At 69.6% G+C, this 54,756-nt stretch carries 55 protein-coding genes, 1 tRNA gene, 1 pseudogene and 1 riboswitch (1 of these 58 only partly in view); of the genes and pseudogenes, 32 read left to right on the plus strand and 25 right to left on the minus strand.

The window, feature by feature from the left end:
• Positions 1-676 (minus strand): M48 family metalloprotease (locus ABTU92_RS21935; protein WP_408093752.1); only part of this gene is annotated, 676 nt, incomplete at its 3' end.
• A 224-nt stretch (positions 677-900) separates the two neighbouring features.
• Between ABTU92_RS21935 and ABTU92_RS21940 the strand changes: the two genes are divergently transcribed.
• Both ABTU92_RS21940 and ABTU92_RS21945 read left to right on the plus strand, forming a co-directional pair.
• Complete coding sequence (locus ABTU92_RS21940; RefSeq protein WP_408093753.1) at positions 901-1,182, plus strand: DUF1674 domain-containing protein; 282 nt, start codon at positions 901-903, stop codon at positions 1,180-1,182.
• A 125-nt stretch (positions 1,183-1,307) separates the two neighbouring features.
• Positions 1,308-1,790, plus strand: coding sequence for a thermonuclease family protein (locus tag ABTU92_RS21945; RefSeq protein WP_408093754.1), 483 nt, complete (start codon positions 1,308-1,310; stop codon positions 1,788-1,790).
• Between the two features lie 237 nt (positions 1,791-2,027).
• Here ABTU92_RS21945 and ABTU92_RS21950 read toward each other — a convergent pair whose 3' ends face one another.
• Both ABTU92_RS21950 and acs read right to left on the minus strand, forming a co-directional pair.
• On the minus strand, positions 2,028-2,549 hold the full coding sequence (locus ABTU92_RS21950) for a L,D-transpeptidase (RefSeq protein WP_408093755.1): 522 nt from the start codon (positions 2,547-2,549) through the stop codon (positions 2,028-2,030).
• Positions 2,550-3,043: 494 nt separating this feature from the next.
• Positions 3,044-4,999, minus strand: coding sequence for an acetate--CoA ligase (acs, locus tag ABTU92_RS21955; protein ID WP_408093756.1), 1,956 nt, complete (start codon positions 4,997-4,999; stop codon positions 3,044-3,046).
• Positions 5,000-5,606: 607 nt separating this feature from the next.
• On the opposite strand from acs, the gene ABTU92_RS21960 reads away from it, so the two are divergent.
• Positions 5,607-7,439, plus strand: a complete 1,833-nt coding sequence (locus ABTU92_RS21960; RefSeq protein ID WP_408093757.1) for a caspase family protein — start codon at positions 5,607-5,609, stop codon at positions 7,437-7,439.
• Between the two features lie 293 nt (positions 7,440-7,732).
• On the opposite strand, the gene ABTU92_RS21965 is transcribed toward ABTU92_RS21960, so the two are convergent.
• A complete protein-coding gene (locus tag ABTU92_RS21965; RefSeq protein ID WP_408093758.1) occupies positions 7,733-8,806 on the minus strand; it encodes a Gfo/Idh/MocA family protein in 1,074 nt (357 codons plus the stop codon).
• 167 nt (positions 8,807-8,973) lie between these two features.
• Positions 8,974-10,392, minus strand: coding sequence for an AmpG family muropeptide MFS transporter (locus tag ABTU92_RS21970; protein WP_408093759.1), 1,419 nt, complete (start codon positions 10,390-10,392; stop codon positions 8,974-8,976).
• A gap of 246 nt (positions 10,393-10,638) precedes the next feature.
• On the opposite strand from ABTU92_RS21970, the gene def reads away from it, so the two are divergent.
• Positions 10,639-11,157 carry a peptide deformylase gene (gene def / locus ABTU92_RS21975; protein WP_408093760.1) on the plus strand — a complete coding sequence of 173 codons (519 nt, stop codon included), beginning with the start codon at positions 10,639-10,641 and terminating at the stop codon, positions 11,155-11,157.
• A 184-nt stretch (positions 11,158-11,341) separates the two neighbouring features.
• Here the strand turns inward: def and ABTU92_RS21980 are convergent, their stop codons facing one another.
• Positions 11,342-11,956: a pyridoxamine 5'-phosphate oxidase family protein gene (locus tag ABTU92_RS21980; RefSeq protein ID WP_408093761.1), complete on the minus strand. Its 615-nt coding sequence runs from the start codon at positions 11,954-11,956 to the stop codon at positions 11,342-11,344.
• A gap of 12 nt (positions 11,957-11,968) precedes the next feature.
• Between ABTU92_RS21980 and ABTU92_RS21985 the strand changes: the two genes are divergently transcribed.
• Positions 11,969-12,118, plus strand: a complete 150-nt coding sequence (locus tag ABTU92_RS21985) for an OadG-related small transporter subunit (RefSeq protein ID WP_408093762.1) — start codon at positions 11,969-11,971, stop codon at positions 12,116-12,118.
• A 17-nt stretch (positions 12,119-12,135) separates the two neighbouring features.
• The gene (locus ABTU92_RS21990; protein WP_408093763.1) at positions 12,136-13,371 is read left to right on the plus strand and encodes a sodium ion-translocating decarboxylase subunit beta; all 1,236 of its coding nucleotides are present in this window, start codon (positions 12,136-12,138) and stop codon (positions 13,369-13,371) included.
• 251 nt (positions 13,372-13,622) lie between these two features.
• Here ABTU92_RS21990 and ABTU92_RS21995 read toward each other — a convergent pair whose 3' ends face one another.
• The 5 genes from ABTU92_RS21995 to ABTU92_RS22015 all read right to left on the minus strand — a co-directional run bounded on the left by ABTU92_RS21995 (position 13,623) and on the right by ABTU92_RS22015 (position 17,559).
• The gene (locus ABTU92_RS21995; protein WP_408093764.1) at positions 13,623-14,123 is read right to left on the minus strand and encodes a DUF3574 domain-containing protein; all 501 of its coding nucleotides are present in this window, start codon (positions 14,121-14,123) and stop codon (positions 13,623-13,625) included.
• Positions 14,124-14,242: 119 nt separating this feature from the next.
• On the minus strand, positions 14,243-15,640 hold the full coding sequence (locus ABTU92_RS22000; RefSeq protein WP_408093765.1) for an NAD(P)(+) transhydrogenase (Re/Si-specific) subunit beta: 1,398 nt from the start codon (positions 15,638-15,640) through the stop codon (positions 14,243-14,245).
• Positions 15,641-15,795: 155 nt separating this feature from the next.
• Positions 15,796-16,119 carry a proton-translocating transhydrogenase family protein gene (locus ABTU92_RS22005; protein WP_408093766.1) on the minus strand — a complete coding sequence of 108 codons (324 nt, stop codon included), beginning with the start codon at positions 16,117-16,119 and terminating at the stop codon, positions 15,796-15,798.
• A gap of 79 nt (positions 16,120-16,198) precedes the next feature.
• Positions 16,199-17,332: a Re/Si-specific NAD(P)(+) transhydrogenase subunit alpha gene (locus ABTU92_RS22010; protein WP_408093767.1), complete on the minus strand. Its 1,134-nt coding sequence runs from the start codon at positions 17,330-17,332 to the stop codon at positions 16,199-16,201.
• Between the two features lie 74 nt (positions 17,333-17,406).
• Positions 17,407-17,559, minus strand: a complete 153-nt coding sequence (locus tag ABTU92_RS22015; RefSeq protein ID WP_378479940.1) for an aa3-type cytochrome c oxidase subunit IV — start codon at positions 17,557-17,559, stop codon at positions 17,407-17,409.
• A 454-nt stretch (positions 17,560-18,013) separates the two neighbouring features.
• Here ABTU92_RS22015 and ABTU92_RS22020 point away from each other — a divergent pair, with 454 nt between their 5' ends.
• The 5 genes from ABTU92_RS22020 to ABTU92_RS22040 all read left to right on the plus strand — a co-directional run bounded on the left by ABTU92_RS22020 (position 18,014) and on the right by ABTU92_RS22040 (position 21,779).
• Complete coding sequence (locus ABTU92_RS22020) at positions 18,014-18,220, plus strand: hypothetical protein (protein ID WP_408093768.1); 207 nt, start codon at positions 18,014-18,016, stop codon at positions 18,218-18,220.
• A 440-nt stretch (positions 18,221-18,660) separates the two neighbouring features.
• Positions 18,661-19,131 carry a toprim domain-containing protein gene (locus tag ABTU92_RS22025; protein ID WP_408093769.1) on the plus strand — a complete coding sequence of 157 codons (471 nt, stop codon included), beginning with the start codon at positions 18,661-18,663 and terminating at the stop codon, positions 19,129-19,131.
• Positions 19,121-20,203: an AAA family ATPase gene (locus ABTU92_RS22030; protein WP_408093770.1), complete on the plus strand. Its 1,083-nt coding sequence runs from the start codon at positions 19,121-19,123 to the stop codon at positions 20,201-20,203. Before ABTU92_RS22025 ends, ABTU92_RS22030 begins: the two co-directional genes overlap by 11 nt.
• A gap of 777 nt (positions 20,204-20,980) precedes the next feature.
• Positions 20,981-21,712 carry an HK97 family phage prohead protease gene (locus ABTU92_RS22035; RefSeq protein WP_408093771.1) on the plus strand — a complete coding sequence of 244 codons (732 nt, stop codon included), beginning with the start codon at positions 20,981-20,983 and terminating at the stop codon, positions 21,710-21,712.
• Positions 21,663-21,779 carry a phage major capsid protein gene (locus tag ABTU92_RS22040; protein WP_408093772.1) on the plus strand — a complete coding sequence of 39 codons (117 nt, stop codon included), beginning with the start codon at positions 21,663-21,665 and terminating at the stop codon, positions 21,777-21,779. The genes ABTU92_RS22035 and ABTU92_RS22040 overlap by 50 nt, the downstream gene beginning before the upstream one ends.
• A gap of 116 nt (positions 21,780-21,895) precedes the next feature.
• Here the strand turns inward: ABTU92_RS22040 and ABTU92_RS22045 are convergent, their stop codons facing one another.
• Both ABTU92_RS22045 and ABTU92_RS22050 read right to left on the minus strand, forming a co-directional pair.
• Entirely contained in the window at positions 21,896-22,789 is an 894-nt protein-coding gene (locus tag ABTU92_RS22045) for a DUF3800 domain-containing protein (RefSeq protein ID WP_408093773.1), read from the minus strand.
• A 232-nt stretch (positions 22,790-23,021) separates the two neighbouring features.
• Positions 23,022-23,297 (minus strand): helix-turn-helix transcriptional regulator, encoded by a 276-nt coding sequence (locus ABTU92_RS22050; protein ID WP_408093774.1) that lies wholly within the window; start codon positions 23,295-23,297, stop codon positions 23,022-23,024.
• Between the two features lie 59 nt (positions 23,298-23,356).
• On the opposite strand from ABTU92_RS22050, the gene ABTU92_RS22055 reads away from it, so the two are divergent.
• The 8 genes from ABTU92_RS22055 to ABTU92_RS22090 all read left to right on the plus strand — a co-directional run bounded on the left by ABTU92_RS22055 (position 23,357) and on the right by ABTU92_RS22090 (position 26,961).
• A complete protein-coding gene (locus tag ABTU92_RS22055) occupies positions 23,357-23,542 on the plus strand; it encodes a hypothetical protein (RefSeq protein ID WP_408093775.1) in 186 nt (61 codons plus the stop codon).
• A gap of 157 nt (positions 23,543-23,699) precedes the next feature.
• The gene (locus ABTU92_RS22060; RefSeq protein WP_408093776.1) at positions 23,700-24,035 is read left to right on the plus strand and encodes a hypothetical protein; all 336 of its coding nucleotides are present in this window, start codon (positions 23,700-23,702) and stop codon (positions 24,033-24,035) included.
• Positions 24,032-24,160, plus strand: a complete 129-nt coding sequence (locus ABTU92_RS22065) for a hypothetical protein (RefSeq protein WP_408093777.1) — start codon at positions 24,032-24,034, stop codon at positions 24,158-24,160. The genes ABTU92_RS22060 and ABTU92_RS22065 overlap by 4 nt, the downstream gene beginning before the upstream one ends.
• The gene (locus ABTU92_RS22070; protein ID WP_408093778.1) at positions 24,157-24,366 is read left to right on the plus strand and encodes a hypothetical protein; all 210 of its coding nucleotides are present in this window, start codon (positions 24,157-24,159) and stop codon (positions 24,364-24,366) included. Before ABTU92_RS22065 ends, ABTU92_RS22070 begins: the two co-directional genes overlap by 4 nt.
• 106 nt (positions 24,367-24,472) lie before the next feature.
• Positions 24,473-25,246: a hypothetical protein gene (locus ABTU92_RS22075; RefSeq protein ID WP_408093779.1), complete on the plus strand. Its 774-nt coding sequence runs from the start codon at positions 24,473-24,475 to the stop codon at positions 25,244-25,246.
• The gene (locus ABTU92_RS22080) at positions 25,239-25,478 is read left to right on the plus strand and encodes a hypothetical protein (RefSeq protein WP_408093780.1); all 240 of its coding nucleotides are present in this window, start codon (positions 25,239-25,241) and stop codon (positions 25,476-25,478) included. The genes ABTU92_RS22075 and ABTU92_RS22080 overlap by 8 nt, the downstream gene beginning before the upstream one ends.
• A gap of 12 nt (positions 25,479-25,490) precedes the next feature.
• A complete protein-coding gene (locus ABTU92_RS22085; protein WP_408093781.1) occupies positions 25,491-25,751 on the plus strand; it encodes a hypothetical protein in 261 nt (86 codons plus the stop codon).
• Positions 25,738-26,961, plus strand: a complete 1,224-nt coding sequence (locus ABTU92_RS22090; protein ID WP_408093782.1) for an integrase — start codon at positions 25,738-25,740, stop codon at positions 26,959-26,961. Before ABTU92_RS22085 ends, ABTU92_RS22090 begins: the two co-directional genes overlap by 14 nt.
• Before the next feature lie 83 nt (positions 26,962-27,044).
• Here the strand turns inward: ABTU92_RS22090 and ABTU92_RS22095 are convergent.
• Positions 27,045-27,119: transfer RNA gene (locus ABTU92_RS22095), tRNA-Gly, on the minus strand.
• A 198-nt stretch (positions 27,120-27,317) separates the two neighbouring features.
• On the opposite strand from ABTU92_RS22095, the gene ABTU92_RS22100 reads away from it, so the two are divergent.
• The gene (locus ABTU92_RS22100) at positions 27,318-29,390 is read left to right on the plus strand and encodes a sensor histidine kinase (RefSeq protein ID WP_408093783.1); all 2,073 of its coding nucleotides are present in this window, start codon (positions 27,318-27,320) and stop codon (positions 29,388-29,390) included.
• Between the two features lie 5 nt (positions 29,391-29,395).
• Here ABTU92_RS22100 and ABTU92_RS22105 read toward each other — a convergent pair whose 3' ends face one another.
• The 3 genes from ABTU92_RS22105 to ABTU92_RS22115 all read right to left on the minus strand — a co-directional run bounded on the left by ABTU92_RS22105 (position 29,396) and on the right by ABTU92_RS22115 (position 31,361).
• Complete coding sequence (locus ABTU92_RS22105; RefSeq protein WP_408093784.1) at positions 29,396-29,716, minus strand: XRE family transcriptional regulator; 321 nt, start codon at positions 29,714-29,716, stop codon at positions 29,396-29,398.
• On the minus strand, positions 29,713-30,057 hold the full coding sequence (locus ABTU92_RS22110) for a type II toxin-antitoxin system RelE/ParE family toxin (protein WP_408093785.1): 345 nt from the start codon (positions 30,055-30,057) through the stop codon (positions 29,713-29,715). Before ABTU92_RS22110 ends, ABTU92_RS22105 begins: the two co-directional genes overlap by 4 nt.
• A 197-nt stretch (positions 30,058-30,254) precedes the next feature.
• Complete coding sequence (locus ABTU92_RS22115) at positions 30,255-31,361, minus strand: 2'-deoxycytidine 5'-triphosphate deaminase (RefSeq protein WP_408093786.1); 1,107 nt, start codon at positions 31,359-31,361, stop codon at positions 30,255-30,257.
• 115 nt (positions 31,362-31,476) lie between these two features.
• Positions 31,477-31,556: riboswitch (SAM riboswitch) on the plus strand.
• Between the two features lie 53 nt (positions 31,557-31,609).
• On the opposite strand from ABTU92_RS22115, the gene ABTU92_RS22120 reads away from it, so the two are divergent.
• Positions 31,610-32,833, plus strand: a complete 1,224-nt coding sequence (locus tag ABTU92_RS22120) for an O-succinylhomoserine sulfhydrylase (protein ID WP_408093787.1) — start codon at positions 31,610-31,612, stop codon at positions 32,831-32,833.
• 208 nt (positions 32,834-33,041) lie between these two features.
• Here ABTU92_RS22120 and mepA read toward each other — a convergent pair whose 3' ends face one another.
• From mepA to ABTU92_RS22140, 4 genes are all read right to left on the minus strand, one after another.
• Positions 33,042-33,971: a penicillin-insensitive murein endopeptidase gene (gene mepA, locus ABTU92_RS22125; RefSeq protein WP_408093788.1), complete on the minus strand. Its 930-nt coding sequence runs from the start codon at positions 33,969-33,971 to the stop codon at positions 33,042-33,044.
• 151 nt (positions 33,972-34,122) lie between these two features.
• Positions 34,123-35,025, minus strand: a complete 903-nt coding sequence (locus ABTU92_RS22130; RefSeq protein WP_408093789.1) for an NAD-dependent epimerase/dehydratase family protein — start codon at positions 35,023-35,025, stop codon at positions 34,123-34,125.
• Positions 35,026-35,171: 146 nt separating this feature from the next.
• Positions 35,172-36,332 carry a tRNA epoxyqueuosine(34) reductase QueG gene (queG, locus tag ABTU92_RS22135; RefSeq protein ID WP_408093790.1) on the minus strand — a complete coding sequence of 387 codons (1,161 nt, stop codon included), beginning with the start codon at positions 36,330-36,332 and terminating at the stop codon, positions 35,172-35,174.
• Positions 36,333-36,352: 20 nt separating this feature from the next.
• Positions 36,353-37,045 carry a glutathione S-transferase family protein gene (locus ABTU92_RS22140; protein WP_408093884.1) on the minus strand — a complete coding sequence of 231 codons (693 nt, stop codon included), beginning with the start codon at positions 37,043-37,045 and terminating at the stop codon, positions 36,353-36,355.
• A 386-nt stretch (positions 37,046-37,431) separates the two neighbouring features.
• Here ABTU92_RS22140 and ABTU92_RS22145 point away from each other — a divergent pair, with 386 nt between their 5' ends.
• The gene (locus ABTU92_RS22145; protein WP_408093791.1) at positions 37,432-38,238 is read left to right on the plus strand and encodes an undecaprenyl-diphosphate phosphatase; all 807 of its coding nucleotides are present in this window, start codon (positions 37,432-37,434) and stop codon (positions 38,236-38,238) included.
• A gap of 144 nt (positions 38,239-38,382) precedes the next feature.
• On the plus strand, positions 38,383-40,722 hold the full coding sequence (locus ABTU92_RS22150; RefSeq protein ID WP_408093792.1) for a xanthine dehydrogenase family protein molybdopterin-binding subunit: 2,340 nt from the start codon (positions 38,383-38,385) through the stop codon (positions 40,720-40,722).
• Positions 40,723-40,930: 208 nt separating this feature from the next.
• On the opposite strand, the gene ABTU92_RS22155 is transcribed toward ABTU92_RS22150, so the two are convergent.
• Positions 40,931-42,016, minus strand: a complete 1,086-nt coding sequence (locus ABTU92_RS22155; protein WP_408093793.1) for a mannonate dehydratase — start codon at positions 42,014-42,016, stop codon at positions 40,931-40,933.
• 182 nt (positions 42,017-42,198) lie between these two features.
• Positions 42,199-42,909, minus strand: a complete 711-nt coding sequence (locus tag ABTU92_RS22160) for a GntR family transcriptional regulator (RefSeq protein ID WP_408093794.1) — start codon at positions 42,907-42,909, stop codon at positions 42,199-42,201.
• Between the two features lie 386 nt (positions 42,910-43,295).
• On the opposite strand from ABTU92_RS22160, the gene ABTU92_RS22165 reads away from it, so the two are divergent.
• Entirely contained in the window at positions 43,296-44,300 is a 1,005-nt protein-coding gene (locus ABTU92_RS22165) for a Bug family tripartite tricarboxylate transporter substrate binding protein (RefSeq protein ID WP_408093795.1), read from the plus strand.
• 122 nt (positions 44,301-44,422) lie between these two features.
• Positions 44,423-44,794, plus strand: a complete 372-nt coding sequence (locus tag ABTU92_RS22170; protein WP_408093796.1) for an endonuclease domain-containing protein — start codon at positions 44,423-44,425, stop codon at positions 44,792-44,794.
• Between the two features lie 70 nt (positions 44,795-44,864).
• On the opposite strand, the gene ABTU92_RS22175 is transcribed toward ABTU92_RS22170, so the two are convergent.
• On the minus strand, positions 44,865-45,680 hold the full coding sequence (locus ABTU92_RS22175) for a transporter substrate-binding domain-containing protein (protein WP_408093797.1): 816 nt from the start codon (positions 45,678-45,680) through the stop codon (positions 44,865-44,867).
• Between the two features lie 254 nt (positions 45,681-45,934).
• Positions 45,935-46,726, minus strand: coding sequence for an enoyl-CoA hydratase (locus tag ABTU92_RS22180; RefSeq protein WP_408093798.1), 792 nt, complete (start codon positions 46,724-46,726; stop codon positions 45,935-45,937).
• A 298-nt stretch (positions 46,727-47,024) separates the two neighbouring features.
• Between ABTU92_RS22180 and ABTU92_RS22185 the strand changes: the two genes are divergently transcribed.
• From ABTU92_RS22185 to pstB, 7 genes and pseudogenes are all read left to right on the plus strand, one after another.
• On the plus strand, positions 47,025-48,083 hold the full coding sequence (locus tag ABTU92_RS22185; protein ID WP_408093799.1) for a lysylphosphatidylglycerol synthase domain-containing protein: 1,059 nt from the start codon (positions 47,025-47,027) through the stop codon (positions 48,081-48,083).
• A gap of 99 nt (positions 48,084-48,182) precedes the next feature.
• Positions 48,183-49,541 carry an ATP-binding protein gene (locus ABTU92_RS22190; protein WP_408093800.1) on the plus strand — a complete coding sequence of 453 codons (1,359 nt, stop codon included), beginning with the start codon at positions 48,183-48,185 and terminating at the stop codon, positions 49,539-49,541.
• A gap of 274 nt (positions 49,542-49,815) precedes the next feature.
• Entirely contained in the window at positions 49,816-50,871 is a 1,056-nt protein-coding gene (locus ABTU92_RS22195; RefSeq protein ID WP_408093801.1) for a substrate-binding domain-containing protein, read from the plus strand.
• Between the two features lie 233 nt (positions 50,872-51,104).
• The gene (gene pstC, locus ABTU92_RS22200; RefSeq protein ID WP_408093802.1) at positions 51,105-52,472 is read left to right on the plus strand and encodes a phosphate ABC transporter permease subunit PstC; all 1,368 of its coding nucleotides are present in this window, start codon (positions 51,105-51,107) and stop codon (positions 52,470-52,472) included.
• Positions 52,465-52,950 (plus strand): annotated as a pseudogene (locus tag ABTU92_RS22205) (DUF3333 domain-containing protein); the annotation flags it as partial. The gene pstC and the pseudogene ABTU92_RS22205, both read left to right, overlap by 8 nt.
• 168 nt (positions 52,951-53,118) lie before the next feature.
• Positions 53,119-54,306 (plus strand): phosphate ABC transporter permease PstA, encoded by a 1,188-nt coding sequence (gene pstA / locus ABTU92_RS22210; protein WP_408093885.1) that lies wholly within the window; start codon positions 53,119-53,121, stop codon positions 54,304-54,306.
• 24 nt (positions 54,307-54,330) lie between these two features.
• A protein-coding gene (gene pstB / locus ABTU92_RS22215) for a phosphate ABC transporter ATP-binding protein PstB (protein WP_408093803.1) crosses the window boundary here: on the plus strand, positions 54,331-54,756 show its 5' portion. The gene runs 396 nt beyond the window's last position; the window shows 426 of its 822 coding nt (coding positions 1-426); the start codon lies at positions 54,331-54,333; its stop codon lies beyond the right edge, outside the window.

Below are 54,756 nucleotides of genomic sequence, written 5' to 3' on the forward strand. Positions count from 1 at the left end.
TGGCGAGCGCCGAGGCGAGCCAGGCCGGGCGGCCGCAGATCTGGGCGCCCATGCGGTCCGCCGCGTACTCGCGCGTCCGGCTGATCGCCATCTGCACCAGCATGGCGGCGATCGGCGCCAGAATCACCATGGCCAGCGTGCCGACGATGCCGAGCCCGCCGCCGTTGTTCTCGCGGTTGCCGCCGCCGAAGAACATGCCGAACTGCGCCAGCATCGAGATCGCGCCCGCGATCGTCGCCGTGATCGTCATGATCAGCGTGTCGTGGTTCTTCACATGCGCCAGCTCGTGCGCCATCACGCCGGCGACCTCCTCGCGCGACAGCATGTTGAGCAGGCCCGTGGTCGCCGCGACGGCGGCGTTCTGCGGGTTGCGGCCGGTCGCGAAGGCGTTGGGCTGCGGGTCGTCGATGATGTAGACGCGCGGCATCGGCAGGCCGGCGCGGCCGGCCAGCTCCTGCACCATCGCGTAGTATTCAGGGGCCGTGCGGGCGTCGACCTCGTGGGCGCCCGTCATCGACAGCACCATGCGGTCGGCGTTCCAGTAGCTGAACAGGTTCATGCCCGCCGCCACCAGGAACGCGATGGTCGCGCCGGTCTGGCCGCCGATCAGGTAACCGACGCCCATGAACAGGGCGGTGAGCCCCGCCAGCAGGATCGCGGTCTTGAGATAGTTCATCGTCGTCCTCGTCGCGGGCCGCCCGTCCGGGCGGCCGTAAAGGCCGCCGCGCGGCCATGTCGGCCGCCGAACGGCCGTGTCGCCCGTCGATATGGGAGGGGGCCGGACACCCGACAAGCATACCGTGCAGGCGAGGCGCCGCGGCCGAGCGTCGCGCTCGTCGGCGTCCGGCACCGCACCGCTGCGGGGTTGACGGCGGCGGCCGGCCGGCGTTTCTGGAACGCATGAGCGACAAGCAATCCGCGTCCCCCGACACGATCCCGAGCGATGCCGGCCCGGCCGAGACCGGCGCGGCCGAGACCGTCGCCATCGAGGCCGTCGCCACCGAGGCCGTGCCGAAGCTCCTGACCCCGGCCGCCCAGCGGGCGCTCGCCGAGGCGGCGGCGCGGCGTGCCGAGATCGACCAGCGCACCGCCGGCCGGCCGAAGGAATATCGCGGCCGCGGCGGCCTCGAGCCCGACCGCTACGGCGACTGGGAGGTCAAGGGCATCGCCAGCGACTTCTGACCGGCCGAGGCGCGGCGGACGCGCCGCGCCGGATTGCCGGGCTCGTCGCGAATCGCTACCCTGAGACTGTGATCCGAGGATACGGAAGATATTCCCCGCGGCCGCGCTCGCGCACCGACTCGCTCGTGGTGAGCGTGCTGGTGGCGCTCGCCGTGGTCGGGCTCGCCGCGCTGAAATCGTGGTGGGACGGGACGTCGGCCGACCGTGGTCGGGCGCCGCCACCGCATGCCGACCTGCGTGGCGCACCGCCAAAAATCCCGGTCGACGTCACCTATGTGGTCGACGGCGACACCTTCGACGGCCGGCTGCATGCCGGGGCGGACCGCATCGTCGCCGGCCGGGTGCGGCTGCGCGGCGTCGACACGCCGGAGCTGCACGGCCAGTGCGAGGCCGAAATCGCCAAGGCCCGGGAGGCCAAGGCGGTGCTGCGCCGGCTGCTCGCCGAGGGCGAGGTCGTCCTCTCGGCGCCCGGCGCGGACAAGTACGGCCGCGTGCTGGCCGACGTCGCCACCCGCAAGACCGCGAACGTCGCCGCCGCCCTGATCGCCGCCGGCGTCGCCCGTCCCTACGGCGGCGGCCACCGCTCCGGCTGGTGCGGCCGGGGGTGAGGGATCGGTCCTCGGAAACCGCGTGCCCCGGACAAGGCGCGTCGAGCCGAAGGCTCGATGCGCCGCCGATCCGGGGCCCAGGGGCGGCATGGCACGGCTTTGCGCAATCGCCCCTGGGTCCCGGTTCGCGGCGCGTTGCGCCGCGCCCGGGACACGAGGCATGACCAAGGGGCACGAAAAAGCCCGCCCCGGATCGCCCGGCGCGGGCTTCGAAACGTCAGGCGCGCGGCCGAAATCTCAGCGCGTCACCACCACGGTGGTGCCGACGCTGACGCGGCTGTAGAGATCGGTGACGTCCTCGTTGAACATGCGGATGCAGCCGTAGGAGACGTAGCCGCCGATCGAGCGCGGCACGTTGGTGCCGTGGATGGCGTACTCGCCGCCCGACAGCGTCAGCGCCGCGGCGCCCATCGGGTTCTGCGGCGTGCCGCCCTTGATCACGTTCGGCAGGCCGGGCTTGTCGCGCTTGACCTCGGCCGGCGGCGCCCAATCGGGCCTCACATACTTGCCGGTGATGCTGGAGACGCCGCTCCATTGCTTGCCGGCCTTGCCGACGCCGACCGGATAGCGCAGCGCCGTGCCGTCGCCGAGCACCAGGTAGAGCCGGCGCTCCCGGGTCTTCACCACGATGGTGCCGGCCTGGTAGCCGGGGTCTCTGAAGACGACCTGCTCGCGCGCCGAGGCTCCCTGCGGCGCCGCGACCGCGGCGATGCCGACCGCGACCGCGACGGCGGTCAATCCTGCTCCGATCCGTGCCATGTGTCCCCCTGCCCTGCTCATGCTCGACGCCGGTGCGACCGCGCCCCGTTCGTCGACGGCGCCCTCATCGTGGCCCGTCGTCCACGGATGAAACGACGCCAGCATTGATATTCGGTGAGTTCCGGGCAACCCCTTCGAAGCGTTCGTGATCGAAGTAAACGGCAAGTGCAGCAGAAACGTCACACTTGCTGTGGCGGATTTACCCGGAGCGGCTACGCCGATGCTTGCGGCCGGGGACCAAAGCGGGTGCAGAGGCTCGCGATTCGCGCGCGCCATCGTCACGCCCGATCCTTGAACCGGCCCAGAACGACAACGCCCCCGCCGGCGGGCCGGCGAGGGCGTCAGATCGTTCGAACAGGCACCGGCAGGCGTTCTCTGGTCATTCCGGGGCGCTGCGAAAGCAGCGAACCCGGAATCCAGCCAAGTCTTGCTGCGCCGCTGGATTCCGGGTTCGCGGGCTGTGCCCGCGCCCCGGAATGACGGCGCCCGAGACGTCAGGCGGCGCCGCGCTGGGAGGCCTGGCGGTTGTTGACGAGGTCGTCGACCACGGTCGGGTCGGCGAGCGTCGAGGTGTCGCCGAGATTGCCGAACTCGTTCTCGGCGATCTTGCGCAAGATGCGGCGCATGATCTTGCCGGAGCGGGTCTTCGGCAGGCCGGGCGCGAACTGGATCACGTCGGGCGAGGCGATCGGGCCGATCTCCTTGCGCACCCAGGCGACCAGCTCTGCGCGCAACTCTTCACTCGGCTGCTGGCCGCTCATCAGGGTGACATAGGCGTAGATGCCCTGGCCCTTGATGTCGTGCGGATAGCCGACCACGGCGGCCTCGGAGACCTTCGGGTGGGCGACCAGCGCCGACTCGACCTCGGCGGTGCCGAGCCGATGGCCGGCGACGTTGATCACGTCGTCCACCCGGCCCGTGATCCAGTAGTAGCCGTCCTCGTCGCGGCGGCAGCCGTCGCCCGTGAAATAGCGGCCCACGTAAGTGCTGAAGTAGGTCTGCACGAAGCGCTCGTGGTCGCCGTAGACGGTGCGCATCTGGCCCGGCCACGAGTCGGCGATGCACAGGCTGCCCTCGCACGGCCCCTCGAGCGGGTTGCCGGCCGGGTCGACGATCTGCGGCACGACGCCGAAGAACGGCCGGGTCGCCGAGCCGGGCTTCAGCTTGGTGGCGCCGGGCAGCGGCGTGATCAGGATGCCGCCGGTCTCGGTCTGCCACCAGGTGTCGACGATCGGGCAGCGGTCGTCGCCGACGACGCGGTGATACCACTCCCACGCCTCCGGATTGATCGGCTCGCCGACCGAACCGAGCAGCCGCAGGCTCTCGCGCGAGGTCTTCTTCACCGGCGCGTCGCCGGCCTGCATCAGGGCGCGGATCGCCGTCGGCGCCGTGTAGAAGATGTTGACCTTGTGCTTGTCGATCACCTCCCAGAAGCGGGAGTTCGACGGATAGTTGGGCACGCCCTCGAACATCAGCGTGGTGGCGCCGTTGGCGAGCGGGCCGTAGACGATGTAGCTGTGGCCCGTCACCCAGCCGACGTCGGCCGTGCACCAGTAGATGTCGCCGTCGTGATAGTCGAAGACGTACTGGTGCGTGATCGAGGTGTAGACCAGATAGCCGCCGGTGGTGTGCAGGACGCCCTTCGGCCGGCCGGTCGAGCCCGACGTGTAGAGGATGAACAGCGGATCCTCGGCGCCCATCTCCTCGCACGGGCAGTCGGCCGAGACGGTCTTGGCGATCTCGTCGTAATAGACGTCGCGGCCGGCCTGCATGGGCACGGCGGCGTTGGTGCGACGGACCACCAGGATGGTGTCGACGCCGCCGGCCCGCGTCGCGGCCGCGTCGGCATTGGCCTTCAGCGGCACCTTGCGGCCGCCGCGCAGGCCCTCGTCCGCCGTGATCACGACCGACGACTTGGCGTCCTCGATGCGGCCGGCGAGTGAGTCGGGCGAGAAGCCGCCGAACACGACCGAGTGGACGGCGCCGATGCGGGCGCAGGCGAGCATCGCGACGGCCGCCTCCGGGATCATCGGCAGATAGATGGTGACGCGGTCGCCCTTCTTGACGCCGCGCGCCTTCAGCACGTTGGCGAAGCGCGAAACCTCGGCGTGCAGTTCCTTGTAGGTGATCTTGCGATCGTCCTTCGGATCGTCACCCTCCCAGATGATCGCGACCTGGTCGCCGCGCGTCGCCAGATGCCGGTCGATGCAGTTGTGGGCGACGTTGGTGGTGCCGTCCTCGAACCACTTGATCGAGACGTTGTGCGGATCGTAGGAGGTGTTCTTGACCTTGGTGAAGGGCTTGAACCAGTCGATGCGGCGCGCCTGCTCGCCCCAGAAGCCGTCCGGGTCCGTCACCGAGCGGTGATACATCGCCTGATACGTGTCGTCGTTGAGGAAGGCCCGGTTCGCCCACTCGCCCGGAACGTCGTACACCTTGACCGTCGTCATCTGCTGCTCCCTCCGCGGCGGCAATTGATGTCGGGATCGCCCCGGCCGCGCCGTCCGTTTCCTCGTTGATCAATCAATAGGACGTGTGGGGGCGCCGCCACAAGACGGCCCGTCCTCACACTTTGGTCGACACGCCGGCCGCCGCGCTCCCGCGACGCCACGAATCACGGCCTGCAATGGTCGTGCGCGGCTCCCGCGGACGCTTCTGGTCCGGGGCGGGACAAGACGACGCAGCCGGGATCTGCGTCCCGTGAACAGGCGTCGGCGCGAAGCGTCTCCCAAACGATCCGCCCTGGCAACCGCTCGTTTGGTCCGGCGCGCCGGTCAGACGCCGACCGAACTGGCGCAGTCTGACAATTCAGTGCTGCAGCGCAGCACGATCCAGACCCGTCGCCGGACTGATCACGTCGCTCTCACGCCCTCGTGAGACAGTTGCCGCTGTGTGAGCGCCCTCACATCGAACGCACTGCCGCACCCGCCATCGTGCCGGTCACACGAACCGTGGGCATCCGGACGGACCCAACCGCCGGAGCAGCACCGGGACGCCGGCCGGCCCTGCCCGCCGGCGTGCCCAGTCGGGGAGAGAGCGATGCAACGAGGTGCGGTCATGTCCTGTCGGTCGGTTCTGTTCGCGGGCGCCGTCGCGCTCCTGTCCTGCACGGCGCTCGGCAGCGCGCTCGCCGAGAGCCGGGTCGCGCTGGTGATCGGCAACGGCTCCTACACGGCGGTGCCGGCGCTGGACAATCCGGCGAACGACTCCAAGGCGATGGCCGAGCTCCTGCGCGCCGCCGACTTCGAGGTGATCACGGCGCGCGACCTCGGCCAGGCCGAGATGCGTCGGGCGATCGGCGACTTCGCCCGCACGGTCCGCGGCAAGGGCGCGGACACCGTGGCGCTGGTCTACTACGCGGGCCACGGCCTGCAGGTCGACGGCGACAACTACCTGGTCCCGGTCGACGCCCAGATCCGGCAGGAGTCCGACGTGCCGTTCGAGACGGTGCGGCTCGCCGACCTGATGAACGCGCTCGCCGCCGCGCCGGTGAAGACCCGCATCGTGATGCTGGACGCCTGCCGCAACAACCCGTTCGCGGCGGCCGGCCGCAGCGGCGGCCGCGGCCTCGCGATCGTCGACGCGCCGAACGGCACCATCGTGTCCTACGCGACCGCGCCGGGCTCCGAGGCCGAGGACGGCGAGGGCAAGAACAGCCCTTACACGGCGGCCTTCCTGAAGGTCGCCAAGGAGCCGGGCCTGCCGATCGAGCAGGCGTTCAAGCGGGTGCGCTACGCCGTGCACCAGGAGACCGACGGCCGCCAGACGCCGTGGGAGAGCTCGTCACTGACCGGCGACTTCGCCTTCTTCAAGGGCACGGCCGAGACCACCGGCGTCGCCAGCGCCGCCTCCGGGCCGGCCGGCGGCCCGGCGAGCCCGACGGGCGCGGCCGGCGCGGCGGGCGGGACGCAGGTGGCGTCGCTCGGCGGCGGACCGGTGACCCGCTCGGCCGACGGCTGGCGCGAGACGCTGCAGCAGAAGTCGGCCCGCGAGGCCTACGAGATCGTGATCCGCGAGGACGAGCTCGAGGCCTACCAGGCCTATCTCGACCTGTACCCGGCCGAAACCATGGCGCCGCGGGTGCGAAGCCTGCTCGACCGCCGCCAGGAGCTGACCGCCTGGCACGAGGCCGCGACCCTCAACACGGCGGCCGGCTACCGGGCCTTCCTGGCCGAGTTCCCGGGCAGCGACTACGCCAAGACGGCGCAGCGGCTGATCGAGCGCACCGGCCGCACGGCCGGCGCCGAGGCGCGCGAGCGGAGCTGCGGCACCCAGACGATCCGGCGCCGCACCGACCTCTCGGGTCCGACCCGCCACGCGCTCGCCGACCCCGGCCCGGTCGTCCTCCCGGCGATCGCCCCGGTGGTCTCGGCGCCGGCGATCCTCGACCGTCCGTTCGGCGACCGCCCCTTCATGGGACGCCCGCATCTCGGCCACCGCCCGATCCCGCCGCTCGGCGGCCGGCCGCACGACGGCAAGCCCCATGACGGCAAGCCCGGCGACGGCAAGCCGCCCGTGATCGGCACGCCGGGCGGCGACAAGCCGACCACCGGCAAGCCCGGCGGCGACAAGCCGATCGTCGGCCGCCCCGTGATCGACAAGCCCGTGATCGACAAGCCGGGCCCGATCGTCGGCAAGCCGATCGTCCGCCCGATCGTGACGAAGCCGGTGATCGCCAAGCCTGTCGTCACCAAGCCGATCGTGACGAGGCCGATCGTCGCCCGGCCGGTGATCTCCAAGCCGATCATGACCCGGCCCGTGATGACGAAGCCGATGATGGTCCAACGGCCCATGATGGGACGCCCGATGGGCGGCGGCTTCGGCGGCGGCATGAAGATGGGCGGCGGCGGCATGCGCTTCGGCGGCGGCGGCTTCGGCCGAATGCGCTGACCCGCACCACGTGACGGATAGCAGAACGGCCGGGCGCGCGCCCGGCCGTTTCGCCGTGAAAGATGCGGACCGAGCGTCGCGGCATTCTCGGTTCACCTCTCCCCGGCGGGGAGAGGTCGGAGTTCGCGCCACGGCGCGAACTCCGGGTGAGGGGGTGCCGCGCTAACCAACTGGCGCCGTAAACCCTCACCCCGGTCGCCCGCTTTGCCCGACCCTCTCCCTCAGGGAGAGGGTGCCGTGGCCGGCTGCCAAGACCGCGATCAGCCTCGTCGTTGCCGAATCGACCGAGATCCCTACCGTCGACGGTCCCACTCGGCGATGCGGGCGAGCGCCTCGTTGTTGAGCGGCATGTCGACCGGCTCGTTGCGCTCGGCCGAGAGGTCGGCCGCCGTGTAGGTCTCCATCACCATGCGGGCATGGGCGGGCTGGACCATCACGGGACGGTCGAGCAGGCAGCATTCGAGGAAGTGGATGGTCTCCGGCCCGAGCTGGCCCGCATACATGTGGTCGACCTGCTCGCCCGGCATGGTCGACATCGGATAGCGGGTGCCGCCCTCGACCGTGTTGAGCCAGTTGTCCCGATAGGTGCCGTCGAGGATCAGCGCGCCCTCGGTGCCGGTGATCTCGATCCAGGTCGACGAGTAGTTCGGATAGCCGGGCGGCAGGTTCCAGCCGCCGCCGACCACGACGACGGCGCCGTTGTCCATCGTGACGGTGTTCCACATGCAGTCGTAGGAGCCGTTGAGCGGCTTCATCACGCCATAGGCGCCCTGCGAGTAGACGCGCACCGGCTTGGCCGGCTCCAGCATCCAGAACACGAAGTCGAGGTCGTGGGTCGATTCCATGGCGGCCGGCGACAGCTTGGTGCGACCGGCGATCTTCTTGCCGAGGCTGCGCGACAGATGGCGGCTGACCATCACGGAGACGATGTCGCCCAGCTTTCCCTCGCGGATCTGCTTCTTGGCGTAGGCGATCTTGGAGTTGAAGCGCTGCGAGTAGCCGATCGTGAACTTGACGCCGTTGCGCTTGGCGAGCGTGATCAGCTCGTCGGCCTCCCAGAACTCCAGCGCGATCGGCTTCTCCAGCAGCACGTGCTTGCCGGCCTTCAGGCAGTCGCGGGCGATCGGGAAGTGCGTCGGCTCCGGCGCCGTGCAGACATAGACGATCGAGATCCGCTCGTTGCCAATGATGTCCTGATAGTCGAGCGTCGCGGTCGCCGCCTTGGTGATCTGCTTCATCTCGGCGAGCCGGTCGGGCCGGATCTCGCAGATGTGGAGCCGGTCCACCAGTGCGGAGCGCGACAGCGTCTCGGCCCGCATGCCGCCGATCCAGCCGGTGCCGATGACGGCGACGTCGACCTGCTTCATGAACGCATCTCCCCCGGTTTGCTGGTCCGACTTGCCGTCGTGACCGTTCGAGCCGTCGTCCGCACGCCAGTGGCACACGTCGACGGCCGCCCCGGGCGTGGCCGGGGCTCTCTAGATAGAACACGAGTGTTCCGGCTTGCGAAGCGGGGCGGAACCGCCCCGGACGCCTAGGTGTTCTGCGCCGAACGCTGGGCCGCGGAGGCTCTGGCCGCGGACGCCGCGGCGAGCGCCGTGAAGTGGCCGCTGCGCTGCAGCCAGACGAGCAGCACGAAGCTCGGAATCGCCGCGATGGCGCTCGACAGGAAGAACGTCACCCAGCCGGTCGCCTCGGCGACGAAGCCGGCGCCGGACGACAGATAGGTACGGCCGATGGCGGCGAGCGCGGTCAGCAACGCATATTGCGTCGCGGTATGGAGCGGGCTGTTGCACAGCGCCGACAGGTAGGCGACGAAGACGACCGTGCCGATCGCGCCCGTGAAGTTCTCGACGATGATCGACACCGTCAAGGCCCAGAGGTTCACCCCGACCACGGCCTGCCAGGCGAAGACGAGGTTGGAGATGCTCTGCAGGAGCGCCCCGATCCACAGCGCCGTGACGAGCGGATAGGCGCGCGCCAGAAAGCCGCCGGCGAAGCCACCGATCAGCGTGGCGGCCAGCCCGACGCCCTTGACGATCGCCGCGTAGTCGTTGCGCGAGAAGCCGAGGTCGATGACGAAGGGCGCCGTCATGGCGCCGGCAAAGGCGTCGCAGAACTTGAAGAAGACCACGAAGGCGAGGACGAGAATCGCGTTGTCGCGGGTGAGGAACTCGGAGAAGGCGCCGACCGCCGCGACCATCACGCGCCGGGCCGGGTTCTCGATGCGGTGGGCCGGATCGCGCGCGGCGCGCGCGGAGGCGGCCGGCTCGGTGGCGGCGAGCGTGGTGAGAATGCCGAGCACCACCAGGGCGCCCATGACCAGATAGCCGAGCGTCCAGGCCTCGTGCTTGCCGAAGCCCGCCGCCTCGAATCCCGAGACCATGAACAGGGCGCCGGCCGTCGAGGCCAGCATGCCGATCCGGTAGGCCGCCACGTAGGAGGCCATGCCGGCGGCCTGCTCGTTCTCGGGCAGGCTCTCGACCCGGAAGGCGTCGATGACGATGTCCTGGGTGGCCGAGGCGGCGGCGACGAGGAGCGCCCCGAAGGCGACCAGCCAGGGCGTCTTCGCCGGGTCGCACAGGCCGAGAAACACGATGGCGGCGATCAGCAGGATCTGGGTCAGCACCAGCCAGCCGCGTCGCCGGCCGAGCAGGCGCGACAGCACCGGCACGTCGAGCGCGTCGACGATCGGGGCCCAGGCGAATTTCAGCGTGTAGGGGGTGCCGACAAGGGCGAACAGGCCGATCGTGCCGAGATCGACCCCGGTCTCGCGCATCCACACCAGGAGGGTGGAGCCCGACAGGGCGAGCGGCAGCCCCGACGAGAAGCCGAGGAACATCACGATCAGCACCCGCGGCCGCAGATAGACCGCGAAGGTCTCGGCAAGCGAGGGCCGGGCGGGCGCGGTGGCCGCTTCGGTGGCGGTAGGCGTGGTCGGGCTGGTGCTCATGGTCCCGGTATGGGTGACGGGCGGATTCGGCACAAGGTGCGGGTGCGATCGGGCGATTTTGCGGGCGGCCTGTCATTCCGGGGCGCCGCCTGTCTCGAGCCTCTCCCCGCACGCGGGGAGAGACGACCCGTGCCCAGGAACGACATAAGGCAGCCCGGAGCGAGCGAGCAACTTGGCGAAGCCCTCCCGCACCGGTCGTAGCAGCCCGGAATTGACGCGTTTCGCGTCTCGCCTTACATCGCCGCCATGGCGATCCGCGACATCATCCTCCTCCCCGACAAGCAGCTTCGGCTGGTCTCCGAGCCCGTGACGACCATCGACGACGAGATCCGCACGCTCGTCGCCGACATGTTCGACACCATGTACGACGCCCCCGGCATCGGGCTCGCGGCCATCCAGGTCGCCGTGCCGAAGCGGGTCGTCACCATGGATCTGGCCCACAAGACCGAGGAGAAGCGGCCGCGGGTGTTCATCAACCCGGAGATCGTGTGGAAATCCGAGGAGATGAACGCCTACGAGGAGGGCTGCCTGTCGATCCCGGACGTGCACGAGGATGTCGAGCGCCCCGAGCGGGTGCGCATCCGCTGGATGGACCTCGACGCCAAGGCGCACGAGGAGACGGTAGACGGCCTGTTCGCCACCTGCATCCAGCACGAGATCGACCACCTGAACGGCGTCCTGTTCATCGACCACATCTCGCGGCTGAAGCGGCACTTCATCACCAAGAAGTTCACCAAGCTGGCCGCCCGCCGCGCCGCCGAGTGACGGCGGGCTTGGCGCCTCTTCGGACGCCGCCGCCGGCAGCGCGAGTCGTTTCGGTCGTACGGATATCGCCTCGATTTCCGCTCGTCCCCGCGCAGGCGCGGACCCAGGGGCCGCACGGCATGGCCCTGGATTCCCGCTTTCGCGGGAATGAGCGGAGCGTGGGGCGACGTCAGCGGCGGCCGCCCTACCTGTCGCGCCGCAGCACCAGGGTCTCCTTGTGGCCGAAGCCCTTGGAGTTGTCGATCAGCACCGCCTCGTCGGGATCGAACCGGTAGACGGCGACGCGGGCGACGGCCGACCTGAGCCTTTCGGGCAGCGCGTCGAGGCGTTGCAGGAACGGGTAGCGGGTGGCGAGCAGGCCGCGCAGCCGCGCCGCCTCCTGCGGATCGTCGACCCGCACGGCCCGACCGTGCATCTGCACCCCCCGCACCGCAGCGAAATCGGCCGTGTCGGGCGCGACCGTCACGGCCGCCGCGGCGGTTGCCGCGAGATCGCGCGAGTGCCGCGCCCCCTCCTCCGAGACCCACACCAGCGCCGGCCCGTCGCAGGCGTAGAACAGGCTCGCGGCGTGCGGGCCGGCCGGCCCCGCGGTGGCGAGAGACATCACGTGATGCATTTCGAGAAAGGCAGCCAAGCGCGTCGAAAGCGATGCGGACATGGGGTTTTCACTGTTTCTGCCGCGGGTTCGGCTGCGTATCATCACCCGACTCGCGGCATATTGGTTTCGGGCCGTTCGGACAAGGGAACGTTGCGACGGCCCCGTCCGTGGCGCCGCGATGTGACGGGTCACCACGATCATGGGACATGCAGCATGGACAAACTGACCTTCGGACTGACCATGATGGTCGTGGGCATAGGAGGAACGTTCCTCACCTTGTCGATCCTGATCTGGTCCATCCAGCTTCTGAAGAAGATCTTCCCGCTCTCGTCCGAGACCGGAAGCAAAGCGAAGAACGGCTAGACGGGGGCACGCAGACCATGCTCGAAGGCATTCTCAACGGCCTGTTGGGCCTGACCGACGGCGTCCAGGCGCTCGTCACGCTCGGCGGCCTCAAGCAGATCGTCATGCTGGCGATCGGCGGCACGCTGATCTTCCTCGGCGTCAAGAAGGACGTCGAGCCGCTGCTGCTGGTGCCGATCGGTTTCGGCTGCCTGCTCGTCAACATCCCGGGCAGCGAGCTGATGCACCAGGGTATCGACATCGGCGCCAAGCAGGTGCTCGACGCCATGGGGCCGGCGGCGCCCGAGGCGCTCAAGGCGATGGCCAAGGACGACACCGGCTTCATCCGCAGCATCTACAACATGGGCATCGCCAACGAGCTGTTCCCGTTGTTGATCTTCATCGGCATCGGCGCCATGACGGATTTCGGCCCGCTGCTGGAGAACCCCAAGATCCTGCTGTTCGGCGCCGCCGGCCAGTGCGGCATCTTCCTCACGCTGCTGCTCGCGCTGGCGCTCGGCTTCCCGCATCTCGAGGCGGTGTCGATCGCCGTGATCGGCGCCTGTGACGGCCCGACCGCCATCTACGTCGCCTCGCAATACGCGCCGCAGCTGCTCGGCCCGATCTCGGTCGCCGCCTACTCCTACATGGCGCTGGTGCCGATCATCCAGCCGCCGATCATGAAGGCGCTCACCACCGAGAAGGAGCGCACGACGCCGATGCCGGCCGTCAAGCGCAGCGTGTCGGCGAACACCAAGCTGCTGTTCCCGATCGTCGTGACGGTGGTCACCGGCCTGATCGCGCCCAAGGGGCTGCCCCTGATGGCGTCGATCATGCTCGGCAACTTCATGCGCGAATGCGGCGCCGTCACCCGGCTCACCAAGGCGTCGGAGAACGAGATCGCCAACATCGCGACCCTGTTCCTCGGCATCGCCATCGGCGCCACCATGGCGGCGGAGGACTTCCTGAAGCCGACGACGCTCGCCATCTTCGCGCTCGGCTTCGTGGCGATCTGCCTCGACACCGTGGTCGGCGTCGGGTTCGGCAAGCTCTGGTACGTGCTGTCGGGCGGGCGCATGAACCCGCTGATCGGCGCCGCCGGCATCTCGGCCTTCCCGATGGCGGCCCGCGTCGTGCAGGCGCAGGGCCAACGCTACAACAAGAAGAACTTCCTCCTGATGCACGCGATGGGCGCCAACTGCGGTGGCCAGATCGGCTCGGTCGCCGCCGCCGCCGTGATGCTCTCGGTGCTCAAGGGCCTGGGGCTGATCTGATCACGGCGAGGGCGCCGGTCCGCCGGCGCCACGTCGTTCGACGAGATCGAGTGAAGCAAGGCGCGGGCTCCGGCCCGCGCCTTTTTTTTGCGCCATTCCGCGGCGCACCGAAGGCGCGAACCCGGAATCCAGCGGCGAACTCGACATTCTGGGCTGGATTCCGGGTTCGGCGCTGTGCGCCGCCCCGGAATGACCGAGATGTCCAAAGTCTCCGCAGGGGAGAGGTGAACAAACGCGCCGGGATGAGCCGATCAGAACCGCGCACAGACCGGGCGGGTGAGCACCAGCACGGACTTTTGGCGGAAGCGGCGCTTGTAGGCGTCGACGATCGCCGCGATTTTTTCGGCACGGCTCGGGCGCTTGGGGTCGGTGTCGGCGGACGGCTCCTGCGCCGGCGCAAGAATCAGAAGAACCTTCGTCGCCTCGCGGGTGATCCGGCCCGTCGCGTCGCGCCACTGTCCGCGCGCGTCGTAGACCGTCAGCCCGTCGGGAAAGCGCGGCGTCACCTCGCGGGCGAGGAAGTCGGCGAAGTGCGCCTGCGTCACGACACGGCGCCCGCCGGCGTCGCGGCCGAGGAACAGCTCGGTGACGACCGACGCGGCCTCGCCCGCCGGGCAGGTGACGGTCGGCGTGACGGCAAGCGGCGCGGCGGCAGGCGCCTCGAAGGCGGCGAGCGGCGGCGCTCCGAGCACGACAGCAGACACGGCGCCACCCAGCAACGCCGCGACGAACGGCATGGCGCGCACCGACATCGCGCGGACCCACATCGTGCGAGACGAAGCAGCGCACGACATGAAAAAGGCACGGCCCTTTCGGGGCCGTGCCTGAACCGTCGTCGCGACCGCGCGGGGCGCGATGGCGCGGGGAGAAATCACCCGAGCGCCTTCACGATCTCCTCGGTCATCTTCTTGGCGTCGCCGAGCAGCATCATGGTGTTGTCGCGATAGAACAGCGTGTTGTCGATGCCGGCATAGCCCGAGGCGAGCGACCGCTTGGAGAACATCACGGTGCCGGCCTTCCACACCTGCAGCACCGGCATGCCGTAGATCGGCGAGGACGGATCCTCCTCGGCGGCCGGGTTGGTCACGTCGTTGGCGCCGATCACGAAGGCGACGTCGGCCTGCGAGAACTCCGAGTTGATGTCCTCGAGCTCGAACACCTCGTCGTAGGGCACGTTGGCCTCGGCGAGCAGCACGTTCATGTGGCCGGGCATGCGGCCGGCGACCGGGTGGATCGCGTACTTCACCTCGACGCCCTCGGCCTTCAGCTTGTCGGCGAGCTCGCGCAGCGCGTGCTGGGCCTGCGCCACCGCCATGCCGTAGCCCGGGACGATGATCACCTTGCCGGAGTTCTTCATGATGAAGCCGGCGTCGTCGGCCGAGCCGAGCTTCACGGGCCGCGCCTCGGCACCGCCCGCCGGACCCGCGACCTCGCCGCCGAAGCCGCCCAGGATCACCGAGATGAACGAGCGGTTCATGCCCTTGCACATGATGTAGGACAGGATCGCGCCCGACGAGCCGACCAGCGCGCCGGTGATGATCAGGGCCGAATTGCCGAGCGTGAAGCCGATGCCGGCGGCCGCCCACCCCGAGTAGGAGTTCAGCATCGAGATGACGACCGGCATGTCGGCGCCGCCGATCGGGATGATGATCAGGACGCCGAACAGGAAGGCGGCGAGCGTCAGGGCCCAGAAGGCCGTGTAGCTCTCGGTCCGGGCGAACACCACGATCAACGCGACGATCGCCAGGAACAGCGCGATGTTGATGACGTGGCGGCCGGGCAGCATGATCGGCGCGCCGCTCATCCGCCCCGAAAGCTTGGCGAAGGCGATCACCGAGCCCGTGAACGTGATGGCGCCGATGGCGACGCCGAGCGACATCTCGACCAGGCTGGCGCCGTGGATGTTGCCCACCGTGCCGATCTCGAAGGCGGCCGGGGCGTAGAGGGCGCCGGCGGCGACCAGCACCGCGGCCATGCCGACCAGCGAGTGGAAGGCGGCGACCAGCTCGGGCATCATGGTCATCGGCACGCGCCGGGCGATGACGGCGCCGATACCGCCGCCGATGGCGATGCCGAGCGCCACCAGGGCCCAGGCCCCGGGGCCGGCCGGGACGTGCGAGGCGAGCGTCGTCGCCACCGCGATCACCATGCCGGTCATGCCGAAGAAGTTGCCGCGCCGGCTCGACTCGGGGCTGGAGAGCCCGCGCAGAGCCAGGATGAACAGCACTCCTGCAACCAGATACAGAAGCGCGGCGATATTGGCGTTCATGTCACATCGTCCTCATTCAGCGCTGCGCAGCGCGACGTGCCGTCGATCCGGGCCGGAGCGAGCGGCCGACGAGGAGGGGCGGGACAAACCGCTGCGGCGATCCGGCCCCCCTCGCCCGGATCAGCCTGCTGTCACGACGGCGGCCGCCGTCCCGCTCACTTCTTTTTCTTGGTGTACATCGCCAGCATGCGCTGGGTGACCAGGAAGCCGCCGAAGATGTTCACCGAGGCGAACACCAGGGCGACGAAGCCGAGCGCGCGGGCGAGCAGCGGACCGTTGTCGTCGCCGACCAGGGCGACGCCGACGGCGAGCAGCGCACCGACCACGATCACGGACGAGATCGCGTTGGTCACCGACATCAGCGGCGTATGCAGGGCCGGCGTCACCGCCCACACGACGTAATAGCCGACGAACACCGCCAGCACGAAGATCGACAGCCGGAAGATGAACGGGTCGATCGCGCTTGCCACATGCTCCATCGCATATCTCCTCGGAATGCGGGCGACCTCGTCCGGCGCGGAGAGGCCGCGTTGTCTCGATGCGGGCCGCGGTCGGCGGTCAGGCCGCCGTCTTCGGCACGAAGTTCGGGTGGACGATCGCGCCGTCCTTGGTCAGCGCCGTCGCCTTGACGATCTCGTCGTCCCAGTTGAGCGCGATCGCCTTGGTCTTCTTGTCGATCAGCACCTCGAGGAAGGCGAGGAGGTTCTTGGAGTAGAGCGCCGACGACGACGCGGCCAGCCGGCCGGCGACGTTGAGATGGCCGACGATCTTGACGCCGTTGATCTCGACGACCTCGCCGGGCTTGGCGCCCTCGACATTGCCGCCGCGCTCGACCGCCAGATCGACGATCACCGAGCCGGGCTTCATCGATGCGACCATCTCGGCCGTGATCAGCCGCGGCGCCGGGCGGCCCGGGATCAGCGCAGTCGTGATCACGATGTCCTGCTTCTTGACGTGCTCGGCGACGAGGGCCGCCTGCTTCGCCTGGTACTCCTTGGACATCTCCTTGGCGTAGCCGCCGGCGGTCTCGGCCTGCTTGAACTCCTCGTCCTCGACGGCGATGAACTTCGCCCCGAGGCTCGCCACCTGCTCCTTCACGGCGGGGCGCACGTCCGTCGCCGTCACGATGGCGCCGAGGCGGCGCGCGGTGGCGATCGCCTGCAGGCCGGCGACGCCGACGCCCATGATGAAGCACTTGGCGGCCGGCACCGTGCCGGCCGGCGTCATCATCATCGGGAAGGCGCGGCCGTACTCGGCCGAGGCGTCGATGACGGCGCGGTAGCCGGCGAGGTTCGCCTGGCTGGAGAGCACGTCCATCACCTGGGCGCGAGTGATGCGCGGCATCAGCTCCATGGCGAAGGCGATCACGCCGGCGCGGGCGAGCGCCTCGAGCGCCGCCTGGTGGCCGTACGGGTCCATGATGGCGACGACGATGGCGCCCTTCTTGTAGCCGGTGAGCTCCATCTCGTTGGGGCGCTTCACCTTGAGGACGATGTCGGCGTCGCGCGCGGCGTCGCGCGTCACGGTCGCGCCGGCCGCCTGGTAGTCGGCGTCGAGGATGCCGGACTTCACGCCCGCACCGGGCTCGACCGCGACCTCGGCGCCGAGCGCCATCATCTTCTTCACGGTTTCCGGCGTTCCGGCGACCCGCGGTTCGGCAGCGTCCGCCTCGGCACAAATCGCGATCTTCATGGTGTCTCCTGCGCAGGGCATGACCGGACGGGCGCCGGCGAGCGAACCGCGGGCGCCGCCGTCCGGAACGGTCGTCAGACCAGGAAAATGGCCATCAGGACGAGGACGAGGGCGGTCGAGCCGACGCCCCACTTCACGAGTTGCACGAACCCGCGATAGGTCGCTTCGTGCTGGGCCAGGTCGTTACCCGACGCAGTCTCGTAGTCCACGGCGGCGTGATCGGCCATCCGTCCCTCCAGTCACGAGTTTCCCGAGCGGGCGGCTTAGCGCAATTGTGGCATGAGGGCAATGGAGTGGCGGTTTTCCGGCGCCGCCCGGCCGGCCTCGCAGGAACCCGCGATCGGAGCCAAATACCGCGGCGCTGCAGGCATTTACGACCGGTGGGCCGAGCGCCGCGCGGGGCTTGCGGCGCGACCCGCCCGAATCCGTAGAAACCCGATGCGCCGCATGGCCGCCCGGCGCTGCGCGGGGCACTTGTTCGTCCGCCGGCGGGGACATCGCGGCCCGATCAGGCGCCGCTCCGGGCGCTCGTCGCAATGGCGAGCGGCCGACCAGACCGATGGCAAATTCGGGATTGGAGCGGGCGATGGGAATCGAACCCACGACATACAGCTTGGGAAGCCGGCATAGCCCGTTGATTTAGCTGCACCACGTTCCCCGTCGGAACCGACGGGAGCGCGTATGCGCAAGACGAAAAGTGAAAGCCCGGCGCCGCTGGCGGGCGGCAACCGGGCTGAAATCAACGAGCGGTTTGGCGGCCGGCTCGTTGCAGAAGATACCGATCATCGCTGGTCCCGACAAGCCGCCTTCGTCGCGGCACGGTTCGGGCTGACGCGGCCGGTCGCCGACACCGTCGCCGAACTGGCTTGGGGGGATCGCTCATGTTGATGGCGACCCTCCAGGCTGCCGCGCAGGCGCTCGGCGGTGACGTCAGCCGCGGCAACATTCTCTGCCCCGGCCCGGGTCACAGTCCTCGCGACCGCTCGCTCTCGGTCCGGCTCGACCATCGGGCTCCGGACGGCTTCCTGGTCACGAGCTTTGCCGGCGACGACTTCGGCGTCTGCCGCGACCACGTCCGGGACCGCCTCGGCATCGGGCGTCGGTTCGACAGCCGGCCGGCGCTGGTCGGGCGCACCCCGCCGCCGCCGGCAACCGACGCTGAGAGGACCGCTCGCGCCCTCGCCCTGTGGGCCGAGGCTCGGCACCCGGCCGGCTCGCCCGTCGAAACCTACCTCGGTCGCCGCGGGCTCGAGCTGCCCGCCGACGCGGCCGGCGAGGCGATCCGCTGGCACCCTGGCTGCCCGTTCGCCGGCTCGCGGACGGCTTGCATGGTGGCGCTGGTGCGGAACATCCGGACCGACGCGCCGCAGGCAATCCACCGCACCGCGATCGCGGCCGACGGCAGCAAGGGCGAGGTCGAGGGCAAGTCCCGCCTTGCCTTCGGGCCGACAGCCGGCGGCGCCATCAAGCTCGACCCTGACGACGCGGTGACGCTCGCGCTCGCCGTGGGCGAGGGGATCGAATCGACATTGAGCCTGCGGCTTCTGCCCGAGGTCGGCGCCACGCCGGCATGGGCGCTGCTCGACGCCGGCCACCTTGAAGCCTGCCCTGTGCTCGCCGGCATCGAGTCGCTTTTCGTCGCGGTCGACCATGACGCCTCGGGCCGCGGCGAGCGGGCCGCGGAAGCGGTCGCCGACCGATGGCAGGATGCCGGGTCCGAGGTGCGGCTGATAATGCCGCTCCGCGAGGGCTACGACCTCAACGATATCGTCCAAGGGGGGCGGCGCTATGCTGGTTGACCCCGAGACGTACACCGTGGAGACGCGAGCCCCGAAGGCACACCGGCCGGACCGCAGGAACGGCAAGCGGGCGCCGAAGGGCTTCGTCCGCACCGGCACCAACGGCATCATGGCGACCCAATTCGAGCCCCTGCGGTGGACAGTCCCGGGATTCGTGCCCGAGGGGCTTTCCATTCTCGCGGGTCGGCAGAAGCTCGGTAAGACGTGGTTGGCGATCGATTTCGCGGTCGCGGTCGCGATCGGCGGCACGGCGATTGGCGGCGTGCCGTGCGAGGCCGGCGACGTGCTGTATATCGACCTGGAGAACGGGCCGCGGCGCATCCAGCGGCGCGTCCGCACCCTATTCCCAGACGAGCGGACGCGGCCCGACCTGTCGCGGCTGGAATGGGCAACCGAGTCGCCGGAGCTTGGGCCGGACTTCCTGGAGGCACTGGACGAGTGGCGCACGTCGGTCGCCTCGCCCGCGCTCGTGGTGGTGGACGTTTTCCAGCGCATCAAGCCGGCCGGCAATGCGGCGCGAAACTCGTACGAAAACGATTACGTTGCGTTGTCGTCCCTGCAACAGTGGGCGACAGGACACGGAGTCTCGGTGCTGGTGCTGCACCACACCAGGAAGGGCGGCGCCGACGATCCACTCGAATCGCTGTCGGGATCGAACGGCCTCTCGGCCTGCGCCGACACGACGCTGGTGCTCGACCGCACGGCGGCCGGCGTCACCCTGTACGTGCGCGGCCGGGACGTGGAGGAGCGGGAGGCCGCGCTGCGGTTCGACGCCGGGCGCTGGTACCTGCTCGGCGAGGCGGCCGAGGTGCAGCGCACCGACGAGCGCACCCAAGTCCTGAACGCCCTGAGAGATGCCGGCGAGGGGCTGTCACCGACCGAAGTTGCCGACCTCACGGGGATGTCGAACCAGAATGCCCGGCAAATGCTGGTGCGGATGGCAAGGGCCGGCGAGGTGGTGAAGCTCGGGAGGGGCCGGTACGCGCACCCCTGTCACAACCAGACCCCCTGTCACAACGGTCACAATGTCACAATGGAGCGTGGTGACGACGAGGGGGGCGAGGATGCGTAGCTCCCGCCGTTGTGACTATGTGACCGATGTGACAGCCGGTTCGGATGTGACGCGGACAGATAGCGGCCAGACCCCGAACGGGGAAGGGGCGTCCAGGCGAACAGGGCAGGTTTTCAGTTCTATTTCGCGGCTGCGCACACCGAACACCGTCAGCGGTCCGTTGGGTATGACGCCCCGAGATCGGAGGCTCCCGCCCGGGTCCGCATCTCCAGACGGGCAAGGTCGGGACCGCGCGGATCAATCGTTCTCCATAGCCGGCACGGAAAAAGGTTCCACGCCCCCCCCTGCCCGGGTCAGCATCTCGACAGCCCTTGGGGGCAAGGACCGCTCGGGGTCCTCCGTTCGCAGCGCCGCGAAATTCGAAGCCCCCCCTTTCGGCCGCGCCGAATACACCCCCCCCGGGATCCGCATCTTGCCAGCTATCAGGGGGCGCTAACCGCGTGGGACACACGCATAGAATTAATTGGCCCGTATGATTTCGAGGTGCGCACTTTCGGCGAAATCAACGGCTGTTTTCTCTCGTATTCAGAGCCACTTAGAGAATGCGCACCCGGCTTTGAATTTCACTCTGAGGTGCGCACGATGAAACACAGGAGGCCGACACATTGACGACACAACCCGATGCGCTTACCTTATGGGCGGTTTCGAAGACGGTGCCGCCGACGCGATGTCGGGGCATCTCCAAGAGCCACCTTGCCGGCGCCGACGCGATGTCGGGCCACGAGGGAAGCAACACGGGCCTCGCGGCTCGTCGCTCCGTCGTTTGCAGGTGGCCGCATGACCGAAGCTGAACGCCTCTCATTCCCGATCGCACTGAAATTCGCCCCCGGCGCCGAGCAGGGCGAGCTCGTCGGCTACGCCTCCACCTTCGGCGGGATGCCGGACGGGCACGGCGACCTGGTCGCGCCTGGCGCCTACACCAAGTCGCTGGCGGAGCACCGCGCCGCCGACACGATGCCGGCGATGCTGTGGAGCCACGACCAGTCGCAGCCGCTCGGCCGGTGGCTGTCGGCGGTCGAGGACGACGTCGGCTTGAAGATGACAGGCCGGCTCACGCTCGACGTGCCGCGCGCCCGGGAAGCCTACGCCCTCGCCAAGGACGGTGCGCTCGGCCTCTCGATCGGCTACCGGGCGCGCGAGGCCGAGCGCACCCGGCAGGGCAACCGCCTCCTCAAATCGGTGGCTCTGTTCGAGGTGTCGCTCGTCGCGATGCCGTCCAACACGTCGGCCCGAATCATCAGCGTCAAATCGGCGTTCGACGTCGCCACTATCAACGATCCGCGATCGTTCGAGGAATTCCTGCGAGAGGCAGGGTTCCCGCGGGCTTTCGCAAAGGCCGCGACCGCTCGCGGCTTCAAGGCCGCGGCCGGTCAGCGTGATGCCGACGGTGCGGATCCCGGGCTCGCCCGCGACTTGCGGGCCGCCGCCGGTTGTGATCGACAGGCTCGGGTTGCGCTTCGTGCGCGATCCCTACTCGTCGAAGCCGCACGTTCTGTTCGACGCATTTAAGCGGGTCGGCGGCAGCCTGGCGAACAGCGACGCCATCAAGCTGATGAAATGCGCATTGCCAATCTGATGAGGTACGCGGCGTAGTGATCAGGTGACGTGATCAGTAGCGTTCCGACCGCGGACGAACCGGCGGAACATAGGCGGCCGGGGCTCGCGGGCTCCGGCCGTTATTGCTGCGAGGAATCAGCTGGCGTCACCCTCGTCGCCGTCGGATCGTGTTTCGGTCGCTTTGTAAGTGATTGCCCGTTTGTAAGCTGCAGCGATGGCAGTCTCAGAAACAGAGATCGAAGCTTCTTCCGTGATCGTCTTAGTGATCCGCTCAATCGTTTTCTGAGGGATCGGCTTCGTTCTTTCCATTACGGAACTGTGAGAAGCAACAGTGTGTATGCGCTCCCAAAAATATTTTTTGTACGATTCCAGATCGAGGAATTCATGGGGCTCAAGACGGTGGCACCATAACCTTCCGACTATAGCCGCAATCCAGTCAGCGGCCTGAATATTCTGGTTTAAGTAGCTTTCAACTTCGAACGGCGGACTTACCAGTCTAACGGCACGATGACTGCCGTACATCGTCTTGACTGCTGTTTCGAGCAGTTCTTTCCTGGCAGAGTTCTCGTCAACAACGATAACGAAATTTTCACACCTATCTTCGCATAGCCTATCAAGTCTTCGAATCGCCTCCGCAAAAACAGTTTTGTATAAGCCAGTTGGATTTACAACTTCGGTGTTCTTTATTTTTTCGCGGCCGTAATAAAAGATTCTACCGTCGCACTGCTTGATCCTGTTTATGATGCGAAATGTTGTGGCTCGTATTTCAGGATACTTGATTATTGACTTTGTCGTGAACAGATTAGTTCCATGTTTTTCCCACTCATACGCTTGCTTGCCTGATTTCTTGATCTCAAATCCTAGCAAGTCAGATTTGCGTTCGAGGAAAAACGACGCGAAGGCTCGAACAGCCGCGTCAGGAAGAATGATGCCCCCCAGCCCAAACACGGGGCTGTGGTTGAAACGGCTGTGATGTCGGCCAAAATACGGTCCGACGTGACCGAACTCGTCCAGGTAAACGAAGAGCATGGGGTCTCGTTCTAAACGAGTCCCCAGAAACGCGGAAGCCCACGCTAAAATAATCGCGTGGGCCCCGGAATGGCGCGGCTACTTCGTAGCCGCCTCCGATGACGAATGTAGCGCTTTGGAAGAGATCCGGCAAGGCGACATTTCGTGCCCGAACGCGATGGTTAACGGTTGGCCGAACTGTGATGCTAGACGAGCTAAGCACCTTCCGGAACAGTGCAATCGGCCTCACAAGTTATCTCTTGAGCCTCACACCAGGGCCGCCGCCGTTCTCTGCGATGAACTCGATCCCGGCCGCTTCAAGGGCGGTGCGGATCGCCGAAAGGGTCGAAACCTTCGGATCGGCCGACCCACGCTCAATGTTGTTGAGGGCCGTTGTTGAAATGCCTGCTGCTTCAGCGAGCTGGGCTTGAGTGAGGCCGAGCATCGCGCGAGCGCCGCGAATTTGGGACGGGGAAATCATGGAGGGAATATAGCTCGCACTTGTTTTTTTATCAAGCGCGCTTGACATCGCCTCTACTGCGGATAATATCAATCCGACTTGAAATTATCTCAAGAGGAGCCGCAGAGATGACCGCTACCGCACAGACCACCAACCGCACTGCCGAGCTGTTCGCCATCTTCGACGCGATGAGCTTCGATAACATCCTGGACGCCTACGAGATCGCCGTCGCCAACGGGGACGCGGACCTCGTCGCTGCGCTCGACCGCTACAACGGCCAGCCGCCGGCCGAGGCGCCCGCCATCGCCGCCTGACCGCTGATGCAGTCCGGGCGCCTCGCGGGGCGCCCTGGCGGCCTCAGGCCGGCAACCATCGGAGGGAATCATGACGAAGACAGAGCGCGCTGTGAGCGCGAACGACCCTGCACGTCCAGGCGTGCCGTCCTCAGCGCCGCGAAAGAAGCGACGCCCGATGTCCGCCGAAGCGCGGAAGGCGCTGACCTTCGAGGGCGTGACCGTTCCGTTCGACTGGACGAACGAGGCATGGGCCGCGGCGTGGCTGCCGCGCATCCGCATGGCGGTCGAGGGCGCCGCCCGCGACGACAAGGGGCTCACCGAGCTTTTCGACGACCTCACGAAACGCAGCTTGGCGCCCGACATCCTGGACGGCTGGATCATGACGCGGGACCACCTCCGGGACATCGCCGAGCTGCTCGACATGATGCTGACGCGGTCGTTCGTGGTGCTGGAGCGCCTCGGCTACGACCCGCACAAGAACGTCCCGCCCGATCGGGAGGTCGCGGCATGATCGAGCCCCTCGTCGGCGTCGCGGTGTTCGCCGCGCTCGTCTCGGCGCTCGCCGGCTTCGCGGCCGGCCGGGCGTCCGCCGTCCAGCCGCAGCGCTGCGGCGTGCGCGTCCGGAGGCTGTCATGAAGTCGATCAAAGGCCCGCGCCGCAGGCGACGAATCGCCGAGCCCGCGATCGATGGCGCCGAGGCCGAGCGATATCGCATCCGCCGCGGCGAGGGGATGATCCCCTATCGCCACGACATGGAAACAGTGGTCATTTGGCTCAAGCCTGAGCTTTTCAATCGCTACGTCAATGACTTGAGCCTAATCCCTGGTCGTGCCGACCAGTAGCAGCACCAGCCCGCCCGGTCCGCCGGGTGGGCTTTCTTTTGGACACTTACTGTCCGATATTGACCCGCGCTCGTTTCGGGCACATATTGTCCGAAACGAGGATGCCATGGCCGACCAGACCCTGAAGATCTCCGCGAGTATGATGCAGGCGGCCACTGGCGCGTCGCGTGGCGAGGTCATCTTGTGGAGCCGCCTCGGCCACCTCCGCCTCCCGGCGATCGACGAGGGTAAGGGCAAGAGCAGGTTCTATTCGCTCGGCAACCTGATCGAGATGGCGGTGCACAAGCGTCTCGACGGCGCCGGTGTTCCGCATGTGGTCGCGGCCGACTTCATCGAACGCCGGTTTCGGCTCGCGGCGACGCAGCGCGGCTACTTCGAGGCTGATGCCGACCGCTCGATCGTCGACTTCGCCAACGACCCGCGGCCATGGCTGACGGACAGTGAGTTCGACCCCTGTGCACCGCCCTATTTCGAGGGCGCCGAGAATTTGGAGGGGCGCGCGTTCTGGTCCTACGGGGGCGGTCTGCGGTCACTCCACGACGACTATCTCCGTCACCGCGAATGGGCGCCGGTCTACGCCGAGCAGCGTGCGCGGCTGAATGTCCCTCCCGGATACGGGCCGCAGCCCGACTCTGAGAAGCATCTTGCCGCGCTCGTTTTCGACGCGGTCAGCGACGGGGAAACCGTGATCGAGATCCGCGGCGCGATTCGGCGCGCCCTCTGCTTCGCGTTTGGCGCGACCTTTTGGCCCGGGCAGTTCCCTGCCGCACGCGTGATTTCTGATCCCCCGGTCGTCCCTGTGCTCGGCCCGTCAGATGCCGGCAATGACGACGAAACCGAAGGCGGATGGACTGGCAACACGGAGAACGGAAATGAGTGAGACCGAGACTGCCCCTGCCGACCCGGCCGATACCGACCCGATCACGATCGAGGATCTGATCTCGGCCAAGGTCTTCGCCAACCGACGTGACGTTTCGGAATGCGTCGTCCAGATCACGACCACGGCCGGTCACCGCTTCGTCGCAATGGGCGTCGACGACCTGCGCGGCATCGCCGAGCGGTTCGCCGCCGACGCGGCGCTGATCAGCAACAGCGCCGTCGGACGCGCGTAGGAGCTCGTCCCGATGGCGCGCCGCTCGCCCTCTTCCCGCGATCTCGGCCTCTTTCCGTCAGAGGCCGAGATTGCCCGCCGGCTCAGCCAAGAGCCCGGCGAGTGGCGTGCGAAGGCGCACGTCCTGGAGCGCGACGGGCTGCCACGGATCGATCCCGTGATGGGCGGGCGATACTGGCCGGCCGTCACGGCGTTCTGGAACCGCCGCTACGGCCTGACTACGCTTGAGGTGTCTCAACCCGATGGACGAGAGAACCTCAATGCGCTGCGATGACGACACCCCGGGCCTGAAGGTCCGGCACAATCGCGACGGGACGGAGCGGCTTTACTGGACGGCGCGCCGTGACCTTGTCGTCAAGGGCTACCAGCCGAAGACGGTGCGGCTCCACTACGACCGCGCCGACCCGCACGATCGGCCGCTGATCGCCGCGGCATGCGGGCGGCTGCAGGCGGAAATGCTCGCCTGGTCGGCCGGGCAGCGCGACGAGCGTCGCGCCTTCGATGGCACCTTGGCGAGCCTGATCCGCCTCTATCAGCACGATCCGGCGAGCCCGTACCGGGATCTGAAATGGAACACGCGCCGAACCTACGATCAGGTGCTCGGCGTGATCGAGCGGGCCTTCGGTAAGCGGGCGCTCGCCGCGCTCGGCATCGCCGATTTCCGCCGCTGGTACGACGAGGCGAAGAAGCCGGCCCGGCCGGGCGGCCCGGAGCGGGTGCGTAAGGCGCACGGCATCGTCGCCATGCTGCGGCGGCTGCTCGCCTACGGCGTCACGGCCGAGCACGCCCACTGCGCCCGGCTCGCCGCGATCCTTGACGAAGCCCGGTTCAAGCAGCCGGGCCGGCGCCGCATGAAGCTCGAGCTCGCCCACGTCGAGGCGATCATCCCGAAGGCGATCGAGGCCGGCCGGCTGTCGCTGGCGCTCGGCACCGCCCTGCAGTTCGAGACGGCGCTGCGCCAGCGCGACGTGATCGGCGAGTGGCAGCCGCTCGGCGAGCGCGAGGTGCCGACCGGGATTGTGCTCGGCGGCCGGCGATGGGGACGCGGGCTGACCTGGTCGGACATCGGCTCGGACCTGACCGTCACCAAGGAGACCACCAAGACCGGCGCCATGGTCGCCCACGATCTGCGGCTCTGCCCGCTGGTGCTCGCCCTGCTCGACCAGGTGCCGGCCGAGCGGCGGGTCGGGCCGTTGATCATCGACGAGACGGCCGGGCGTCCCTACGCCGAGCACGCCTACGCCCGCGAGTGGCGCGTCATCGCCCGGGCGGCCGGCATTCCTGACGCGGTCTGGAACATGGACGCCCGGTCGGGCGGCATCTCCGAGGCCGACGACGCCGGCGCCGACCTCGACCTGATCCGGTCGGCGGCAGGGCACACCCAGGCGTCGACCACGGCCCGGTACGTGCGCGGCACGATCGGCAAGAGCCGGAAGGTTGCCGAGCTTCGACTCGCCCATCGGACGTCGAAGAACGGATCGTAATCACCGATGGGGAACGCGATGGGGAACGCGGGAACGCGAGATCAGCGGTAGGCCGACCAAGCGATTGCCATTGTTCGCTAAATTGGAGCGGGCGATGGGAATCGAACCCACGACATACAGCTTGGGAAGCTGTCGTTCTACCACTGAACTACGCCCGCACGGGGTGCAGATTACCCGGGGCGACCGGGGCGCCGCAAGAGGCTCCGCCGCCATGGCGGACCCGCGGCCCGCGGCGGCCCAACGACGGCAACGCCGCATCCGAGGGTGGTGCGATTGCCTCGCATGTAAAAGCTCCATACATTGGAACCGTCGCGGGGCCGACGCAGGGGCGCGGCCGAACCGGGCGGGGAGCGCGTTTGGGTCGAGACACGACAGGACCGCCGGTTCCGGACGGCCGGCCCGTTGCGCGTGCGCCCACCATCCGAACCCGGCTGCTCGTCCTGGTCGCGGCCACGCTGCTGCCCGTGCTGGCTTTCGCCGGTGTCGTCATCGTCGAGCAGGCACGGGCCGAGCGCGCCGCGCTGGAGCGCCGCGCCGCCGAGATCGCCGCGGCGACCAACCGGCTGATCGACACCCATGTGCTGGCGGTCGAGCAGGCGCTGCGGGTGCTGGCGATCCTGGTGCCGGCGACCGCCGACGACCGCGCCACCTTCCACCGCATCGCCTCTGCCACGGCCGAGCGGATCGGCAAGCCGATCGCGCTCGTCGACCGCAACGGCCAGCAGATCGTCAGCACGCGGCGGCAGCTCGATGCGGCGCTGCCACGCCGCGCCGACATGGCGCCCCTCGCCCCGGTCTTCGAGGCGGACGGCCTGGTCGTCACCGACCTCGTGACCGGCGCCCTCACGGGCCGGCCCGTGGCCCTGATCGCCGTGCCGGTGCGGCGCGAGGGGGCCACGACGCTGGCGCTTGCCGCCGGCATCGATCCGACCGACCTCGGGGACGTGCTGCGCGAGGCGGGCCTGCCCGACCCGTGGATCGCCGCCGTGGTCGACCGCAAGGGCATCTTCGTCGCCCGCTCGCACCAGCCCGAGACCTTCGTCGGCAACCCGGCCCGCCCCGAGCTGGTCGCCGCGGCGACCGGCGGAACGATGGAGGGGCGCTTCGACAACGTGACCTGGGAGGGCGTCGCCCAGACCAACGCGTTCCGCCGCTCCTCCGTGACCGGCTGGACCGCCGTGATCGGCATCCCGCGCGAGGTGCTGGAGGCGCCGCAGCGGCGTGCCCTCGCGCTGCTCGCCACCGGCGGCGCCTTCGCCGGGCTGGCGCTCCTGCTGGCCGCCGTGTTCGCGCACCGCATCGCCGCGCCGGTGCGGGCCCTGCAGGGCGCCGCACTGGCGCTCGCCCATGGCGAGCCGCCGCCGGCCGACGAGCCGCGCATCCGCGAGCTGGTCGACGTCCGCCAGGCCTTCGAGACCGCCGCCGCGATCGTGCGCGAGCGCAACGCCGCCAAGGCCGAGCTGGAGCGCACCACGGCACTGCTCGCCGCCGTCTCCGCCTCGACGCCCGACCTGATCTACGCCAAGGACCGCGACAGCCGCATGCTGATCGCCAACGCGGCCGTGCTGGCCGTGATCGGCAAGCCGCTCGACGAGGTGCAGGGTCGCAACGACTTCTACGGCGATCCCGGCGAGGCGGCGACGATCCGGGCCAACGACCGCGCCGTGATGGAGACGGGCGAGACGCAGAAGCTGGAGGAGACCTTCACCAGCCCGGACGGAGTGACGCGCGTGTTCCTGTCGACCAAGTCGCCGCTGCGCGACACGTCGGGCGCCGTGATCGGGCTGATCGGCGTGTCGACCGACATCACCGATCGCAAGCGGCGGGAGGAGCATGTCGAGCTCCTGATGCACGAGCTCTCCCACCGCACCAAGAACCTGCTCGCCGTCATCCAGGCGCTGGCCCGTCAGCTCATGCGCTCCAGCACCGACACGGCCGACTTCGAGCAGAAGTTCATGGCCCGCATCCAGGCGCTGGCGCGCGCCCACGACCTCCTGGTCCAGCAGCACTGGCAGGGCGCACCGCTGGCCGACGTGGTCGGGGCACAGCTGTGGCCGTTCGTCGGCTCGGAGCGCGGCCGCGTCACGCTCGAGGGTCCGCCCTTGATGCTGCGGCTGGAGGCGGTGCAGAACCTGTCGCTCGTCCTCCACGAGCTCGCCACCAACGCCTCGAAATACGGCGCGCTGTCGGTGCCGACCGGCACCATCGCGATCCGCTGGCGGATCGAGGACGACCACCTGGTGCTCGACTGGCGCGAGGCCGGCGGTCCGCCCGTGACGCCGCCGACCCGGCGCGGCTTCGGCCACACCATCATCGAGCGCCTGCTGGCGCAGGGCCTCGAGTCCGAGGTGACGCTCGACTACCCGCCCGACGGCGCCCAGGCGCGCCTGCGCATCCCGGTCGCCCAGATGGTGTCGGAGGGGGCGTGACCGGGTCAGCCCGGGGCGGAGAGCGCCGCGGGTCGATCATCGATCGCGACGCGGACCCGAAGCTGCCGGTCCAGCGCGCCGAGGATCGTGATCAGCCGGTCGAGCGTGAACCGGTCGAGCCGGCCATTGCGGATACGCGAGAACTCCGACGCGGCGATCCCGGTCACCTTGCCGGCGGCGCGCACGCCGAGCTTGCGGCGTTCGAGCACCCCGATGATGGCCGCCGCCACGACGGCGCGCGCCTGATCGAGATCGGCGTCCGGCTCGTCGAAATCCCGGAAGACGTTGCCGCTGCCACGGATCAGCACGAGGTCGTCGTCGGTCATCGCAAGAAGTTCTTCAAACGCCTGATGCGGTCGCGGATGCGATCGACGTCGACCTGCGGCGTCTTGATGCCGGTCTTGGACTTCTTCTGAAATGCGTCGACCACGATCACATCGGCTCCGAGCTGAACGGCATAGACGATACGATAGGCGTTCCCACGGTGCGCGATCGCGATCTCGAACACGCCGGGGCCGACGCCTTTGAACGGTTTCGCCGTATCCGCCTTGTGGCCTTCCGCCGCGAACGTCAGCGCGTTGAAGGTGTCGCGCCTCACCTCCCGAGGGAACGTCTCGAAGGTTTTGCGGGCAGCGTTCAGCCACGAAATCGGGCGGGTCGCATGCATGAAATGGCGTCGTTGACGGAAATGTCAACGCCCGGCTTCAATTGAAATCACGCCATCATGCGCGGACAGCGCGTGCAGCGCAAAGCCCGGTCGTGGGCAGAGGCGCGGCACGCGCCGTGCCCACGCCGTCTTGACCTGCCACGTCCGCGGAACCGCGTGGGCACGCCGCGCCTGCGGCGCGGCTTATTGCGGCGAAGTCACGCCCGAAAATGCTTCGACAGCTTGAGGCCCTGGGCCTGGTAGTTGGAGCCGATGCCCTCGCCGTAGAGCTGGTCGGGCTGGGCCAGCATGTGCTCGTAGACGAGGCGACCGACCGTCTGGCCGTGCTCCAGGATGAACGGCACCTCGTGCGAGCGCACCTCCAGCACGGCGCGCGAGCCGTGGCCGCCGGCCTCGTCGCAGCCGAAGCCGGGATCGAAGAAGCCCGCGTAGTGGACCCGGAACTCGCCGACCAGCGGGTCGAACGGCACCATCTCGGCGGCGAAGTCGGGCGGCACCGTCACGGCCTGCTTGGAGGCGAGGATGTAGAACTCGTCCGGATCGAGGATGAGGGTCTTGCCGCGATTGGCGCGCAGCGGCTCCCAGTACTCGGCGACGTCGTAGCGGGCGCGGCGATCGACGTCGATCAGCCCGGTGTGACGCTTGGCCCGGTAGCCGATCAGCCCGTCCGGCCCGAAGCCGGCGAGGTCGACTCCGACGGCGACGCCCTCGGCCAGATCCGCCCCCTCCTCGTCGACCAGGGTCTCGCGCGCCTGGAGGTCGACCAGATCGTCGCCCGTCACAACCATACGCCCGCGATGGAAGCGCATCTGCGAAAGCCGCGAGCCCTCGCGCACCAGCACCGGGAAGGTGCGCGGGCTGATCTCCAGATAGAGGGGCCCATGATAGCCGGGGTCGATGCGGTCGAAGGCGCGCGCCCCGTCGGTGATCACCCGGGTGAACACGTCGAGACGGCCCGTCGAGCTCTTCGGGTTCGCCGCGGCGCCGACATCGGCCGGCAGCTTCAACCCCTCGATCAGCGGCACGATGTAGACGCACCCGGTCTCCAGCACGGCGCCGTCGCCGAGCGCGATCTCGTGCAGCTTCAGGAGGTCGATGCGCTCCGCCACGGTGGCGCGCGGGCCCGGCAAAAAGCTCGCCCGCACCCGATAGGCGACCTCGCCGAGCCGCAGGTCGAGGCTCGCCGGCTGGATCTGATCGTCGGCGAACGGCACGGCGGTGAGGATGCCGCCGGACGAGCTCAGCGCGGCGATCATCCGGTCAGGCAGGATGCCCCGGTCGGCGGGGCCGAAGGCGAGCGGCACGGACGCCTCCTCGATGCGCGCGCCAGCGACGGCCGGCGATACTCGAAAACGCGCGTAATCTTCGGTGTCTAGCGGATGGCCGGCTTGACGGAAAGAGCGCCCGCCGCTATGAGCCCGTTTATCCCGTGGTCATTTGAGCCGGCCGGCTTGCCGCCACGTTAAAGAAGGTTGCTAAAAGGCCGGGGACGCGCGCGCCCGGCCTGGATCCGTTCCGGCCGGGATTTTTGTTGCCCGAGGAGGCCGCGTCGATGCCGTCCGATCAGAGCTCCGCCCGCCCCGCCGTACCCGGCCCCGCGGGGGCCGACTGGCATCCGGAGACCCGGCTGGTCCATGCCGGCACGCTGCGCTCGCAATTCGGCGAGACCTCGGAGGCGATGTTCCTCACGCAAGGCTTCGTCTACGGGAGCGCCGAGGAATGCGAGGCGCGCTTCGCCGGCCCGTCCGGCGGGTTCCTCTACTCGCGCTTCTCCAACCCGACGGTCGCGATGCTGGAGCACCGCATGGCGGCGTTCGAGGGGGCCGAGGCGGCGCGCGCCACGGCGAGCGGCATGGCGGCCGTCACGGCGGCGCTGGTCGGCCCGGTGAAGGCGGGCGACCACGTGGTGGCGGCCAAGCAGCTGTTCGGCTCCTGCCGGTGGATTCTCGAAGACCACCTGCCGCGCTTCGACGTCGCCTCGACGCTGGTCGACGGCCGCGACCTCGACCAGTGGCGTGCCGCCGTGCGGCCGAGCACGCGGCTCTTTTTTCTGGAGAGCCCGACCAATCCGACCCTCGAGGTGATCGACATCCCCGCGGTGGCCGAGATCGCGCACGCCGCCGGCGCCGTGCTGGTGGTCGACAACGTGTTCGCCACGGCGGTGTGGCAGAGCCCTCTGACGCTCGGCGCCGACTGCGTCGTATACTCGGCGACCAAGCACATCGACGGCCAGGGCCGTTGCATGGGCGGACTGATCCTGGCGTCCGAAAAGTTCATCCAGGACCACGTGCACATGCTCTTGCGGCAGACCGGCCCGTGCCTGTCGCCGTTCAACGCCTGGGTGATGCTGAAAGGCCTGGAGACGCTCTCGCTACGGGTCGAACGTCAGACGGCGACCGCCACCGCCGTGGCCGACGCGCTCGCCGGGCACGAAAAAATCGAGCGGCTGGTCTACCCCGGCCGCGCCGATCATCCGCAGGCCGAGGTCGTGAAGCGCCAGATGCGCGGCGGCTCGACGCTGGTCGCCTTCGACGTCGCCGGCGGCAAGGCGGGCTCGTTCCGCTTCATGAACGCGCTGAAGCTCTGCGCCATCACCAACAATCTCGGCGACTCCAAGAGCCTCGTGACGCATCCGGCGATCACCACGCATCAGCGCCTGTCGGCCGCCGAGCGCGCCGAGCTCGGCATCGGCGACGGCCTGATCCGCTTCTCGGCCGGCCTGGAGCACAAGGACGACGTGGTGGCGGATCTCTTGGGAGCGCTGGAGAAGGTGTGACCGGCCGCGTCGTTCGAGGCGCTTACGTCGATCGTTCCCTCAGAGTTCGTGGCTTACCCCCCTCCCCGACCCTCCCCCAACAAAAGTCGGGCTTGCCCGACTTTTGCAGCTTAGTTGCGAAACCCGGGTAGACCCGGGTTTCGTGGGGAGGGAGCAGGTCGTGCCGAGCCGCCCCCCTTCGAACAACAATCAGGGACGATGAGCCGCCTCACGGCGACTGCAGCACCACGCGGCAGGCGGGCGGCAGCTCGGCCAAGGTCGGGCCGGGGCGCGGCTTCGGCGGCTCCTTGGGCGGCGGCGGATGCAGCACGGACTCCTGGAACCACCAGTCGAGCTCGCTTCCGCAGCCGTCCCCGGCCGGCACCGGCGGCTGCGGCTTGCAGTCGGTCTCGCCCGCCGGGCACACGATGCGGACGTGGAAGTGGTAGTCGTGCCCCCAATAGGGCCGCACCTTGTGGAGCCAGCCGCGGTCGGCGCCGGCGTCGCGACACAGCGCCTTCTTGATCGCCGCGTTGACGAAGATGCGCTCGACGCCGGGCAGGTTGGCGGCGGTGCGGATGACGCCGACATGACCGGTCGTCCACACGGCGGGGTCGACGTCCTTGCGGTCGCGCGCCACCACCATGGTGGCCGACATCTCCTCGCGTTCCTTGCGGGTCAGCTCGCGATTGGGCATCGGGGTGAGCCAGATGTCGGCGTCGAGCCCGACCTGGTGGCTGGCATGCCCGGTGAGCATCGGGCCGCCGCGCGGCTGCGACAGGTCGCCGACCAGAAGGCCCGGCCAGCCGGCCCGGCGGGCGTCGACCGCCAGCCGCTCCAGCATGTCGATCAGGTTCGGATGGCCCCAGTTGCGGTTGCGCGACAGGCGCATGACCTGCCAGGCCGGCCCGTTGACGGGCAGCGCGATGCCGCCGGCGAGGCAGCCCTTCGAGTAGAAGCCGATCGCCCGCGCCTCGAGCGACGAGGGCGTCGTCTTGCGGCCGAAGAGCTGCTTGGCCGGCGTCTTCGGATCGTTCGGATCGGCGAGCGGCGGCAACGGCTTGGGATCGACCGTGCCCTTGTCCTGCGCGGCCGCCGGCGCGGCGAGCAGGACCAGGACGGCGAGAGCCGCGGCGGGGGCGAGGCGATTCGCGATCATGGACGGAGTTGTATCGCAACTTCGTCACAGCCGGAACCGCGCCGCCCGCCCCCGCCTGCGCTCGTCCCCGCGAAGGCGGGGACCCAGGAGCGGCTCGCACGCGGCTTCTGGATGCCCGCCTGCGCGGGCATGAGCGGAGGGTGGGGCTAGGTCAGTGGCTCTGCCGCGCCGCGAAGTCGGCCCGCAGGCCCTCCCGATAGGTCGGGTAGCGTAGCGTGACGCCGAGCTCGCGCTTCAGCTTGTCGGTCTTGGCGCGCTTGCATTCGGCGTAGAAGCTCGCCGCCATCGGGGGAAGATGCTTGACGGCCTCCTCGAACGGCCATTCGGGCGGCGGCTCGCGGCCCAGCAGCTCGGCCGCGAAGACGACCGGGTCGCCGGGCGGGGTCGGCTCGTCGTCGGCGACGTTGAAGGCGCCGTGCGCGCGCTTGTCGAACGCCGCCTCGATCGCCTGCGCGATGTCGACCACGTGGATGCGGTTGAACACCTGGCCCGGCCTGACGATGCGCCAGGCGCGGCCCTTCTCCATGTTGACGATGGCGTCCTGGCCCGGACCGTAGATGCCGGCGAGCCGCAGGCTCGCGACCGGCACGCCGGTGCGCGCGCCGAGCGCCATCCAGGCGGCCTCCTGCTCGACCCGCGCCTTGTTGCGGGCGCCGACCGGGCGCAGCTCCGCCGTCTCGTCCACCCAGGCGCCGCCGTGGTCGCCATAGACGCCGAGCGTCGAGAGCAGGACGATGCTCTGGAGCCGGCCGGCCTGCGCCGCCGCGGCGATCGCGTCACCCAGAACGGCGAGCACGGGATCGCCCGTCTCGGTGGGCGGCGCCGAGATCAGGATGGCGTCGGCTTCGCGCACCGCGTCGGTCAGCTCGGCCGACGCCGACGTGCCGTCGAACACCAGCACCTCGACCTCGCGCCCGCCGTAGTGGCGCGCCGCGTGGTCGGCGGCGCTCTCGGCCGTGCGGGTGGTGCCGACGATGCGGTCGAAGCGGCCGCCATGGACCGCGACCCAGTGCTGCGCGCTGTAGCCGAACCCGAAGCAGATCAGCGTGGTCATTCGTCACTCCAGTCCAAGACTCGGGCCACCTTAACCTCTCCCCGCGCGCGGGGAGAGGTCCGAGGTCGCGCCGGCAGGCGCGGGCTCCGGGTGAGGGGGCGTCTCCGTATCCTCGCAGCGCCCCCTCACCCGCCGCCCCTTGGGCGTCACCTCTCCCCGCGCGCGGGGAGAGGTGACGAGGCATCGTTCTGGGAGACGCCGAGCGTCCATTCCTCCCGCACTTGCGGGTCGGTCTCGCCGGCGCGGTGGCAGGCGGCCAACGCCGAAAACTCGTCCGCCGGCAGGAGCCGCGACAGCGCCCAGACGGCGGCGCCGCGGACCAGCGGCGAGGCGTCGGCGAGGCGCGCCTGCGCGGCGTCGGCGAGGCCCGCGTCGCCGCTGTTGCCGATGGCGATCATCACGTTGCGGACCACGCGGTCGCGGCCGGTGCGCTTGATCGCCGTCTTGCGGAATTTTTCCCGGAACGCCGCGTCGTCGAGCCCGGCCAGCTCCGCGAGCGACGGCGCGTTCAGCGCCTCGCGCGCGGCGAGCTTCGCGTCGCGACCGGCCTGGGCGAACTTGTTCCACGGGCAGGCGGCCAGGCAGTCGTCGCAGCCGTAGATGCGGTTGCCGAGCTTTTCGCGCAGCTCGGGCGGGATCGGGCCCTTGTGCTCGATGGTCAGATACGAGACGCAGCGGCGCGCATCGAGCCGGTAGGGCGCCACGAAGGCGTCGGTCGGGCAGGCGTCGAGACAGGCCCGGCAGGAACCGCAGCGGTCCTCGGCCGGCGCGTCCGGCGGCAGCGGCAGGGTGGTGAACAGGGCGCCGAGAAACAGCCAGGAGCCGAAGTCGCGCGACACCAGATTGGTGTGCCGGCCCTGCCAGCCGAGCCCGCCGCTGGCGGCGAGCGGCTTCTCCATCACGGCGGCGGTGTCGACGAACACCTTCACATCGCCGCCGGCCGTGGCGACCAGCCAGCGTGCCAGGGCCTTCAGGCGCGGCTTGATCACCTCGTGATAGTCGTCGCCGCGGGCATAGACCGAGATCGCCCCGCGGTCACGCTGCGCCAGCGTCTCGCGCGGGTCCGTGGCCGGCCCGTAATTGACGCCGAGCATGATGACGGCCTGCACGTCCGCCCACAGGCCGCGCGGAGAGGTCCGCCGCTCCGGCCGGTCGGCGAGCCAGTCCATGTCGCCGTGCATCCCGGCGGCGAGAAAGTCTCGGAGGCGCGCGCCGGCGTCGCCGAGCGCGTCGGGCGACGCGATCGCGACGGCGTCGAAGCCGAGCGCCGTCGCCTCGGCCCGCAGCGCCGCCGACAGCACCGTCAAGTCGGGAGCGGACGGGTCGGTCAGAAGTCGAGGTCGGCGTAGGTCTTGGACGGGGCGATCCCGGCGTGCATCTCGACCAGCAGCGGCCGGAACGACGGGCGCGACTTCACGCGCGCGTACCAGGTCTTCGCCGATTCGTCCTCGTGCCACGGCACATCGCCCAGATAGTCGACCGACGAGAGATGCGCGGCGGCCGCGAGATCCGCATAGGTCATGCGCGGTCCGGCGAGCCAGTCGCGGGTGCGCACCAGCCAGCCGATATAGGCGAGATGATAGCGGATGTTCGACAGCGCCGCACGGATCGCGTCGATGTCGGGCGAGCCGCCGCCCTGCTTCACCGTCATGTGGCGCTTGAACACCCGCTCGAGCACCAGCGGGCCCGACACCTCGGTGTGGAACTTCTCCAGGAACCACATGGTCAGGCGCCGCACCTCGATGCGGGCCGCCATCTCCTGCGGCAGCAGCCGGTGCTCGCCGAGCCCGCTGCCGCGGGTCTCGTCGAGATACTCGGCGATCATGGCCGGGTGCGCCACCGGAGGACGGCCGTCCTCGACCAGCACCGGGGTGGTGCCGGCCGGATTGATCACCAGGAACTCCTGGCGGCGGTCCCACGGCCGCTCCTCGGCGAGGTTGGGCACCACGCCGTATTCGCCGAGCGCGATCCGGACGAACCGCGACTGCGGGCACAAAGGCTGATGAAACAGCGTCAACATCATGGACTTGCGTGAACCGAGACCTGCGTGGCCGACACCGGCGTGAGCCAACCGAAACGCGCGCCGGACCGGCCCGACGCAACCGCATGCCCGGCCGACCTTGCCGCCCCGGCCGCCGGCCGGCAAGCCCCCCGGCGGACATTCTCGGCCGGTACGGTTTCCGCGCCGGGCGGATCGCGCTGCCGGACGCTCCCGCGTCCGGCCGTCCGCCCCTCTCTCATGCCGGTCCAATGCGGTGAATTCCGGGCGCACGGTTGCGGAAGGCCGTCCGGACCGCTGGCCTCACCCATCGGCCGGCATTGCCGCCTTGCCGGCCGGGGCCGGTATCTGCGACAAGCGCGCAGCCGTCCGCGGGCCCTGCCCGCCCGTCTGGTCCGGAGCCCCGCATGCTGCTCGATCTGTTCAAGGCCGCCTTCCTCGGCTTCATCGAGGGACTGACCGAATACCTGCCGGTGTCGTCCACCGGCCACCTCCTCCTGGTGGAGCACTTCTTCGGCTTCGACGACGAGGACTTCGGCAAGACCTTCGCGGTGCTGATCCAGCTCGGCGCCATCGCGGCGCTCTTGTCGATCTACTTCCGCAAGCTCCTGCTGCTCGCCACCCACTTCTTCTCCGACGAGTATGCCCGCCGCTTCGTCCTCGGCGTGCTGATCGCCTTCCTGCCGGCCGCGATCGTCGGGGCGATCGCCCACGGCTTCATCAAGTCGGTGCTGTTCAACCCGTGGATCATCTGCTTCTCGCTGATCGCCGGGGCGGCGGTGCTGTATCTGGTCGATCATCTCGACCTGAAGCCGCGCTACGACGAGGCGACCGAGTTCCCACTCAAGGTGTATCTCGGCATCGGGCTGATCCAGTGCGTGTCGATGATCCCGGGCGTGTCGCGGGCCGGGGCCACCATCGTCGGTGCCATGCTGCTCGGCGCCGACCGGCGCTCCGCCGCCGAGTTCTCGTTCTGGCTGGCGATGCCGACCATGGTCGGGGCCTTCGCCTACGATCTCTACAAGAACGGCGGCCAGATGAGTTCGAGCAACCTGATCCTGGTCGCGGTCGGCTTCGTCGCCTCCTTCGTGTTCGGCTGGATCGTGGTGAAGACGTTCCTCGGCTTCGTCGCCCGCCACGGCTTCGGCCTGTTCGTCTGGTGGCGCGTCACGGTCGGCACGCTCGGCCTGATCGGCCTCGCCTTGTTCGGCTGAGCGGCGGCCCGTTACAGAGCCGTGTCGTCGCCGGCTCGGCGCTTGCGCGGCACCTCGGAACGACGGACATAATATGCAAAGCTCCCATGCCCGCGGACGGCTTCCGACCGCGGGGCTTTGCAGACGTGATCCGAGGCACCCCCGATGGACGACACGACGGCGCACGCGGCTCTCCGAAGATACCGGGTCGAGGACGCACCGCTGCTGCGCGGGGCCGGCCGCTTCGTCGCCGACGCGGCGCTGCCCGGCCAGGCCTACGGCGTCTTCGTGCGGTCGCCGCACGCCCATGCGGTGGTGACCGGCATCGACGCGGCGGCGGCGCTCGCCGTGCCGGGCGTGCTCGGCGTGTTCACGGCGGACGACATGGCCGCGGCCGGGATCGGCACGCTCGCCGCCCACATGCCGATGCAGGGCGCGACCGGGCCGCTCGTGATGCCGTTCCGCCCGTCGCTCGCCGCGACCGCGATGCATGCCGGCGAGCCGGTCGCCCTCGTCGTCGCCGAGACGGCGCTCGCCGCCCAGGACGCCGCGGATCTCGTCGTGGTCGACTACGCGGAGCGCCCGGCCGTCGTCGACGTGCAGCGGGCCGCGATGCGGGGCGCGCCCCAGCTCTGGCCGGAGGCGCCCGGCAATCTCGCCCTCGACTGGCAGTTCCCGACCGCCGCCGAGGGCGGCGACCCGGCCGCCGTCGACGCGGCGATCGCGGCCGCCGCCCATGTCGCCCGCGTCGGCCACGTCAACCAGCGCATCATGGTCGCCAGCATGGAGCCGCGCGGCGCCACCGCGTCATACGATGCGGCGACCGACAGTTATCTGCTGCGCGTCTGCACCCAAGGCGCGCGGCCGATCCGCGACCACATGGCCCGCATCCTCGGCATCGATCCGGGCAAGCTGCGGGTGATCACCGAGGATGTCGGCGGCGCCTTCGGCATGAAGAGCTCGCCCTACCCCGAATATCCGGCCCTGTGCGTGGCGGCGAAGCGGCTCGGGCGGCCCGTGCACTGGATGTCGACCCGCTCGGAGGCGTTCCTCACCGACGCGCACGCGCGCGACTCGATCCTCGAAGGCGAGCTCGCGGTCGATGCGGACGGCCGCTTCACGGCGCTGCGGCTGCGTTCGCTCGTCAATCTCGGCGCCTATGTGGGGCAGGTCGCGGCCTTCCTCGCCACCATCAACTTCGCGCGCTGCGTGCCCGGCATGTACACGATCCCGCGGGTCGACATCGGGGTGCGCTGCGTGTTCTCCAACACCACACCGACGGCGCCCTATCGCGGCGCCGGCCGGCCGGAGGCGAACTATGTGATCGAGCGCCTCGTCGACGAGGCGGCGCGCCTCACCGGGATCGCGCCGGACGAGATCCGCCGCCGCAACCTGGTGCCGGCGGAGGCGATCCCGTACCGGACGCCGGTCGGCACCGTGTTCGACAGCGGCATCTTTCCGGCCGTGTTCGAGAGGGCGCTGGCACTCGCCGACTATGCGGGCCGCGATGCCCGCAAGGCCGAGGCGAGAGCGCGCGGAACGCTGCGCGGCGTCGGCCTCTCCTGCATGGTCGAGCACGCCGGCGGCGTGCCGACCGAGGGCGCCGGGCTGCTCTTTCCCGGCGACGGCACCGTGGTGCTGGCGCTCGGCGCCCAGGCGACCGGCCAGGGCCACGCGACGATCTTTCCGCGCGTGCTGAGCGAGAAGCTCGGCGTGCCCCTGGAAAAGATCAGATACTCCGGCGGCGACAGCGACAACGGCGTGATCAGCAACTCCTCGGTCGCCTCGCGCACGACGAGCGCGGCCGGCGCCGCCCTGGTGAAGGCCGTCGCGGTGGTGCTGGAGAAGGGCCGGAAGATCGCCGCCGACGCGCTGGAGACGGCCGAGGCCGACATCGTCTATGCGGCCGGCGACTTCTCCATCGCCGGCACCGACCGGCGCCTCTCGCTGTTCGAGGTGGCGGACATCGCGGCACAGAAGAAGGCCGCCGGTGCGAGCGAGGACGATCTCGACACCAGGGTCGCGACCGACACGCCCCAAAATTTTCCGAACGGCTGTCACGTCGCCGAGGTGGAGATCGATCCGCAGACCGGCGGGCTGACGCTCGTGCGCTACACGGCCGTCGACGACTGCGGCGTCGTGCTCGACCACGTGCTGGTCGAGGGCCAGCTGCACGGCGCGTTGGCGCAGGGGCTCGGCCAGGCCGTGATGGAGCGCGCCGTCTACGATCTCGACTCGGGCCAGCTCGTCACCGGCTCGTTCCAGGATTACGCGATGCCGCGCGCCACCGACATGCCGCCGGTCGTCTCGGCCGAGGAGAACACAGTGGCGACGACCAATCCGCTCGGCGTCAAGGGCGTCGGCGAGGCCGGCACCACCGGCGCGCTCGCCGCCGTGATGAACGCGATCGCCGACGCGATCCCGACCCCGGCCGGCCAGCGCATGGACATGCCGGCGACCCCGGAGAAGATCTGGGCGGCGTGCCGGGGGATGGTGGAGCGATAGAGCAGCGCCACGCCGCAGCCTCACCTCTCCCCGCGCGCGGGGAGAGGTGAGATTTCACGCGCTCGCGCGGGAAATCCGGGTGAGGGGGCGTCGCCGTGAGTCTGAGCTTTGCGGAAACGCCCCCTCACCCCGACCCTCTCCCCGCACGCGGGGAGAGGGAGCGCCGGCGCCTTGCCGAGATCACGTTCGCTGCGCTGAAAAGAGTGATTCACGCTGCCTGCAGGAGCGCCTTGGTGTAGCCGAGCGCGAAGGCGAAGAAGCGCTCGCGGCCAGGGTCGAGGTCGGACAGCGGCACGTGGTCGGGGCAGAGGATCCCCTCGTAGCCGACCTCGCGATAGGCGCGGATGCAGGCCGCCATGTCGACCGTGCCCTCGTCCGGCATCGCCTCGCGGAAATCGAGGTAGCCGCCGGCGATGTTGCGGAAGTGCACCATGAAGATGCGCTTCTGCGGCCCGAAGGTGCGGATCGCCTCCAGCACCGTCGCGGTCGGGTCGGTCGACATCTCGGCGATTGTGCCCTGGCAGAAGTTGAAGCCGTGGCACGGGCTGTCGGGCGCCAGCGCCACGAAGCGCCGCATCCCGTCGAGCGAGCCGAGCACGTGATGGACGCCGTTGAGGCCGCCCGGCGGATAGGCCGGGTCGTGCGGATGGCAGGCGAGCTTGATGCCCTCCGCCTCGGCGGTCGGCAGCAGCTCGGAGACGAGAAACGCGATCGCCCGCCAGCCGTCGGCCGCGCTGATCACGCCGGCCGCGCTCGCCATCACCTGGCCGCAGGTCTCCGGCGCACCCATCTGGTCGACCGGCGACGTCCCGCCCCCGCCGTGTCCCGTGCCGTCCTCGGGCAGCACCGTGCCCCAGTAGGAGAAGCGGGCGTCCGCCTCGGGCCGGTAGTCGGCGGCCCGGAAGGTGCTGCACTGCATGCCGCCGCGGCCCTCGACCACGCCGGTGCGGGTGATGCCGACCATCGCAACCGTGTATTTGAGCATCGGCACGCCGCCGGCGGCGGCGGCCCGGATGTGCTGGCGCAGCCGCGCCGCGGTCTCCTTCGCCTTGTCGGGGGCGCGCAGGCTGTCGAGCAGCAGCGAGCCGACGTCGAGGGCCATGCCGTCGAGCCGCATCCCGAAGCCCTCGATGCGCCGGCGCAGCGCCGCGACTTTCTCTGGGTTCCAGGAGCCGTCGTCCTCGATCACCTCGCGGGCCGGCCGCGTGTCGATGACGATGCCGCGCGCGCCGAGCTGGGCGGAGAGCCGCAGCCGCGCGTCGGTCGGGGCGATGAGCTGCTCGCCGATATACATGCGTGTCTCCCGGCTCGGTTTGTTCACTTGGTCTTCGCTCGATCAACCCGGTGGTCATTCCGGGGCGGCGCGCAGCGCCGAACCCGGAATCCAGCGGCGAACTCCAAAGCCTCGGCTGGATTCCGGGTTCGCGGCTTCGCCGCGCCCCGGAATGACGACGAGGTGGTCTTTCGACACGGCGCTCAGCCGCGGAAGAAGCCCGGATGGGCGGCCCGCAGCGTCTCGACATAGGCGAGCGAGCGGGCGAGGTGATCGCGCACCCGCGCCTGCGCCTTCTCGGCATTGCCGGCCACGATCGCCTTGAGGATGCGGGCGTGGTCGCGCACCACCTCCTCGGCCTTGCCGCGCACCGGCAGATGCAGACGGCGGATACGGTCGATATGGCCGCAGCGCGCCCGCACCAGCGGATAAAGATCGGGCGCGCCGGCCAGCTCGACGAGCCGCCGGTGGAAGGCGCGGTCGAGGGCATCGAAGCCGTCGAGGTCGCCGGCGGCGGCACGCAGCGTCTGCGCGTCGAGCAGCCCGCGCAGCTCCGGCTCGAACTCCTTGTCGGGCAGCGCGGCGAGCAGGCGCACCGCCTCCTGCTCGACGGCGCGACGCAGGAACTGGGCCTGGCGGGCCGCGGTGACGTCGATCAGGCTCACCCGCGTGGCGCTCTGCGCCTTGATGTCGACGAGGCCTTCCTCGCCGAGCCGGGTGAGCGCATCGCGCACCGGCGTCGAGGAGAGGCCGAAGCTCGCCTGCAGCTCGGCGCGGTTGATCGCGGCGCCCGGCGGCAGCGCGAGCGTCACGATCATCTGGCGCAGCCGCTCGTAGACGGTGGCGCCCGCCGGCAGGCGCGGCCCCGCCTCGTCCCGGGCGTCCCGGGCTGCGGTCAGGTCGACGATGCTCACGCGGTTCGGTCTCCTTCGTGCCGCGCCTCGCGACCGGAGTGAATTCCGCCGACGTCGCCCCACCCTCCGCTCATTCCCGCGCAAGCGGGAATCCAGAGCCACACGCCGCGTGGCCCCTGGGTCCCCGCCTTCGCGGGGACGAGCGTAAGAGGTGCCGGCTCGTCGCCACCGAAACCACTCTTGCGCCTTGCGCCTTGCGAGCCCGGGCCGGCGATTCGCCGCCAGGATCTCTCCGCCTCATAGGCACTGATGCACCAGCTCGTCAATCTGATGCACTACCGATTGACCGGGTCCGGCGGTCCGCCTACCGAGGCGAGCATGGCCGCCCTGCGACGCCCCGCGGGTCCGGCGGCCGAAGAACACGCGCGGGACCGTGGAGACGTCGCATGCCCAAGCTTCTCGCCGCCGTCGCGCTGGCGCTCGCCGCCGCGCTCGGCACCGCCGCCGCCCAATCCCCTGCGCCGCAGGCGGCGCCCGGGGGCGGCGCCGCCCCGGCCTGGCCGACCAAACAGGTCACCGTCGTGGTGCCGTTCACGGCCGGCGGCACCACCGACATGTTCGCCCGCATTTTCGCCAACGCGATGCAGCAGCGGACCGGCACTCCGTTCGTGGTGGAGAACCGCGCCGGCGCCGGCGGCAACATCGGATCGAGCGTCGTCGCCCGCGCGCCGAAGGACGGCTACACGCTCCTCGTCGGCACGGTGTCGAGCCACTCGATCAACCAGTTCGTCTATAAGAACATGCCGCACGACGTGGAGAAGGATTTTCAGCCGGTGTCGCTGTTCGCGACCCTACCGAACCTGCTCGTCGTCAACCCGAAGCTGCCGGTCACCACGGTCGCCGAGCTCGCCGACTACCTGAAGAAGAACCCTGACAAGCTGTCCTTCGGCTCGTCCGGCGTCGGCGCGTCCAACCACCTCGCCGGCGAGCTATTCAAGATCAGGACCGGCACGACGATGACGCACGTGCCGTATCGCAGCTCCAACGAGATCATGAACAACCTGATCGGCGGCCACATCGATCTCGCCTTCGACAACATGACGCTGGCCTGGCCGCAGGCGAAGGCCGGCACGGTGCGCGCGATCGCGGTGACCAGCCTGAAGCGCAGCCCGATCGCCCCCGACGTGCCGACCATCGCCGAGACGCTGCCGGGCTTCGACGCCACCTCGTGGCACGGCCTGTTCGCGCCGGCCGGCACGCCGCGCCCGATCGTCGACAAGCTCGCCGCCGACGTGAAGGCGATCTTTTCGACGCCCGAGGTGCAGAAGACGCTGGCCGATGTCGGCGCCGTCGCGTCCCCCAACACGCCGGAGGAGTTCTCGGCCTTCATCACGGCCGAGCGCAAGAAGTGGCAGGAGGTCGTGAAGGCGGCGGGCGTGCAGCAGCCGTGACGTGACGCGACCAGCCGCCTCTCGTCCAGGAGCCTCTCCGCCCACGAGCCTCTCCCCGCTTGCGGGGAGAGGTCGGATCACCGAAGCTCGCTTCGGTGATCCGGGTGAGGGGGCGTCTCCGAATGCGCGGTGCTTCCCTGAAGAAAACCGCTATCGCCCGCCGGCTCCGGCGTGATGCGACCGACGTCGAAGCGAAGCTGTGGCAGCATCTGCGGGCCCGCGGGCTCGACGGCCACAAGTTCGTCCGGCAGGAGCCGATCGGGCCCAATGTCGTCGATTTCGTCTGCCGCGAGGAGCGTCTGATCGTCGAACTCGACGGTGGTCAGCATGCGACCGACCCACGCGACCCGGTCCGCGAGGCGTTCCTGATCGGCCGAAATTACTGCGTGCTGCGGTTCTGGAACAACGACGTTTCGCACAACATCGCAGGCGTGCTGGAAACCATCAGCGCCGCATTGCGTGGCGGGCGCCCCCTCACCCGGAGTCCGCGCTGATCGCGCGGACTCCGACCTCTCCCCGCAAGCGGGGAGAGGCTCTTGACGGGAGAGGCTCTCGGAACTTCGCCTACTTCATCTCCGAGACCTGGGCGCCGCGCAGGCCGGCGCGCTGGACGGCGCCGGCGACGAGGCCGTTGGCCTTCACGTCGGCCGTGAAGGCGCGCACCAGCGGCAGGCCGGCCTCGCGGCCCTTCGGGATCGCGATGGCGTGGCGCTCCATGCCCCAGCGGCCGTCCAGCACCTTGGCGCCCGGCACCTTCTCGCCCATCTCGTAGAGGGTCGCCTTGTTGGTGGCGAAGGCGTCGATCTTGCCCTCCTTCAGAAGATCCGCGGCGAGCAGCACGGTCTCGGCCCGCACCACCTCGGCGGTCTTCAGCTCGCGCGTCAGCACGCCGTCCGACGACGAGCCCTTGGTGACGCCGATCCTCACGCCCGGCTTGTCGACCGTGTCGACGGCGGTCACGGGCGAGCCCTCGCGCACCAGATAGCCGAGCTCGATGTCGAGATAGGCTTGGCCGAAATCCATCACCTTGGCGCGTGCCACCGAGGCGTTGGTGAAGGCGACGTCGACGGCGCCGCTCTGCACCGCCTCCAGCACCTCGGCGTTCTTCTTGAACACCACCGGCTCGTAGGGAACGCCGAGCTTCTCGGCCAGGGCCTTGCCGAGCTCGTAGCCGACCCCGCGCGGCGAAGCTCCGTTCTCGCCCGCCAGATACGAGGTCGGCGTGCCGGGATAGAGCCCGGCGCGCAGCTTGCCGGACGGCGCCAAAACGGTCTTGAGGTCGGTCTTGACGTCCGCCTCGGCGAGGGCGAGCGGCGAGGCGGCCGCGAACGCGGTGACGAACGCCAGGGAGGCGAAGAGACGGCGGCTGACGGAAGCCATGGGGTCACCCGGAACGGCGACGCGCGCGGCGCGTGCGTGTCATGGAGGGACGCAGAGTGTTCTGCATCGCCGTCCCGGTCGCAAGAGATCTCGCGCATGGCTCCCGTGCCGACCGGCGCGCTTCGCGGGTGCGAAGCAGCCGTCTCCGCTCGTCCCCGCGAAGGCGGGACCCAGGGGCGGCACGGTGCGGCGCCATGGATGCCCGCCTTCGCGGGCATGAGCGGAGGGTGGGGTCGGCCTCGGCGGAAACCGCCCTACCGCCCCTGAAAATCCGGCTTGCGCTTCTCCATGAAGGCGCGGCGGCCCTCGACGTAGTCCTGGCTGGCGAAGCAGGCGTTCACCATCGCCTCGCAGCGGGCGAGATCGCGCTCGGCGTCCGGCTTCACGGCCTCGCCGACCGCCACCTTGGCGGCCGCCACGGTGAGGGGCGCGTTGGCCGCGATGGTGACGGCATAGTCCTGCACGTAGGCGTCGAGATCGTCGGTGGCGACGACGCGGTTGACCAGCCCCATGCCGAGCGCCTCGGCGGCCGTGAACTGGCGCGCCGTGTAGAGGATCTCCTTGGCGTAGGCGGGACCGACCAGATCGACGATCTTCTTCAGCCCCTTATAGGCGTAGCCGAGCCCGAGCTTGGCGGCCGGCACGGCGAAGCGGGAGTTGTCCGACGCGATGCGCAGGTCGCAGCAGGTGGCGAGCCCGACGCCGCCGCCCAGGCACCAGCCGCGGATTTTCGCGATGGTCGGCTTCGGGTGGTCGGAGAGCAGCGTCGAGGCGCGGTCCACGGCGGCGTTGTAGCGCTCGTAGGCGGCCTGGCTCGCCCGCTCGTCCTCGAACTTGGAGATATCGGCGCCCGACACGAAGGCCTTGCCGCCGGCCCCGGTGAGCACCACGACGCGCACCGCCGGATCGCTCGCGAAGTTTTCCAGGATCGACCCGGCCGCCTCCCACATCTCCAGCGAGACGGCGTTGTGGCGTTCCGGATTGTTGAACGTCATGGTGCCGATGCCGTCCGCGACGGTGGCCAGCATCTTGTCGGTCTCGGTCATCCTCTCCCCCCTCGGATCGCTCCGGCGCCCGCGCCGGCGGGCGGAGCCCACGGCACCGCAGCATCCGGACAATTCCCGATGCCGGCCGGCTTGTCCATCGCGGGCCGTGCTCCGGACAGTGCAGCCGTACCGTCCGAAGCGCCCGCCGGAGGGCGGTCGGAGGGCCGGCCGACGCGGGAACGGGTCGCAGTTCCCCGCGCTCGTAATCCGCACGGCGTTCTGTTAGACGCGAACAGCGCGCCGGCCGGGGCGCGCCACCCCCCGCCCGGATTCCCCGCACGGAGCGCCAGGACCCAAGATGTACGATCGGCTGCGTGCGGCCTCGGAGGCCTTCGACCGGAAGATTGGCTGGCACCGGGTCGGGTTCCTGGTCAGCCTGGCCGTGATCGCGGCGGCGGCCGTCGTGCTCTGGAAGATGCTGCACGGCATCGACGTTCACGAGGTGATCGCCGCCGTGAAGGCGATCCCGCGCTTCGACATCGTGGTCGCCGCCGCGTTCGTCGCCGCAGGTTACTTTACGCTGACGTTCTATGATTATTTCGCGCTGCACACGATTGGCCGCGGCGACGTGCCCTATAGGATCGCGGCGCTGGCCGGCTTCACCAGCTACTCGGTCGGCCACAATGTCGGGGCGAGCGCCTTCACGGGTGGCGCGGTGCGCTACCGCATCTACTCGCGCCACGGGCTGTCGGCCATCGACGTCGCCAAGGTCTGCTTCGTCGCCGGCTTCACGTTCTGGCTCGGCAACGCCACCGTGCTGGGCCTCGGCATCGCCATCGCGCCGGAGGCGGCCTCCGCCATCAATCAGGTGCCGGCCTGGATCAACCGGGGGCTAGCGATCGTCACCCTGATCGCGCTCGCCACCTATGTCGGCTGGGTGTGGACGACCCGTCGGGTGATCGGCCGCAGCAACTGGGAGGTGACCCTGCCGGGCGGCCCGCTCACGCTGCTGCAGATCGCGATCGGCATCGTCGATCTCGGCTGCTGCGCCGCCGCCATGTACATGCTGGTGCCGCACGAGCCCTATATCGGGTTCATCACGCTGGCCGTGATCTTCGTCGCCGCGACCCTGCTCGGCTTCGCCAGCCATTCGCCGGGCGGGCTCGGGGTGTTCGATGCGGCCATGCTGGTGGCATTGTGGCAGTTCGAGAAGGAGCAGCTCCTCGCCGGGCTGCTGCTGTTCCGGCTACTGTACTATCTGGTGCCGTTCGCGCTGGCCCTGCTGATTCTCGGGCTGCGCGAGGTGTGGCTGGCGATCGAGCGCAGCCGCGGCCGGGCGGCGGGGGCGAGGGTCGCCGACGCCGCGCCGGCCCGGGCGAGCCCGGCGACGGCGGGCGACGACCGCGCCGCCGGCTGACCGCGTCGGCTGACCGCGTCGGCTGACTGCGTCGACCGCGCCGCGGCCGCCGGCCACGGCGATCGCGGCGGGACGCGAGGGACCACGAGGCGGAAGCACATGGCCGTGGCGAACGAGCCGCAGGAGACCGGCGGGGCGCGCGGATTGCTCGCCACCGCCGTCGACAGCGTCGGCCGCGTCCGGGTGGCCGTGGCGATCACGGCCGCCGTCCTCCTCGTCGCCGTGCTGACCCGCGAGCTGGCGCCGCTGCCGGCCGTGCTGGTGTTCGCCACCGTGGCGATGGCGCTCGCGGTCGACGTCCGCCGGGCCATCCGCCGCCGCGCCGCCGACGTCGCCGAGAGCGGCCGCGGTGCCGAGGCCGGCGACCTCGTCATCGACGCGACCATCGCGGGCGTCCCCGACCCGGTGATCGTGCTGGAGCGCGGCGGGCTGGTGCGGGCCTTCAACCGGCGCGCCGTCGAGGTGGCGCCGGCGCTCGCCACGGCGCGGCCGCTGTCCTTCGCGCTGCGCCATCCCGGCGTCCTCGACGCCGTCCGGCGCGCCGCCGAGGAGGCCGGCCCGCTCGGCACGGTCCGCACCGAGATGGCCCAGCGGGTGCCGACCGAGCGCTGGTGGGAGACCGTGATCGCGCCGGTGCGGCTGCCGCCCGGTCCGGGCCGGCCGGCCGGCGAGCGCCTCCTGATGGTGAGCTTCCACGACCTCACGCCGCTGCGCCGCTCCGAGCAGATGCGGGCCGACTTCATCGCCAATGCGAGCCACGAGCTGCGCACGCCGCTCGCCTCGCTGTCCGGCTTCATCGACACGCTGCAAGGCCCGGCGCGCACCGACACGGCGGCGCGCGAAAAGTTCCTCGCCATCATGCGGGCGCAGGCGAGCCGGATGGCGCGGCTGATCGACGACCTCCTGTCGCTGTCGCGGATCGAGCTGAAGGCGCATGTGCGGCCCGAGACGCCGGTCGATCTCGTCCTGCTGCTGCGCCAGGTGGTCGAGGGGCTGCAGCCGCTCGCCGCCGAGCGCGGCGTCGCCGTCGCCTTCGAGCCGCCGGCCAGCGGCGTCACCGTGGCGGGCGACCGCGACGAGCTGGTGCGCGCCTTCGAGAACCTGGTCGAGAACGCGCTGAAATACGGCGCCAGCGGCGGCCGCATCGACATCGGCATGACGCTCGCCACGGCGCCGCAGGGCGACGAGGTCGCGGTCGCCGTGAAGGACTACGGCCCCGGCATCGCGCCCGAGCATCTGCCCCGCCTGACCGAGCGGTTCTATCGCGCCGACGTCGCCGACAGCCGCGCCCAGGGCGGCACCGGCCTGGGCCTCGCGCTGGTCAAGCACATCCTGCAACGCCATCGCGGCCGGCTGGTGATCGACAGCACGGTCGGCGCCGGGGCCACCTTCACGGTGCGGCTCCCGTCGCTCGCCGAACGGCTGCCGGAGCCCGATACCGCGCAACCCGCCGAATGACCGCGGCGAATTGCGACAGCCGTCCGGACGATGACAATTTCTTGAATTTTTTCATTATCTTATTCTGTCATGCAAACGTCATCGAGAGGCCCTAGAAAGTCCCCGAACCTGGACCTCCGGGCCGTGGTTCGGACCGGTCGCCGGCACTGGTCGCACCGGTCCTCGGGTCAACCGGGAAACGACTGACGTCCCAGAAGCCAGACGCGATCGATCGCCCCTTCGATGCGGAATGACCCACTGCATCGGTCGGCGTCTGCCAGCAGGAGAGAGCCCCGTGAAGCTGTACCGTTCCCTCATCGCCGTCGGCGCCGTCGCGGCGACCGGCCTGGCGCTCACCGGCGCCGCCGAGGCCCGCGACCAGATCCGCATCGTCGGATCGTCGACCGTCTATCCGTTCACTACTACGGTGGCCGAGCAGCTCGGCAAGTCCGGCGGCGTGAAGACGCCGGTGGTCGAGTCGACCGGCACGGGCGGCGGCATGAAGCTGTTCTGCGCCGGCGTCGGCGTCGACCATCCGGACGCCACCAACGCCTCGCGCCGGATGAAGAAGTCCGAGTTCGAGCAGTGCCAGAAGAACGGCGTCAAGGACATCGTCGAGATCAACATCGGCTTCGACGGCCTGACCCTCGCCCAGTCCAAGGCCGGTCCGGCGATGTCGCTGACCCTCGGCCAGCTCTTCCTGGCGCTCGCCAAGGAGGTCCCGGGCCCGGACGGCAAGCTCGTCGCCAACCCCTACAAGACCTGGTCCGACATCGACAAGTCGCTGCCGAACGTCAAGATCGAGGTGCTCGGCCCGCCGCCGACCTCCGGCACGCGCGACTCGCTACACGAGCTGTTCATGGAGAAGGGCGCCGAGCAGATCCCGGCGTTGAACGCGCTCAAGAAGGCCGACGCCAAGGCGTTCGAGAAGGCCTGGAAGACGCTCCGCGAGGATGGCGGCTATGTCGAGGCCGGCGAGAACGACAACGTGATCGTGCAGAAGCTCGAGGCCAACAAGAACGCCTTCGGCGTGTTCGGCTACTCGTTCCTCGAGGAGAACATCGCGAAGCTCAAGGGCGTCGCTCTCGACGGCGTCGCGCCGGACTTCGACACGATCGCCTCGGACAAGTACAAGGGCGCTCGCCGCATGTACGTCTACATCAAGAAGGCGCACATCGGCGTGATCCCGGGCCTCGACAAGTTCGCGGTCGAGTACGTCTCGACCAAGGCGACCGGCGAGGACGGCTATCTCGCCAAGAAGGGCCTCGTGACCCTTCCCAAGGCCCAGCTCGACAACTCTCGCAAGAATGTCGAAGGGCTGGTTCCGATGACGGCCGACCCGCTGTCGTGATAGGCTGACGTTCGACCGACCTGCGGCGGCTGCGTCCCCATGGCGCAGCCGCCGTCGCCGTGGCCGGATGACGGCTGGTCGTCGTGGCTGGTCGTCTCGGCACGCACGAACGCGTCACGCTCCGCCGATCCGCTCGCCCGCATTTCATCCGCTGTCGTGCCGCTTACCGTCCGTCGCCTTTGCTCGATCGCGTTCCGGCTGCTTCGTGTGCGGACTTTCGAAGGACCGAGGGCATGTCTCTGCTGTATTTCGGCGGCCTCGCCGTTCTCGTGGTCGCCGGCTTCCTGCTCGGCCGAAACCGCGCCGCCGCCGCCAACCGGACCGTGCCGTTCCACTCCCGCCCCAACTATCACGGCGCCTATGTGGTGGTGAGCGTGCTGCTGCCGGTGCTGCTGGTGTTCGCCGTCGGCGTCCCGATCGCCCACCACATCGTCGAGACCCGGGCGCTCGCGGTGTTCGATCCGAGCGTGCTCGACGACGAGCTGCGGCGCGGCGCCGCCCTGCGCGACATCGTCGCGGTCGCCTCGGCCCGTTACACGGGCGACGCGACGCCGGCACTGACCCGCGCCGCCGAGACCTGGTCCTCGCTGCGCGGCTTCACCGACGGCCTGATCCTCGCCGCCGGCGCGGTCGTCGGCCTGCTCGGCGTCGCCTACGGGCTGCGGGTGATCTCGGCCGGCTTCCGGGCCCGCAACCGGGTGGAGCGCGTCGTCAAGGTGGTGCTGTTCGCCTGCGCCTGCGTCGCCGTGCTCACCACGGTCGGCATCGTCTTCTCGGTGCTGTTCGAGTCGATCCGGTTCTTCCAGAAGGTGTCGCCGCTCGACTTCCTGTTCGGCCTGGATTGGAGCCCCCAGACGGCGATCCGCGCCGACCAGGTCGGCTCGTCCGGCGCCTTCGGCATCGCCCCGCTGGTCGTCGGCACCCTGCTGATCACGCTGATCGCCATGCTGGTCGCCGGCCCGATCGGCTTGTTCGCCGCCATCTATCTCGCCGAGTACGCGTCGCCGCGCGTCCGCGCCGTCGCCAAGCCGCTGCTCGAGATCCTCGCCGGCATCCCGACCGTGGTGCTCGGCTTCTTCGCCGCCCTGTCGCTCGCCCCCTGGCTGCGCGAGCTCGGCCAGACGCTCGGCCTGAACGTCGCCTCGGAAAGCGCGCTCGCCGCCGGGCTGGTGATGGGCATGATGATCATCCCGTTCGTCTCGTCGCTCTCCGACGACGTCATCAACGCGGTGCCGCAGTCGCTGCGCGACGGCTCCTACGGCATGGGCGCGACCAAGTCGGAGACGATCAAGCGGGTGGTCCTGCCGGCCGCCTTCTCGGGCATCGTCTCGGCCATGATGCTCGCCGTCAGCCGCGCCGTCGGCGAGACCATGATCGTGGTGATGGCCGCCGGGCTCGCCGCCAATCTCACCTTCAACCCGCTCGAGGCGGTGACGACCTTCACGGTCCAGATCAAGACCATCCTGGTCGGCGACCAGGAGTTCGACAGCGCCAAGACGCTCGCCGCCTTCGCGCTCGGCCTGGTCCTGTTCTTCTTCACCTTGACCCTCAACGTCATCGCGATGCAGATCGTCAAACGGTATCGAGAGCAATATGACTGACGTCGCGCTTCCGACCACCCGCACCGTCGACATCGCTTCGGACGCCGCCAAGGCCCGGATCCGCGCCCGCTACCGGGCCGAGGCGCGGTTCCGCGCCTACGGGATCGGCGCCATCGTCCTGACCGCGGTGTTCCTGCTCGTCGTGCTCGCCGACATCGTGGCGAAGGGCCTGCCGGCCTTCACCCAGCACGTGCTGGAGATGGAGGTGATGGTCGACCGCAGCGAGATCGACCCGCAGAACACCGGGGATCCGGCCGTGATCCGGGCCGGCGACTTCCAGCTCCTGGTGCGCAACGCGCTGCGGGCGCAGTTCCCGGAGGTGACCAGCCGGCTCGGCCGCCGCGCCCTCGACGGCATCCTCTCCTCGGGCGCCGGCGACGAGCTGCGCCGCCGCGTCCTCGCCGACCCGTCGCTGATCGGCAAGACCGTCAAGGTGCCGGTGCTGGTCTCCGACGACGCCGACCTCTATTTCAAGGGCATCGGCACCCGGATCGAGCGCACGCCCGGCCGCGGCACGCTGACGGTCTCCGGCACCACCGGCGAGGTGACGCTGAGCTCGACCGCCGACGACTTCGCCGCGACCCTCGCGGTCGTCAAGCGCGCCCTGTCGGCCCAGGCCCGCACGGCCCGCACCGAGGCGGCCCGCCTGCGGACCATCGTCCAGTCGATCGAGGGGAGCCGCGCCGCCGCCGAGCGCGACCTCGCCGCCGCCCGCACCGCCGGCAACGCAGCCCAGATCGCCGCCGCCGAGCGGCGGCTCGCCGCAACGACCGAGGAGGTGACGAGCCTCTCGGCCCGAATGACCGAGCTGACCAACACGGCCGCCGCCCTCCAGACGCGCTTCGAGGCGACCGCGGCCGAGGAGCCGCTCGACACCACGGTGCCGAGCCTGCTGGTCGCCGTCGACGGCGGTCTCGTCAAGCTCGGCCGCATCGGCGCGAGCGCCGCCGCCGGCGAGGTGCTGCTGCCGCTCGCCTCCGGCGCCGCGGCGCGGCCCGGCGACTGGCAGCTCGTCACCTATCTGACGCCGGCGACCAATCGCAAGGTCTCCGACCAGGAGGTCGCTTGGCTGGAGGCGCTGCGCGACCGCGGCATGGTGGAGAACCGCTTCAACACCATGTTCTTCACGGCCGGCGACAGCCGCGAGCCGGAGCTCGCCGGCATCCGCGGTGCGCTGGTCGGCTCGGCCCTGACCCTCCTGGTCACGCTCGTGCTGTGCCTGCCGATCGGCGTCGCCGCCGCCATCTATCTCGAGGAGTTCGCGCCGAAGAACCGGCTCACCGAGATCATCGAGGTGAACATCAACAACCTCGCCGCGGTGCCATCGATCGTGTTCGGCCTGCTCGGCCTCGCCGTGTTCCTCAGCTTCTTCGGGTTGCCCCGCTCGGCCCCGCTGGTCGGCGGCCTGGTGCTGGCGCTGCTCGTGCTGCCGACCATCATCATCGCGTCGCGGGCCGCCATCAAGGCGGTGCCGCCGTCGATCAAGGAGGCGGCACTCGGCGTCGGCGCATCGCACCAGCAGGCGGTGTTCCACCATGTCCTGCCGCTGGCGATGCCGGGCATCATGACCGGCACCATCATCGGCATGGCGCACGCGCTCGGCGAGACCGCACCGCTGCTGATGATCGGCATGGTGGCGTTCATCGTCGAGCCGGCGACCAGCATCACGGACGCGGCGACGGTGCTGCCGGTCCAGATCTATCTGTGGTCCGACCTGCCCGAGATCGCCTTCCAGGCGAAGACGGCGGCCGCCATCATGGTTCTGCTCGTGTTCCTGTTCGTCATGAACGGGGCGGCGATCCTGCTGCGCAAGCGGTTCGAGCGCCGGTGGTGATCAGGTGACAGGGAGTCCCGCCCGATGAACAGCATGGTCCAGCTCGACTCGGCGACCGCGGTCGCCGCGGCCGCCGCGGTGGCGGGCAACCCGGTCAAGATCGTGGCGCAGGGCGTCAACGTCTATTACGGAGACAAGCACGCGCTGCGCGACGTCGACCTCGACATCCAGGAGCGCGCCGTGACGGCGCTGATCGGCCCCTCCGGCTGCGGCAAGTCGACCTTCCTGCGCTGCCTCAACCGGATGAACGACACCATCGTGGGCTGCCGGGTGACCGGCAAGATCACCATGGACGACCGCGACATCTACGACCCGCAGCTCGACGTCGTGCAGCTGCGCGCCCGCGTCGGAATGGTGTTCCAGAAGCCGAACCCGTTCCCCAAGTCGATCTTCGAGAACGTCGCCTACGGGCCGCGCATTCACGGGCTCGCCCGCAACAAGGCCGAGCTC

Source organism: Rhodoplanes sp. SY1, from assembly GCF_046000175.1.
Taxonomy (GTDB): Bacteria; Pseudomonadota; Alphaproteobacteria; order Rhizobiales; family Xanthobacteraceae; genus Rhodoplanes.

Bases quoted from the DNA above. Each gene is read 5' to 3' on its own strand.
- ABTU92_RS21940 (WP_408093753.1), top strand. From the start codon at position 901: ATGAGCGACAAGCAATCCGCGTCCCCCGACACGATCCCGAGCGATGCC.
- ABTU92_RS21950 (WP_408093755.1), bottom strand. From the start codon at position 2,549: ATGGCACGGATCGGAGCAGGATTGACCGCCGTCGCGGTCGCGGTCGGC.
- acs (WP_408093756.1), bottom strand. From the start codon at position 4,999: ATGACGACGGTCAAGGTGTACGACGTTCCGGGCGAGTGGGCGAACCGG.
- ABTU92_RS21960 (WP_408093757.1), top strand. From the start codon at position 5,607: ATGTCCTGTCGGTCGGTTCTGTTCGCGGGCGCCGTCGCGCTCCTGTCC.
- ABTU92_RS21965 (WP_408093758.1), bottom strand. From the start codon at position 8,806: ATGAAGCAGGTCGACGTCGCCGTCATCGGCACCGGCTGGATCGGCGGC.
- ABTU92_RS21970 (WP_408093759.1), bottom strand. From the start codon at position 10,392: ATGAGCACCAGCCCGACCACGCCTACCGCCACCGAAGCGGCCACCGCG.
- def (WP_408093760.1), top strand. From the start codon at position 10,639: ATGGCGATCCGCGACATCATCCTCCTCCCCGACAAGCAGCTTCGGCTG.
- ABTU92_RS21980 (WP_408093761.1), bottom strand. From the start codon at position 11,956: ATGATCGTGGTGACCCGTCACATCGCGGCGCCACGGACGGGGCCGTCG.
- ABTU92_RS21985 (WP_408093762.1), top strand. From the start codon at position 11,969: ATGGACAAACTGACCTTCGGACTGACCATGATGGTCGTGGGCATAGGA.
- ABTU92_RS21990 (WP_408093763.1), top strand. From the start codon at position 12,136: ATGCTCGAAGGCATTCTCAACGGCCTGTTGGGCCTGACCGACGGCGTC.
- ABTU92_RS21995 (WP_408093764.1), bottom strand. From the start codon at position 14,123: ATGTCGGTGCGCGCCATGCCGTTCGTCGCGGCGTTGCTGGGTGGCGCC.
- ABTU92_RS22000 (WP_408093765.1), bottom strand. From the start codon at position 15,640: ATGAACGCCAATATCGCCGCGCTTCTGTATCTGGTTGCAGGAGTGCTG.
- ABTU92_RS22005 (WP_408093766.1), bottom strand. From the start codon at position 16,119: ATGGAGCATGTGGCAAGCGCGATCGACCCGTTCATCTTCCGGCTGTCG.
- ABTU92_RS22010 (WP_408093767.1), bottom strand. From the start codon at position 17,332: ATGAAGATCGCGATTTGTGCCGAGGCGGACGCTGCCGAACCGCGGGTC.
- ABTU92_RS22015 (WP_378479940.1), bottom strand. From the start codon at position 17,559: ATGGCCGATCACGCCGCCGTGGACTACGAGACTGCGTCGGGTAACGAC.
- ABTU92_RS22020 (WP_408093768.1), top strand. From the start codon at position 18,014: ATGCGCAAGACGAAAAGTGAAAGCCCGGCGCCGCTGGCGGGCGGCAAC.
- ABTU92_RS22025 (WP_408093769.1), top strand. From the start codon at position 18,661: ATGGTGGCGCTGGTGCGGAACATCCGGACCGACGCGCCGCAGGCAATC.
- ABTU92_RS22030 (WP_408093770.1), top strand. From the start codon at position 19,121: ATGCTGGTTGACCCCGAGACGTACACCGTGGAGACGCGAGCCCCGAAG.
- ABTU92_RS22035 (WP_408093771.1), top strand. From the start codon at position 20,981: ATGACCGAAGCTGAACGCCTCTCATTCCCGATCGCACTGAAATTCGCC.
- ABTU92_RS22045 (WP_408093773.1), bottom strand. From the start codon at position 22,789: ATGCTCTTCGTTTACCTGGACGAGTTCGGTCACGTCGGACCGTATTTT.
- ABTU92_RS22050 (WP_408093774.1), bottom strand. From the start codon at position 23,297: ATGTCAAGCGCGCTTGATAAAAAAACAAGTGCGAGCTATATTCCCTCC.
- ABTU92_RS22055 (WP_408093775.1), top strand. From the start codon at position 23,357: ATGACCGCTACCGCACAGACCACCAACCGCACTGCCGAGCTGTTCGCC.
- ABTU92_RS22060 (WP_408093776.1), top strand. From the start codon at position 23,700: ATGTCCGCCGAAGCGCGGAAGGCGCTGACCTTCGAGGGCGTGACCGTT.
- ABTU92_RS22065 (WP_408093777.1), top strand. From the start codon at position 24,032: ATGATCGAGCCCCTCGTCGGCGTCGCGGTGTTCGCCGCGCTCGTCTCG.
- ABTU92_RS22070 (WP_408093778.1), top strand. From the start codon at position 24,157: ATGAAGTCGATCAAAGGCCCGCGCCGCAGGCGACGAATCGCCGAGCCC.
- ABTU92_RS22075 (WP_408093779.1), top strand. From the start codon at position 24,473: ATGGCCGACCAGACCCTGAAGATCTCCGCGAGTATGATGCAGGCGGCC.
- ABTU92_RS22080 (WP_408093780.1), top strand. From the start codon at position 25,239: ATGAGTGAGACCGAGACTGCCCCTGCCGACCCGGCCGATACCGACCCG.
- ABTU92_RS22085 (WP_408093781.1), top strand. From the start codon at position 25,491: ATGGCGCGCCGCTCGCCCTCTTCCCGCGATCTCGGCCTCTTTCCGTCA.
- ABTU92_RS22090 (WP_408093782.1), top strand. From the start codon at position 25,738: ATGCGCTGCGATGACGACACCCCGGGCCTGAAGGTCCGGCACAATCGC.
- ABTU92_RS22105 (WP_408093784.1), bottom strand. From the start codon at position 29,716: ATGACCGACGACGACCTCGTGCTGATCCGTGGCAGCGGCAACGTCTTC.
- ABTU92_RS22110 (WP_408093785.1), bottom strand. From the start codon at position 30,057: ATGCATGCGACCCGCCCGATTTCGTGGCTGAACGCTGCCCGCAAAACC.
- ABTU92_RS22120 (WP_408093787.1), top strand. From the start codon at position 31,610: ATGCCGTCCGATCAGAGCTCCGCCCGCCCCGCCGTACCCGGCCCCGCG.
- mepA (WP_408093788.1), bottom strand. From the start codon at position 33,971: ATGATCGCGAATCGCCTCGCCCCCGCCGCGGCTCTCGCCGTCCTGGTC.
- ABTU92_RS22130 (WP_408093789.1), bottom strand. From the start codon at position 35,025: ATGACCACGCTGATCTGCTTCGGGTTCGGCTACAGCGCGCAGCACTGG.
- ABTU92_RS22140 (WP_408093884.1), bottom strand. From the start codon at position 37,045: ATGTTGACGCTGTTTCATCAGCCTTTGTGCCCGCAGTCGCGGTTCGTC.
- ABTU92_RS22145 (WP_408093791.1), top strand. From the start codon at position 37,432: ATGCTGCTCGATCTGTTCAAGGCCGCCTTCCTCGGCTTCATCGAGGGA.
- ABTU92_RS22150 (WP_408093792.1), top strand. From the start codon at position 38,383: ATGGACGACACGACGGCGCACGCGGCTCTCCGAAGATACCGGGTCGAG.
- ABTU92_RS22155 (WP_408093793.1), bottom strand. From the start codon at position 42,016: ATGTATATCGGCGAGCAGCTCATCGCCCCGACCGACGCGCGGCTGCGG.
- ABTU92_RS22165 (WP_408093795.1), top strand. From the start codon at position 43,296: ATGCCCAAGCTTCTCGCCGCCGTCGCGCTGGCGCTCGCCGCCGCGCTC.
- ABTU92_RS22170 (WP_408093796.1), top strand. From the start codon at position 44,423: ATGCGCGGTGCTTCCCTGAAGAAAACCGCTATCGCCCGCCGGCTCCGG.
- ABTU92_RS22175 (WP_408093797.1), bottom strand. From the start codon at position 45,680: ATGGCTTCCGTCAGCCGCCGTCTCTTCGCCTCCCTGGCGTTCGTCACC.
- ABTU92_RS22180 (WP_408093798.1), bottom strand. From the start codon at position 46,726: ATGACCGAGACCGACAAGATGCTGGCCACCGTCGCGGACGGCATCGGC.
- ABTU92_RS22185 (WP_408093799.1), top strand. From the start codon at position 47,025: ATGTACGATCGGCTGCGTGCGGCCTCGGAGGCCTTCGACCGGAAGATT.
- ABTU92_RS22190 (WP_408093800.1), top strand. From the start codon at position 48,183: ATGGCCGTGGCGAACGAGCCGCAGGAGACCGGCGGGGCGCGCGGATTG.
- pstC (WP_408093802.1), top strand. From the start codon at position 51,105: ATGTCTCTGCTGTATTTCGGCGGCCTCGCCGTTCTCGTGGTCGCCGGC.